The 57,671-nt window shown below is 36.7% G+C and carries 44 protein-coding genes (1 of these 44 only partly in view); 25 read left to right on the top strand and 19 right to left on the bottom strand.

Annotation, left to right across the window (positions count from 1 at the left end):
• A protein-coding gene (locus tag A3EM_RS0107795; protein ID WP_020527632.1) for an outer membrane beta-barrel protein crosses the window boundary here: on the bottom strand, positions 1–293 show its start. Its footprint begins 307 nt before the window's first position; the window shows 293 of its 600 coding nt (coding positions 1–293); it begins with the start codon at positions 291–293; its stop codon lies off the left edge, out of view.
• A gap of 28 nt (positions 294–321) precedes the next feature.
• The gene (locus tag A3EM_RS0107790; RefSeq protein ID WP_020527631.1) at positions 322–930 is read right to left on the bottom strand and encodes a DUF4136 domain-containing protein; all 609 of its coding nucleotides are present in this window, start codon (positions 928–930) and stop codon (positions 322–324) included.
• Positions 931–1,527: 597 nt separating this feature from the next.
• Here A3EM_RS0107790 and A3EM_RS0107780 point away from each other — a divergent pair.
• The 5 genes from A3EM_RS0107780 (at position 1,528) to A3EM_RS0107760 (ending at position 11,559) form a co-directional block, all read left to right on the top strand.
• Positions 1,528–2,604 carry an efflux RND transporter periplasmic adaptor subunit gene (locus A3EM_RS0107780; protein WP_083925195.1) on the top strand — a complete coding sequence of 359 codons (1,077 nt, stop codon included), beginning with the start codon at positions 1,528–1,530 and terminating at the stop codon, positions 2,602–2,604.
• Between the two features lie 6 nt (positions 2,605–2,610).
• A complete protein-coding gene (locus A3EM_RS0107775; protein WP_020527628.1) occupies positions 2,611–5,649 on the top strand; it encodes an efflux RND transporter permease subunit in 3,039 nt (1,012 codons plus the stop codon).
• Positions 5,650–5,682: 33 nt separating this feature from the next.
• Positions 5,683–6,966, top strand: coding sequence for a TolC family protein (locus A3EM_RS0107770; protein WP_020527627.1), 1,284 nt, complete (start codon positions 5,683–5,685; stop codon positions 6,964–6,966).
• A 540-nt stretch (positions 6,967–7,506) separates the two neighbouring features.
• Positions 7,507–10,548 (top strand): ATP-binding protein, encoded by a 3,042-nt coding sequence (locus A3EM_RS0107765; protein ID WP_020527626.1) that lies wholly within the window; start codon positions 7,507–7,509, stop codon positions 10,546–10,548.
• 12 nt (positions 10,549–10,560) lie between these two features.
• A complete protein-coding gene (locus A3EM_RS0107760) occupies positions 10,561–11,559 on the top strand; it encodes a mechanosensitive ion channel family protein (protein WP_020527625.1) in 999 nt (332 codons plus the stop codon).
• Positions 11,560–11,585: 26 nt separating this feature from the next.
• On the opposite strand, the gene A3EM_RS0107755 is transcribed toward A3EM_RS0107760, so the two are convergent.
• The 3 genes from A3EM_RS0107755 to A3EM_RS0107745 are packed head-to-tail and all read right to left on the bottom strand — an operon-like array spanning position 11,586 to position 15,508.
• Positions 11,586–12,599, bottom strand: a complete 1,014-nt coding sequence (locus A3EM_RS0107755; protein WP_026210164.1) for a nucleoside hydrolase-like domain-containing protein — start codon at positions 12,597–12,599, stop codon at positions 11,586–11,588.
• An 11-nt stretch (positions 12,600–12,610) separates the two neighbouring features.
• Positions 12,611–14,056, bottom strand: a complete 1,446-nt coding sequence (locus A3EM_RS0107750; protein ID WP_020527624.1) for a DUF1593 domain-containing protein — start codon at positions 14,054–14,056, stop codon at positions 12,611–12,613.
• Between the two features lie 18 nt (positions 14,057–14,074).
• Positions 14,075–15,508 (bottom strand): nucleoside hydrolase-like domain-containing protein, encoded by a 1,434-nt coding sequence (locus tag A3EM_RS0107745; protein WP_020527623.1) that lies wholly within the window; start codon positions 15,506–15,508, stop codon positions 14,075–14,077.
• Positions 15,509–15,585: 77 nt separating this feature from the next.
• On the opposite strand from A3EM_RS0107745, the gene A3EM_RS0107740 reads away from it, so the two are divergent.
• From A3EM_RS0107740 to A3EM_RS46885, 4 genes are all read left to right on the top strand, one after another.
• Positions 15,586–16,449 carry a helix-turn-helix domain-containing protein gene (locus A3EM_RS0107740; RefSeq protein ID WP_020527622.1) on the top strand — a complete coding sequence of 288 codons (864 nt, stop codon included), beginning with the start codon at positions 15,586–15,588 and terminating at the stop codon, positions 16,447–16,449.
• An 85-nt stretch (positions 16,450–16,534) separates the two neighbouring features.
• Positions 16,535–17,275, top strand: coding sequence for a hypothetical protein (locus tag A3EM_RS0107735; RefSeq protein WP_020527621.1), 741 nt, complete (start codon positions 16,535–16,537; stop codon positions 17,273–17,275).
• Positions 17,276–17,863: 588 nt separating this feature from the next.
• Positions 17,864–18,886 (top strand): pirin family protein, encoded by a 1,023-nt coding sequence (locus A3EM_RS0107730; RefSeq protein WP_020527620.1) that lies wholly within the window; start codon positions 17,864–17,866, stop codon positions 18,884–18,886.
• Positions 18,887–19,100: 214 nt separating this feature from the next.
• A complete protein-coding gene (locus A3EM_RS46885; protein ID WP_020527619.1) occupies positions 19,101–20,219 on the top strand; it encodes a DUF4291 domain-containing protein in 1,119 nt (372 codons plus the stop codon).
• Positions 20,220–20,268: 49 nt separating this feature from the next.
• On the opposite strand, the gene A3EM_RS45615 is transcribed toward A3EM_RS46885, so the two are convergent.
• The 3 genes from A3EM_RS45615 to A3EM_RS0107710 form a co-directional block, all read right to left on the bottom strand.
• On the bottom strand, positions 20,269–22,752 hold the full coding sequence (locus A3EM_RS45615; protein ID WP_020527618.1) for a mechanosensitive ion channel domain-containing protein: 2,484 nt from the start codon (positions 22,750–22,752) through the stop codon (positions 20,269–20,271).
• A gap of 75 nt (positions 22,753–22,827) precedes the next feature.
• Positions 22,828–23,457 (bottom strand): hypothetical protein, encoded by a 630-nt coding sequence (locus A3EM_RS0107715; protein ID WP_020527617.1) that lies wholly within the window; start codon positions 23,455–23,457, stop codon positions 22,828–22,830.
• Positions 23,450–24,361, bottom strand: coding sequence for a hypothetical protein (locus A3EM_RS0107710; protein WP_020527616.1), 912 nt, complete (start codon positions 24,359–24,361; stop codon positions 23,450–23,452). Before A3EM_RS0107710 ends, A3EM_RS0107715 begins: the two co-directional genes overlap by 8 nt.
• A 215-nt stretch (positions 24,362–24,576) precedes the next feature.
• Here A3EM_RS0107710 and A3EM_RS0107705 point away from each other — a divergent pair, with 215 nt between their 5' ends.
• A complete protein-coding gene (locus A3EM_RS0107705) occupies positions 24,577–26,106 on the top strand; it encodes a vWA domain-containing protein (RefSeq protein WP_020527615.1) in 1,530 nt (509 codons plus the stop codon).
• A gap of 62 nt (positions 26,107–26,168) precedes the next feature.
• Here the strand turns inward: A3EM_RS0107705 and A3EM_RS0107700 are convergent, their stop codons facing one another.
• A complete protein-coding gene (locus A3EM_RS0107700) occupies positions 26,169–27,785 on the bottom strand; it encodes an ABC-F family ATP-binding cassette domain-containing protein (protein WP_020527614.1) in 1,617 nt (538 codons plus the stop codon).
• A gap of 249 nt (positions 27,786–28,034) precedes the next feature.
• Between A3EM_RS0107700 and A3EM_RS0107695 the strand changes: the two genes are divergently transcribed.
• From A3EM_RS0107695 to recQ, 5 genes are all read left to right on the top strand, one after another.
• Complete coding sequence (locus A3EM_RS0107695) at positions 28,035–28,628, top strand: TetR/AcrR family transcriptional regulator (protein ID WP_020527613.1); 594 nt, start codon at positions 28,035–28,037, stop codon at positions 28,626–28,628.
• 63 nt (positions 28,629–28,691) lie between these two features.
• The gene (locus A3EM_RS0107690; RefSeq protein WP_020527612.1) at positions 28,692–29,441 is read left to right on the top strand and encodes an SDR family oxidoreductase; all 750 of its coding nucleotides are present in this window, start codon (positions 28,692–28,694) and stop codon (positions 29,439–29,441) included.
• Between the two features lie 57 nt (positions 29,442–29,498).
• Entirely contained in the window at positions 29,499–30,593 is a 1,095-nt protein-coding gene (locus A3EM_RS0107685) for an alkene reductase (protein WP_026210163.1), read from the top strand.
• 188 nt (positions 30,594–30,781) lie between these two features.
• A complete protein-coding gene (locus tag A3EM_RS0107680) occupies positions 30,782–32,014 on the top strand; it encodes a cation:proton antiporter (RefSeq protein ID WP_020527610.1) in 1,233 nt (410 codons plus the stop codon).
• 116 nt (positions 32,015–32,130) lie between these two features.
• Positions 32,131–34,251: a DNA helicase RecQ gene (recQ, locus tag A3EM_RS0107675; protein WP_020527609.1), complete on the top strand. Its 2,121-nt coding sequence runs from the start codon at positions 32,131–32,133 to the stop codon at positions 34,249–34,251.
• A gap of 150 nt (positions 34,252–34,401) precedes the next feature.
• On the opposite strand, the gene A3EM_RS0107670 is transcribed toward recQ, so the two are convergent.
• The gene (locus A3EM_RS0107670; RefSeq protein ID WP_157637783.1) at positions 34,402–34,806 is read right to left on the bottom strand and encodes a hypothetical protein; all 405 of its coding nucleotides are present in this window, start codon (positions 34,804–34,806) and stop codon (positions 34,402–34,404) included.
• 285 nt (positions 34,807–35,091) lie between these two features.
• On the opposite strand from A3EM_RS0107670, the gene A3EM_RS0107665 reads away from it, so the two are divergent.
• A complete protein-coding gene (locus A3EM_RS0107665; protein WP_020527607.1) occupies positions 35,092–36,309 on the top strand; it encodes a porin family protein in 1,218 nt (405 codons plus the stop codon).
• Between the two features lie 140 nt (positions 36,310–36,449).
• On the opposite strand, the gene A3EM_RS0107660 is transcribed toward A3EM_RS0107665, so the two are convergent.
• A complete protein-coding gene (locus A3EM_RS0107660; RefSeq protein WP_026210162.1) occupies positions 36,450–37,856 on the bottom strand; it encodes a mandelate racemase/muconate lactonizing enzyme family protein in 1,407 nt (468 codons plus the stop codon).
• Between the two features lie 95 nt (positions 37,857–37,951).
• Positions 37,952–38,662 carry a hypothetical protein gene (locus A3EM_RS0107655; RefSeq protein WP_157637782.1) on the bottom strand — a complete coding sequence of 237 codons (711 nt, stop codon included), beginning with the start codon at positions 38,660–38,662 and terminating at the stop codon, positions 37,952–37,954.
• Positions 38,663–38,990: 328 nt separating this feature from the next.
• Here A3EM_RS0107655 and A3EM_RS0107650 point away from each other — a divergent pair, with 328 nt between their 5' ends.
• Complete coding sequence (locus A3EM_RS0107650; protein WP_026210161.1) at positions 38,991–40,097, top strand: acyltransferase family protein; 1,107 nt, start codon at positions 38,991–38,993, stop codon at positions 40,095–40,097.
• Between the two features lie 36 nt (positions 40,098–40,133).
• Positions 40,134–40,886 (top strand): methyltransferase, encoded by a 753-nt coding sequence (locus tag A3EM_RS0107645; RefSeq protein WP_020527602.1) that lies wholly within the window; start codon positions 40,134–40,136, stop codon positions 40,884–40,886.
• Between the two features lie 21 nt (positions 40,887–40,907).
• Here the strand turns inward: A3EM_RS0107645 and A3EM_RS0107640 are convergent, their stop codons facing one another.
• Positions 40,908–41,885, bottom strand: coding sequence for a hypothetical protein (locus A3EM_RS0107640; RefSeq protein WP_020527601.1), 978 nt, complete (start codon positions 41,883–41,885; stop codon positions 40,908–40,910).
• 1,498 nt (positions 41,886–43,383) lie between these two features.
• Here A3EM_RS0107640 and A3EM_RS0107635 point away from each other — a divergent pair.
• The 5 genes from A3EM_RS0107635 (at position 43,384) to araA (ending at position 48,996) form a co-directional block, all read left to right on the top strand.
• Positions 43,384–44,160, top strand: coding sequence for a nucleotide-binding protein (locus A3EM_RS0107635; protein WP_020527600.1), 777 nt, complete (start codon positions 43,384–43,386; stop codon positions 44,158–44,160).
• A gap of 163 nt (positions 44,161–44,323) precedes the next feature.
• The gene (locus A3EM_RS0107630; protein WP_020527599.1) at positions 44,324–44,761 is read left to right on the top strand and encodes a hypothetical protein; all 438 of its coding nucleotides are present in this window, start codon (positions 44,324–44,326) and stop codon (positions 44,759–44,761) included.
• A 262-nt stretch (positions 44,762–45,023) separates the two neighbouring features.
• Entirely contained in the window at positions 45,024–46,697 is a 1,674-nt protein-coding gene (locus tag A3EM_RS0107620) for a ribulokinase (protein ID WP_020527597.1), read from the top strand.
• Positions 46,698–46,743: 46 nt separating this feature from the next.
• On the top strand, positions 46,744–47,445 hold the full coding sequence (locus A3EM_RS0107615) for an L-ribulose-5-phosphate 4-epimerase (protein WP_020527596.1): 702 nt from the start codon (positions 46,744–46,746) through the stop codon (positions 47,443–47,445).
• Between the two features lie 36 nt (positions 47,446–47,481).
• Complete coding sequence (gene araA / locus A3EM_RS0107610; protein WP_020527595.1) at positions 47,482–48,996, top strand: L-arabinose isomerase; 1,515 nt, start codon at positions 47,482–47,484, stop codon at positions 48,994–48,996.
• A 171-nt stretch (positions 48,997–49,167) separates the two neighbouring features.
• Here the strand turns inward: araA and A3EM_RS0107605 are convergent, their stop codons facing one another.
• The 6 genes from A3EM_RS0107605 to A3EM_RS45605 form a co-directional block, all read right to left on the bottom strand.
• On the bottom strand, positions 49,168–50,295 hold the full coding sequence (locus A3EM_RS0107605) for a glutamyl-tRNA reductase (protein WP_020527594.1): 1,128 nt from the start codon (positions 50,293–50,295) through the stop codon (positions 49,168–49,170).
• A gap of 65 nt (positions 50,296–50,360) precedes the next feature.
• Positions 50,361–51,257 carry a DUF5777 family beta-barrel protein gene (locus tag A3EM_RS0107600; RefSeq protein WP_020527593.1) on the bottom strand — a complete coding sequence of 299 codons (897 nt, stop codon included), beginning with the start codon at positions 51,255–51,257 and terminating at the stop codon, positions 50,361–50,363.
• A 48-nt stretch (positions 51,258–51,305) separates the two neighbouring features.
• Positions 51,306–51,866 (bottom strand): YceI family protein, encoded by a 561-nt coding sequence (locus A3EM_RS0107595; RefSeq protein ID WP_020527592.1) that lies wholly within the window; start codon positions 51,864–51,866, stop codon positions 51,306–51,308.
• Positions 51,867–51,931: 65 nt separating this feature from the next.
• On the bottom strand, positions 51,932–52,363 hold the full coding sequence (locus tag A3EM_RS0107590; protein WP_020527591.1) for an OB-fold protein: 432 nt from the start codon (positions 52,361–52,363) through the stop codon (positions 51,932–51,934).
• Positions 52,364–52,415: 52 nt separating this feature from the next.
• A complete protein-coding gene (locus A3EM_RS45610; RefSeq protein WP_020527590.1) occupies positions 52,416–52,781 on the bottom strand; it encodes a hypothetical protein in 366 nt (121 codons plus the stop codon).
• Between the two features lie 139 nt (positions 52,782–52,920).
• Positions 52,921–53,700 (bottom strand): hypothetical protein, encoded by a 780-nt coding sequence (locus A3EM_RS45605; protein ID WP_169513337.1) that lies wholly within the window; start codon positions 53,698–53,700, stop codon positions 52,921–52,923.
• Between the two features lie 559 nt (positions 53,701–54,259).
• Between A3EM_RS45605 and A3EM_RS0107575 the strand changes: the two genes are divergently transcribed.
• Positions 54,260–55,714: a SusD/RagB family nutrient-binding outer membrane lipoprotein gene (locus A3EM_RS0107575; protein WP_020527588.1), complete on the top strand. Its 1,455-nt coding sequence runs from the start codon at positions 54,260–54,262 to the stop codon at positions 55,712–55,714.
• Positions 55,715–55,782: 68 nt separating this feature from the next.
• Complete coding sequence (locus A3EM_RS0107570; RefSeq protein WP_169513336.1) at positions 55,783–57,537, top strand: tetratricopeptide repeat protein; 1,755 nt, start codon at positions 55,783–55,785, stop codon at positions 57,535–57,537.
• Positions 57,538–57,671: the final 134 nt, after the last annotated feature.

The following is a 57,671-nucleotide window of genomic DNA, read 5'->3' as shown; positions in this document are numbered from 1 at the left end:
GTTCTGTACTGAATTCCGGATAAAGTTTCAGTTCCCGCTGTATAAGAGTCATAATCCTTTTTTTCATATAAAACATTCCAGCCAGCATCAACTCCTACAAGAAGATTGTCTTTAACGGCTTTTCGATATTCTAATAATCCCCCACGGAAACTAGGCTTTGATATAAAATCACCAAGATCTCCTGTTCCAAAGCTAACTGCATATTGAATTGAGAAATAATCAGCTTGCTGGCAATAGGCATTTTGAAAAGAGGCCGTTATCACTAATACTGCTATTGCAATAAATTTTTTCATTTTTTATATCCTTTTTTAAATGAATAACTTAATTAACTTGTAGGTAAGGGGATTGCTCAAATGCCTGATCAATGGCTTTTGTCACACGGGTAGTGTTATATGCACCTGAAACAACGCCATTTCCAAGACCAGTCCACACCTGATGAGGTTCTACATATTCATCACCATCAGCTACCATTGTCATAACCAGCGTACCAGTGGTAACCGAAGACACTACAGGAGGATAATACCAACCCCAGCCACAATAATAGGGGTAATACCAGCACCAGTAATTGTACCAATAATAATATGAGGTATTTGTCCACACGGCAGGAAATAAGGCTACATCAGCGTTGACAGGATCTTCCACTTTCGTCCAGCCTAAAGCAGACATATTACTTTCCATCTGTTGGAGCATTTGAGTAGCAAAAGGTTCCTTCACAAACTCTGGCAATTGGCCATCACCCAGCTCTCCTTCAATTTTTACAATTCTATCGGGAATTGAATAAGTCCCTTTGTTAGAAAAATTAAATTCATCATCATAGTTTGTGTAAACCAAATCCAGATCTTCATAGTATTCTGCTCCCTCTGGCTGACAGGAAAACAAGAAAAGGAGAATACTTAAAAAAGATACAATTTTCATCTTTAAAGTTTTCATAGTTTGAATTGAAAAATAGTTAAATTATACCATATTAAATCACTTATTTCATTCCGGGATTTTTAGTTTATCCGAAATGAAATTTAATTTTATTGCAAACTTATATTGATTTGACAATTTTCCAATTGTTTGTCCAAAGCCATAAAAAATAAATGTTGGAATAATAATCATATCGAAAAACTTCCCTTTAACACACATCTAAAAAAGCTAAAAAAAGCAACCCAACAGACAATCTATGATTTTCCCATCTTAAATCAATTCCAGAAACATTTTGGAAAATAATTTTTTTATTGATAAATCGCAGGTAATATCAATGTGAATAAAATCAATTCAAAGAGCATCAATAACTGACATTAAAGCAGTTAAACTGATTTTTTATCGAATACAAATATTTGAATAATACTGAACAATTGCACTCAAAAGACTGCCTGAAACTAATGCTTTGAATATTTGTATTTACAATTTAATTGTCGCAACTTCAGGGCGTCTATGACCCTTTTTACCAATTTTAAATTTAATATGAACTTTGAGTAAGCTTACTAATTAACCAAAGAATTATCCACTAAAATTAAGCTAACTTTAAATAAAACCACTATAATGAAATACTTTTTTCTATCTGCCTCAATACTATTATTATTATTGTCAGGGTGTAAAGAAGAAACCAAGGAAGAACAAATCATTCGACCGGTAAGAACCCAAACGATTACCTCTGTAGAACAACTTTCGGATGCAAAATTTCCGGGTGTTTCTCAGGAAGTACAAACTGTTGAAATGGCCTTTAGAGTTTCCGGCCCACTGGTAAAACTGAATGTTGTTCAGGGCCAAAGGGTAAAAAAAGGTCAGTTAATCGCTGAAATTGATTCCCGGGATTTTCGGGTCGATCTTTCCGCAAAAGAAGGAAGATACATTCAGGCTAAATCTGAAAAAGAACGGTTTGAAACCCTACTAGCCCGAAATGCCGTTTCGCAAAATGAATACGACCAAAAACTTGCCGCATTTCTGGAAGCCAGATCAGCCTTTGAAGCCGCACAAAATGCCATGGCTGATACTCGTTTGATTGCCCCTTTTGATGCATTTGTTGATCAAAAACTGGTGGAGAATAACGAAAGAGTTTCCATTGGTCAAACCATAGTTACACTGCTCGATTTATCTGCTTTAGAAGTGAAATTTTCTGTTCCGGATATGCTGGCAGCCAGTTATCGGAATTACGATTATTTCCTGGTCACCTTCGATGTTTATCCAGACAAGCAATTTGAAGCTGATATGAAAGAAGTTGAAAAGAAATCGGTAGGAAGTGCAGGTATCCCGGTAACTATTGTACTTAGGCATAAGAATTCAAATGACAATCAGTATAAAATTGCTCCTGGTATGAGCTGTAATGTTCAGGTTGTACTAAAAAAATCCGAACAGGAACAGGCTTCAGGAGATAATAATTTTGTTTTGCCTTTAACTTCGGTTTTTGAGGAAGGGGAAAATGAAGATAAATATGTATGGGTAGTAGAACCTGATTCGCTTGTTGTTCAAAAAAGGTCGGTTAAGTTAGGACCTTTGGCTGATCAGGATATGATTGTGATTTTATCCGGAGTTTCTCAGGGAGAAACAGTGGTGACAGCCGGTGGGAATTTACTCACCGAAAATCAAAAGGTAAAATTACTTTCAACCATACAAAATTAATTGGCTATGAACATTGCGAAGTATTCACTGGATAACAAATATGTTATCCACATGATTATGATATTTGTTTTTGTACTCGGAATTGTAGGGTATAATACACTTGGAAAAAAAGAAGATGCCCCTTTTGTAATTAAAATTGCGGTGCTCACCACACAATATCCGGGTGCCACTCCGGAAGAAGTGGAAGAATTAATCACCGAGGTAATTGAACGGGAAGTACAGGGTGCAAGAGGAGTAGAATTCCTGAGATCTGAATCCTATTACGGGATGTCAAAAATATTCGTCAACATGTACGAATATTATAAAAATGATGACATGCCCCAACTTTGGGACGAATTAAGAAGAAAAGTAAAATCGGCTGAGGCCAAACTTCCCCCCGGAGCCTCACGTGTGGATATCAATGATGATTTTGGAGATGTTTTCGGCCTTTATTTCGCTGTGGTAGCTGAAGATGGGTATACCTATAGCGAACTTAGGGATTATGCCAACTTCATCAAGAAAATGCTTGTGCCGATTACAGGAGTATCTAAAGTTTCTCTTTTTGGTGAACAGCGGGAAGTGGTCAATATCATGATATCTCAGGAACGTTTGTCCAACCTGGGAATATCCCCAAATTTAATCTCCCAGGCCCTTCAATCCCAAAATGTTCTCATTAATACGGGAGACCTTCGTGCAGGGGATTTACAATTGAAAATCAAGGCAGAAGGGGATTTTAGAAATGTAGAGGATATCGGGAACGTGATCATAAACGGACCTAATAATAAACAGTTTCGGCTGGGAGATATTTCCACTATCACCAAAGGTTATCTTGATCCTCCAATCACCAAAATGCGATTTAATGGAAAGCCTGCCATTGGGATGGGTATATCTACCCCAATTGATGCCAATGTGGTAGCAGTTGGAAAATTGGTACAGGAGCAGTTGCGCATTGTACAAGGGCAAATTCCAATAGGTATTGAAATAGAAGGTATTTACTTCGAAGATCAGATTGCAGATGAAGCGAATGCTAATTTCATTCTAAATCTTATCATTTCTATTGTGATAGTGGTGGCTCTACTCATGTTGACTATGGGAGTAAGGGCTGGTATTCTGATTGGTACGAGTCTTTTATTTGCCATCCTTGGTACTTTAATGGTAATGATCTTTATCAATGAAAGCCTTCACAGGACATCATTAGCTGCCTTTATCATTGCCATGGGAATTCTGGTGGACAATGCCATTGTTGTTACTGACAATGCCATGGTAGCCATGAAAAAAGGGGTGCCAATAAAGAAAGCTCTCATAGATGGAGCAACCATTCCTCAATGGGGATTATTGGGGGCTACTATCATAGCCATTTCTTCCTTTTTGCCACTATACCTTGCAGGATCAAACGCTGCTGAAGTGATCAAACCTCTCTTTATAGTTTTGGCTATATCCTTATTTCTGAGTTGGATATTCGCCCTTTCCCAAACAACAGTATATGGTGAGTTTCTTTTAAAAGTCAAGCCGGAACAGGGAAAAGATCCTTATGACAATAAATTTTACAATTGGTTTGACAAATTCCTTGGAACAATCCTGGCTAAACCATTTATGACAATAGCCATAATTGTAGGGATATTTATCCTGTCTTTAGCTGCATTTAACCAGACCAAAAGAAGCTTTTTCCCGGCTATTAATAAGCCTTATTTCAAAGTGGATTATTGGTTGCAAACGGGAACTTCTATTTATAAAACAGAGGCTGATATTAAAATTATTGAAGATTATTTGCTTTCCCGTGATGATGTAAAGCAGGTTTCTGTCACATTGGGTGCTTCTCCTTTAAGATATTACCTGGCCTCTACCAGCTTCGGACCTCTACCTAATTTTGCCAATATTCTGGTAGAAACCAAAAAACCAGAGGATTCCGGATTGGTACAGACTGAACTTGGAGAGTTTATAAAAGAAAATTTACCAGGTGCTTTGCCTGTGCTCCAAAACTTTAAGGTTTCGCCTCTTCCGGATGCAGAGATTGAAGTGATGTTTAAAGGTCCAGATGCCAATGTACTAAGAGGTCTGGCAAAACAAGCTAAGGAAATTATGCGAAAAGAACCCCTTGCGCATAACGTGCGGGATAGCTGGGGGGAAAAAATTCCTGTATGGGAACCCATTTATTCCCAAAACAGAGGACAGTTATTGGGAGTAACCAAGGAAAGTATGGCCTTTTCTATGCGAACCATTACTAATGGGGTACCTGTAGGTGATTACCGAGAGAAAGATAAAAGCATCACCATTTTGATGAAAGATGAAAATTTTGGCCATATCAATCTTGCCAACATGGGCAACATTCCGGTATTTTCAAATTCAGGAAGTGCCGTTTTACTGAATCAGGTGACTGAGCGTCAGGATTTTGACTGGAAAAATTTTGTGATCAAAAGGTTTGACAGACAACGTGGACTTTCCGCTCAGTGTGATCCATTACCTGGGATTGAGTCTCCGGAGTTAGAAGCAAAGCTTTTCCCTTTGATGGAGCAAATTGAACTTCCGGATGGTTATTCCATGATGTATGACGGAATGTACCGTATGCAGGCAAGAACCCAGGGGGCTATAGCTGAGAAACTGCCTATCATGGTATTCATTATTTTGATGATCCTTACCGTACTTTTCAACAGTTTTAAAAAACCAATTCTAATCATGCTGACAGTTCCCTTTATCATGATTGGAATTACCGGGGCATTGCTCATCACAGGAACACCATTTGGATTCTTTGCCATTCTGGGTGTTTTAGGACTGATTGGTATGGTAATCAAAAATGCCATTGTACTTATAGACCAGGTTAACCTGGAGCTGGCTGAAGGGAATTCTCAATATGATTCGATAAAAACAGCAACAAGATCTCGTGTAATGCCTGTGTCAATGGCTGCAGGAACTACAATACTTGGAATGATGCCTCTTTTACCTGATCCTATGTTTGGTGGTATGGCTGCATCAATTATGGGAGGTCTGTTTGCAGCTACCCTATTGACAATCATTGTGGTACCCGCATTGTATGTGGTATTCTATAAGGTGAAACCTCCAAAAAAATAATTATTTATAATTTAAAGATATAATTGTTTCATTATGAAATTTCAAATCGTTCTTACGACCTTAATTTTCATTATTGGCATAGAAGTAAATGGACAAGAAACCCTTACACTGGATGTATGCAGAAAACTTGCCGTTGAAAATAATGCTAAAATTAAAATAGCTGACAACCAACTTAAAAGGTCAGAGGAAAATGTTAAATCCAAAACCAGTGACTTATATCCTTCCATTTCTGCTGATGCCGGATATAAGTACCTGGCCGACCCAATGACTATTAACCTGGATGGACAAAGCTTTAGTGGTACTTCTCATATTTATGATGTAGGAGTGAAAATATCTCAGAATATTTACTCTGGAGGTAGGGTTCAGTTAAATACTGAGAATGCCAAACAGGAAAAAAACATAGCTGGAAGTAATTTAGCTCTGACTACGGATGAATTACTTTACCAAACAGAATTGAAATTCTGGAAATCTGTGTGGTCAAAGGAAGCTTTCAATATTGCCACTCAGTATAAAACACTATTGGATGAACTTGTAAAAGTAGTTGGGGATAAGGTTGAAACCGGGCTGGTTTCCAGAAATGATCTGCTTATGACAGAAGTAAAGCAAAATGAAGCCATGCTGCTAATTCATAAAAGCAGGACTATGCATGAAATTAGCCTGATGGAATTAAATAGAATTGTTGGAAATGAAATTAACCAGGATATCACTGTAGAAAGCGATCAGATTTATGGAGATTTTTCATTACCCACAATAGAAGGTATTGATAATGTGTTGGCGGAACGTCCGGAAGTATCCATCCAAAAGGATATGAGTAATATTTACAGCAACAATATAAAGCTGGCAAAATCTACCTATACACCGCAAATATTATTGAACTTCAGGCCTATTTGGGGTGCGCCAAATACCGATTTACTTGATCCTGACCCCATATTTAACGCTGCTGCCTATGTGACTATTTCCGTGCCTTTAGTGGAATGGGGTAAAAAACGACATGACGTGGGTATGCAGCAAATCAATTATGAGTCCTCCCTTTTGGAAATGGAAGATTTGCAAGATCAAATTTCTCTTGAAGTTTCTTCAGCCTTTTTCCAACTTGAGGAATCCATAGCAGGAATTAATTTAACTGAGTCTTCTTTAGAAAAAGCAAATGAAAATTATGAATTAATCAGAGACAGATATCAGGAAGGTCTTACGCCCATTATTGAATTATTAGATGCTCAATTTAACTGGCTGCAGGCATATAATTCAGTTTTAGAGTCTAGATGGCATTACTTTTCCTCATTGGCAGAATACAACCGTGTTACAGGAAAAATTTAATGTTGATTTAAAAAATAATTCCTTGGCTTTATAAGTCATTTAAAAACTACATTATACCTGGTACAGCTTGCGAAGCGTCTGTACTTTAGAAATAGATGAAGTTTGTTTGATAACAGAACAAACTGAAAATCAAAATCTATCATCGGAATTTCCAGGTGTAATGTAGTTTATTTTTTAGCCTGATCATAAATATAATGAGTTACCTGGTTTATGGTTTTTCAGGCTAATGGAATTAGTGATAGGGCTTATCTCCTCCCCTGTTAAATCCTTCTCTTTAAACCTTTTATACAAATTATCCTCCCAGATTTTTCAAATAATCATTCGTTCCTTAACAAAGTAGTACCAACCCTTTTTTTTCTCATTTTTTATATATTTATTGAGAAATCCTTTTTAAGGATTATTTGAAAGGCATTCAGAGGAATTTTTAAAGTTTCGACTGTATAAATGTGACGGATACCATAATTAAGCGTATTCCAATTTTGCGATAAAATGCCTAAGCATTTTTAAAAAGATAAAAACTGAAATTATATAAAAAAGGAGATGGGTGAAAGCATTCGAAAAATAAGCGAGAATTCCTTCCAATTACTGAATTCGTACTTCATTCCTGTTTTTGAACAGCGACTTGATGAACAAATCTCCTTTATCAAAAAGTGTTGCCAAATTTTCCAAAATCGTGAAAGGAATATTTCCAGGCACATTAAAGAAAAAGCGCTGATTGAAATAGTGAATGAACTCATTCAGCTTCAGGATGATTTTTCAGCCCATATTGATGGCTGTTATGGTCAATTGGAAAAAAATGATTTTGATGAAAATTTTAAGGAATTCATCAATCAGTTCGAAGGATATACCAATTCGTATATTATAAAAGATATTACCCTTTTACAGGGAAAGGAAAGATTTTATCCTCAAAAAGAAGATTCCTTTCTCCTTAAAGGGGCAAAAAGGATAAAAAAAACCAGGTATTATTTCTCTAAATTCCCTGGAAAAGTTTCGAATAGCTTTCGGAAACTATTTAAAAGAAAAACAAAACCTCCCAAACGCTGGCGACATCAGGTTCCGATGAGAAATATCGCATATTATTATTTCTATGGTGCAATGATGACTGAGCTTAAGGTACTCATCAAGGATATTTATTTGAGTATTAACAGTACCAATTTGTCTGTTTGGGAGAGTTTGTCAGGTCTAAACAAAAGTTTTATCGACCTCTCCATCGCCAATAATTTTGATGAATGGGATCCTGTTGATTTAAATGCTTTGGCCGAAAAATTTAACCTACTATCCGGGAAATTAGAAGATCAGAAAAAAGATCTTCCCAAATACCTGAGTAGTGCTTTTGAGAAAATAGAACAAAAATATTTTTCGGCAATTGATCGGGTTGGTACCCTTGAATTATCAAAACGGAAATTTTCAGACAGGGCCATTAACAGGCTGAAAAACTCACTAAAAAAAGAATACAATAGTGAACTGGAAGGATGGAATAATACTCTTTTTACTCTTTATGAAGACTGGCGGCTAGACCTGGACCTTTATCATCTTGTGTTTAATGTGGTAGATACTTATTATGAACAAAAGGGTATCTATAATAAAAAAGTAAATGACAATGTAATTCCTCAATTAGAGCAAATTGAAACCTTTTTCAATGATTTAATTGCAAAAGTCCAAAATTTTAAAGGCAAAGGAGTCAAAACTTTTAACCAATTATTAACTCAGGAAAAATCGCTTATTGAGCAGGAACTGACCAATAAAAACCTTCCTGCTGCTACCCGGGCTTTACTGGAGCAGGATTTTCCCAAAATGGTAGGGCAGATTGAATTGGAGATTGAAAACCAGGTGCAGGGCATGAAAAAAAATCGTACCCTTACAAGTCTGGCAAAATATGACAAAAGTATCTCTGATAAAGAATTTTCCAAGATTTCTCCGCACGAATTAATCAACTTTGAAAGTTTGCCTTCCTTACTTAAAGTCAGTAAAAAAGTAAAGGCAAGATTATTACAGACGGTAAATAAACTGATACAGGAAATTGGAGAACTGGATAGCATAGCCGACTACAACCTGGCCACTGCCATTGAAAATTCTACCACTCCCGATTACCAGCTGGCAAAAGGAAAAGAAATTGCCGAAGATGGATTGAAAAGGGCATTGGCAAGAACGGAAGATATTAAAGAGGACCTTATTCAATCTGAAGAAATTTTTGCTCAGGAATTAGGCGAAGGGCTTCTGGGTTTTGTGAACAAAATCATTTCCTTTACCAATACAGAGAATATTTTCAAGCTCAAAATAGTCATTACCAAAGCCAAAGCGATCAACAAAGCTAAAGCGGTCAGGAAAGAGACTATTGCTTACATCAAAAACCTGATTCCACAAATTATCAAATCTTCCCGGGAAGGGCTGGAATATTTGAGCGAACGGTATGAATGGTTTAAGGAATTAATCGGGCTGTCAAAAGGAGCCTCTAAAATCAGTACCGAAATATCCGATTACCTTGCGGCTACGGAAGAGGCTACTGCCAGACTTCCATACGTTTACCAACGTCTTTTTAAAAGTGACTCCATTACCGATAGTATTCTGGTAGATACCCGAGAAGAAGAAACTGCAGCGCTAAAACTGGCTTTTGACAATTGGCAGCTGTACAGATACGTGCCCAGTGTAGTCATCGGTGAAAAAGGAAGCGGGAACACTACTGTTGTCAATTCATTTTTAAAAAAATACAATGAAAAATTTTCGGTAAAAGCATTAACAGTTTCCAGACAAATAACCAACAAAGAGGAATTTCTTCAGTTTTTTCAGGAGGCTTTTCCCGATGGAAATTTCACAAACCTGGAAGATTTAATTGCTTACCTGAATGATTATAATGAAAAAATGATCATTCGGATGGAAGACATTCAAAATCTGTTCTTAAGGATGGTAGGAGGTTTTATCGGGATAAAATATTTTGTGGAATTGATGTCAAAAACCAACAAAAAGCATTTTTGGATTTGTACCTGTACGGTTTACGCCTGGAATTATCTGGATAAAGCTTTAGACATCAGTGATTATTTCGGTTATACCATCAGGCTCAAAGAACTGACTTCACAAAAAATTGCGGACATCATTCTGAAAAGACATAAAATGAGTGGGTATAATATCTTTTATAAACCAGATCCATTAGTTATTTCCGGAAAGAAATTAGCCAAAATGGATCAGGAAGAAAGTCAGGCTTATTTAAAGGAAGATTATTTTTCATTCCTGAATAAGTTTACAGGAAGTAATATCAGCCTGGCCCTAATTTTCTGGATGAGATCAACAGAGGAAATCCTGGAAGATACCATTAATATTTCTACTTTAAGGAATCTTGATTTTAGCTTTTTGAATGCCCTTTCCACCAAGAAAATATTTTTGTTGCATGCATTATTGATTCACGATGGGCTTACACAGGAGAACTATGCGCGAATACTTAATCAGGGGAAGGAAACTGTGCGGCAGGAATTCACCCTGCTTTTTGATGATGGTTTGATTATTTATAAAAATGACCATTATTTTATCAATCCACTGCTATACAGCCAGATAGTTATCTTGCTAAAAGCCAAAAACCTTATTTATTAAGCGGAGATTAAAATGTTGAAGAAAAATTTAAAGATATATTGTTTTTTACTGCTTTCCTTTGGGCTGGTCTACCAGGTTTTTTCCCAAAATCCTGCAGATTCTGTTCAGGAAAAAATCAGTAAAAACGACAGCCTTTCCGTAATTATTTCTAAGCTCGATACTTTACAAAGGGAGGCCAATGAAAGCAGGGCGGATAAGGAAAAGCTGCGGGAAAAAATTCTGGAGCCACCCAAAATTGAAAACATTTTTTCCTTCAATAAGATATTTTGGACAATTGTTTTCCTTCTAATTACTTTCTTTGTCATTAGAATGATCCGGAAGGCACTGGAGGCCTGGGCAGAGAGAAGCGCCTTACACAGGGTTACGATAAAAAGTACTATTCCTATCGTCAGGTTGGTCTCCTGGATAATTTTCACAATTATAATAGTAGAAGGCATATTTCAGCCTCCACTCGCCACATTAATTGCTTTTTCAGCTTCCATTGGAGTAGCTGTGGGTTTTGCCTCACAGGATATTCTAAAAAATATCTTTGGTGGAGTTGTTATTCTCATTGACCGGCCATTTTTGGTAGGGGATAAAATTGAAGTAGGAAGTTATTACGGAGAAGTAATTGGAATAGGACTGCGATCCACCAGAATCGTAACTGCTGATGATTCTATTGTCAGTATTCCCAACGGGGAACTAATGAATCAGTCCCTTTCCAACTCCAATGCGGGAGAATCCAACTGCCAGGTGGTGGCCGAACTCTATCTCCCCATTACGGTAGATACCGAAAAAGTAAGAAGTATAGCTACCGAGGCCGCCAAAGTTTCCCGGTTTATTTTTCTGGATAAGCCTATAGCGGTTCTTTTTTTTAATGAAGTAAAAGAAAGAAGATCGTACCTGAAAATGAGGCTGAAAGCCTATGTGATGGATATTCGCTACGAATTTGCCTTCAAAAGTGACATGACCGAAATTGTGATGCGGGAATTAATCAGCCAGGGAATTATTGATCCTAAGGAGGTGAATTAAATTCCCCCCTTAGGTATTTTTACCATTTATTTCCCATAAAGCGAATTCAATTTTTCCAACAGACTTTCATACATTTCGGCTCTTCTGGAATGTAAAGTACTTTTATTGTAAGCATACATTTCCTTCAGGTTTCCCCAGGTTTTGCAGGGATCTGCATAATCCCATTCTATTTCCCCATTATCATCGGTAAAATAATTGGGCCGGGAATGGGGAAATGGCTTTTTAAATTTGCCGGCCCAGCTACTTTCTTCCGGAAGATCGGGATTGTGATTTGGGTCGATTAAATATAACACCGTAGGGGTGTCACCCACACGGAAATAATGTGCCCAGGAATGATTTTTTGTCACAGTTTTAATATGCTTACCCATTTTCCCATAAGCCTGAAGTTGTTCAAACATTTGTTCCGGTTCTTCGCCCATAAACATGCCATTATAGGTCCAGTTACTTTCCAGCCACCACATTTGTTGAAATCTTGGATCCTTATAAATCTCATCTCTACCCTTTCCATTCCAATTCGAAACTGTACAATCTTTTCCGGGAACTTCGTCTTTTGGTCCGTATTTTAAGCCTGTGCCAATTGATAGTACCCTGATTTTTGAGGAGATTTCGGGATAAGTGAAAAGTGCTTTTTTTAGGGTAATCATTTGTCCCCAAACCAATACATACAATGGCGATTCCGAATTTTCAGCTTCATTTTTCAGTCTTTCAATGGCATCATTTTCATCCTTCGCGATTAATTTTTCTACCTGCTCCGGTTCAGGATAACCCTTTTTCTTAAAACCATAGCTCACAAAATCCTTTGCATAAATTTCTATAGTTTCCTGGCAGGCTTCCTGACTTTTCCCATTCCAGTAATCGGGAACAACTCCCCTTATATTCAATTCATTAGCATACCACAAAACATGAATCAAAGATTGCCTGTCATCAGGATCACCACCCACCAGATTAATATCAGTGAGGATGAATACACTTGGCTTTTGGGCATTACAAATTATGGAAACCAGGAAAATCAGCGTAAAAATGAATATCTTTTTAATCATTGGTATTGATTTTATTTAGGCATTACATTTACAATCACCCGCTTATATCTTGACAAAACGGGGGTTCCTTTATCCGAAACTTTTAGAATAAAATGGATCGTTTCTTTTTGCTTAACCTCCGGGGCCGTTACATAAACACCATGTACATTTTCAGCTGAAATTTCGATTCTTTTTGGATAAGAACCGGCTTCCGGATAACTAAACCACAAAAAACTCAAATTATCTCCGTCCGGATCAGTAGAATCAAAAGCATCCAAATCAAAACCTTCTCCTGATTTTACAGTAATTTCCTCAGGATGCATTAAAACCGGAACTGGTGGATGATTGGCCTCTTCATAAGCTTTTGTACACCAGTCCATTCGGGCGGCAAAATCATTTTGAAAATCATCTCTCCATCGCCATAATGATACTTTGTTATTTTCGAAGCTAACCGTATCTTTTCCAACTGTCCGTCCATAGGATTTCGGAACATAAGGGGTATAATGATCAACTGCATTAGTCCAGATGGCCCTAGTTTCAGACTCAAACGGCACCCCTGATCTTCCTTTTTTTTGTTTCGAAAAATCTGGTTTATAGTGTTCGTAGCGGCCACCCCAACCTCCCCATTCAGGGTGTTCCGATGCATTCAGCCCATTGGGTATCAAAGATAAAAAAGCCGGAGTATCTCCTTCTACCCCCCAGGCCACATCGGGATAAACCGCTCCCAATGGACCATGGTCTTGTTGAATATGCTGGGCGATCCACTCATTGCTGATTGATTCATTATCTATGCCCTTCACATAACTATTTATGCCATTCCAGGTGGCACTTCCATAATCATCTCCGGGACTTACGATATAAAATAAATCAGGAAAATTATTTCTAATCCAAATTCCACTATCATCCTGATCAGAAATGGTATAAACCCGGAGTTTTGCCATCAATTTTTTGGCCTCTGCCTTTGATTTTGTTTTCTTAATTTTATCCAGTGTTTGTGCCAATGTATTTACGCCTCCCCAAACTGAAATCCAAAGTGGACGATCATCCTGTTCTTCCAGTTCTTTTAAAATCCAGTCGGAACCTTCTGAATCTTTTCCATCTCCTACACCTAGCATCCCGTATTCCGGCAGGCCGTCCTTTACTAATCCTAATAAAGTTTCCTCTTCCGGAAAACCAGGTGCATGCTTCAATAAATTCGGCTGCACTTTTCCATAGGCACGAATAACCTTTCGAATAGATTCCGGATCTATCCTGTTTTTATGCCAGCAGGAAGTGGTAGCTACTATTCCTTTTATATCAATTTCATTGGCATATAAAAGTAGCCGCACTAGAGACTGAGTATCGTCAGGATCCGCTTCAATATCTGTTAAAATAATTACCCTGTTTTTCTCAATGGATTGAGCAAATAAATTTTCCGGATTAAAATTCAATGAAATTAGTAGTAGAACTAATAAAAACTGGCCAGTATATTTTTTCATTTGGACTTAAATTTAAAATTAAGGCATTATCGTTACAATGATCCTTTTGTATCTGGTTAGTGAAGGATTTCCATTATCCGTAACTTCCAATATAAGGTGAGTTGTCTGAGGTGTTTCAATCTTCACATAATCGGGGACAATCATTTTCAACTTTGAAGTTTGTGTTCCCTCAAACTTTAATGGTCTCCAGTTTACATTGTGGTAATTTCCCGGCTCCGGGTAATGAATCCAATTATAAGTTAATTGATCACCATCAGGATCAGTACTTACGGATGCATCAAAGGAAATGGAGGATCCGGTATTTACTTTATAGCTTTCCTTTTCTTCAATTTGAGGGACCGGTGGATGATTTGCTTCCTTAACATCGGAAATGGTCCAGTCGATTCTGGCGGCAAAATCATGTTGATAAGCTTCCCGCCATCTCCAAATAGAGGCGTGGTTATCGATATAAACCCTGCCATCAATTCCCACTACTTCATCCATGGCGTCCGTCCAGATTGGGCGTGGTTCCTGTTCTTTATCTTCCAGTTGTCTGTAAGCCAAAAATCGTGGCTGATACAATTCATATCTGCCTCCCCAACCGCCAAAATTAGGTTTTTCGGCTACATTCAAACCATTATTAATTAAGGAGAAAAAACTAGGCGTATCCCCTTCCATGGCATATTCTACCTCAGGATATTCCGCTCCAAGTGGGCCGTGGTTCTCCATAATATTTTCCCTAAGCCATGGATTTTGCACCAGGGTAGTATCCGCTCCGGAGGCAAATCCGTACTGAGGTTCTCCGGAAATCCCCGACCAGGTAGCATGCCGGTAATTCTCGCCCGGGCTTACAATATAGAAAAGATTTGGGAACTCCTTTCTAATCCAAAAACCAGAATCATCCTGATCGGAAATAGTATAAACCCTGATTTTGGAAACAAATTCCTCAAGCTCTTCCTGCGTTCTGGTTTGCCTCACTTTCCACAGGGATTGCGCAAGTACATTTGCCCCACCCCAAATACTTACCCAAACAGGCCTTTCATCATTTTTATCTACTACGGAAATTAGCCAGTCAGAACCTTCAGAATCCTTCCCCTCTCCTACTCCTGCCAACCCATATTCAGGTATTCCTTTTTTTATCCGCTCTTTCAAATATTGATAAGTAGGAAAACCCTGCTCGTGCTTTTCCAGGTTATCCCTTACTTTACCATAAGCATCCACAATTTCATGAATACGCCAATCGGCAATTTTATTTCTCAAATGAGTGGAAGTAGTGGCTACCAACCCTTCTACATCGAAGTGATTGCTATACACTAAAAACCGGACAAGGGATTCCGCATCATCGGGCTCATTTTCAATATCCGTCAATACCAATACCCGATGTTTTCCAGATGTTTCAACAACCTGGCAATTGGCTATTTCAGCTCCAAAAAGAAATAGCACTGCCATAAAAAGCATTTTTTTCAATTTCATATTTCGCGTTTATTCTAATTTAAGGCTTAAATTTAGACTCGATTTTAAGCATAAACCACCTGAAATTTTACTAAAATATGCCAATTACCGAGATTATTCAGCAATTTGATAGAAACAGGCCTGAGCTAAAACCATATGGAATGGCTTGTAGCCTTTGGACTCCAAGCATCATGGATAAACCCGACAGGCATAATGAAATTGAGCTGAATTTTTTTCCGAAGGGTTCAATTACCTATCTGGTTAATGATCAGAAAATAAAAATTCCGGAAAAACGACTGATTCTATTCTGGGCACTTGTTCCCCATCAGATCATAGATTTTGAAGAAAATACCCATTATTTTGTTTGTACCATTCCGCTCAGACAATTTATGGAATGGAATTTCCCGGAATCTTTTGTGGATAAACTCATCAAAGGTGAAATCCAAATTCCAAATTCAGATGCCGGTTGGGAATATGATCATTACATTTTTCAAAACTGGGTGAATGATTTTAAAAGTAGTGACCATCAACGAAAAGAAATTGCCACACTGGAAATTCAGGGAAGATTAAAACGATTTGCACTGGACTCCGGAGGTTTTGAAAAACCACACTCCCAACTTAAAAGTATTAACCAGGCTGCTATTTCCTCAGTGGAAAAAATGGCAATATTCATTGCTAAAAATTATGCTAACTCCATCACTACAGCTGATATTGCGGCATATATCGGTTTACATCCAGATTATGCCAATGCTATTTTTAAAAAAGCCTTTGGTACTACGCTGAATAAATATGTCATTAAGCAAAGGGTATTAAATGCACAAAGAATGCTTTCTGTGACCAGAGAAAAAATTACCTCTATCGCTTTCGAATCGGGTTTCAATTCTATCGGAAGATTTAATGCTGCTTTTAAACTGATATGCAATTGTACGCCAAGAGAATATAGGAAAAAGTATCAGGAGTAATTGTTATTCAAATTTAAAAATTAGCAATATTGGTCATCAATCCTTAATTTCAATTGCCACATATTTGGAAAAAAACCATAGCAATATGTACTTCATCACACAATTAGGATTCATTTTTCTGACTATTGCCTGCATTTCCATTGTCCTTTGGGGATTGAATAAAGTTTTAATTCGCGATCGAACTGAAAGCAATAAGCGAAAAACTATTCTTTTCAGGACTGCAGCTATAATCATTGGGTGGGCTGCAATTTCCGGAACTTTAGCCTGGCTGGGATTTTTCTCAGATTTCGAATCTATGCCACCAAAGCTGTTTATCAATCTTTTTGTTCCTCTGGCAATTATTCTAGCTTTAGTATTCTCTAAAAAATTTTCACAATTCCTTCAAACAGTTCCTCCAGCCTGGCTCCTGTATATTCAGAGCTTCCGGGTTTTTGTGGAAATTCTGCTTTGGATGTTATTTATAGACAATCTATTCCCCATTCATTTGACTTTTGAGGGCAGAAATTGGGATGTAATTGCAGGAATTACCGGGCCCATATTCGCATACATTTGTTTTGGAAATGGACGAATGAATATTAACCTGGCCATTATTTATAATTTTTTGGGACTAGCACTTTTATTTAATATTGTGGCTATGGCCATCTTGTCTATGCCTTTGCCTTTCCGCTATTTTATGAATGAACCTTCCAATGTGATTGTAGCCACTTTTCCCATCATCTGGCTGCCAGGGTTATTGGTTCCGCTCGCTTATTCCATGCATTTTTTCTCCCTCAAACAATTATTTTCTATGAAAAAAGGAAAACAAAAAATTGGAGCCACAGCCTGATAAGCACCAGTGCTCCACACCGGGTGCTCCACACCAGATACTATTATTTCCGAGAAAAAGTAATCTCTCTATCAGTCTTTTATGCCAAGATAACACACAATTAATTTTAAATTACTACTTAACCTGAGGTTTTTGGGATTTAAACAACTGACAAAAATATTTTTAATTCAAAATGAAAAGAAAAAACTCGCAAGCATTTATTAATCAGTAACTTAATCAATATTAATGACCTTGGTCAAATTGCGTTAAGAATTTGTCCACAGTCTTGAGTTTTTGGTACTTTTGAGTCAAGTCAAAAGTACCAAAAAATAACATAAGAAGCTTTTAATCAATTGGCTATAAGTAGGTGTTCAATTGATTACAATTCGACCATTCAAAATCCTCAATTTCATTGCCGGATCTTCTCCTTTACCTTCCTCTTTGAAAGAAGCATGCTCGAGAAAGGCGATCGTATCACTAATTATCAGGAAAGTGGATGTTATTTTTTCAACATTGCTGAAAAATCAAATTTCCCTGAACTTGTTCTTTCAATTTTGGTTGTATAAATTAACTTTAAATTTAGTCACTCCTTTCTAACCAAAATTAACCATGAGTTCAAAGGCTATAAAAAAAATTAAACCACTTGGCTTTCCCTGGGAAACCAGCGATCCCTTTCTTTTTTGTGTGCATCATGCAGATCTCTATCCTTCAGGAAATGATGAAATGGGTCCTGATGCCTCATTATCAGGAAGGCATTTGGGAAACGATTTTGTGGTAAAAGATGGCTGGCGAATGTATCATGGTACAAAAGTACCGGGCTTTCCCGCCCACCCTCACCGGGGCTTTGAAACAGTTACCATTGTGAAAAAGGGACTAGTAGACCATTCCGATTCTCTGGGAGCAGCCGGAAGATTTGGGAACGGGGATGTGCAGTGGATGACTGCGGGGAAAGGTGTTCAACATTCAGAAATGTTTCCTTTACTGAATAAGGAAAATGGTAATCCATTGGAATTATTTCAAATCTGGCTAAATCTTCCCCAGGCTAAAAAAATGGCTGAACCCCATTTTGCCATGCTTTGGGGAGATACGATTCCAACTTATGAGGCTACCGATGAAAATGGGAAAAAGATTTCCGTAGACATTATAGCCGGAAAAATTGGCGATTTACAAGCTCCCGAACCTGCCCCGGATTCCTGGGCGGCTGATCCTAAAAATGAAGTGGGTATTTGGATCATAAAAATGGAAAATGGAGCTAAATGGAAAATTCCAGCCAGTAAGAATGACATTAACCGCACGGTCTATTCTTATATTGGAAATAACCTGAAAATAGAAGGAGAGTCAATTGCCCCTTATCACGGTGTGGAGTTGGTTTCCACCGCTGAGGTAACTATTGAAAACGGGGAAGAAGAAAGTTTTCTTTTACTATTACAAGGCAAACCTATAGGGGAACCAGTTGCCCAGTATGGCCCTTTTGTAATGAATTATCAGGCTGAAATTCAGCAGGCCATGATGGATTTTCAACAAACTCAATTTGGGGGCTGGCCCTGGCCAGAACACGATCATGTGCACCCCCGGGAACAAGGCCGGTTTGCCAAACATGCAGATGGTAGATTGGAAGAAAAGGAAGGATAATTTATTGAAGATCATGAGTACAAGGCCCACATGGGCCTTAATATTTAGTTGAAATTAAAAGACTGAAGGTCCTATCTTCGTAGTGTTTACAAAATAACTTTCTAAAAAACATTTAAAGCTAAAATCACACAGTCAAAGAACTTTGATGTAAATTTTCAATTTAATTTTTAGCTCCAAGTGTAACCATTAAACCAGTTTTGAGCTAAGAATAAAAATGAATTTAGAAACAATCCCATACAGTAGATACGAAAGAGGGTTACCACAAAAAGGAAATTGGATTCTCGGCCAAGAAACAGGTGATTCCATAATTGTGTACCAAGCCTTTAATGACCAAATAGCTGATTATGCAGTTTCAAATCAAAAGTTTGGGGGCAACTCATATAGTTTTTCCAGAATGACATGGATTAAACCAAACTTCTTGTGGATGATGTATCGAGCCGGATGGGCAACTAAACCCAATCAAGAAAGAATATTAGCCATTAAGATGTCCAAAGAAGGGTTTTGTGATTTACTTAAGGAAGGTGTGTATTCAAGTTTCAAAAATAAAAAATACACAAACAAAGAATCCTGGAAGGAAAAACTTGCAAAAAGTGAAGTAAGAATTCAATGGGACCCGGATCATAATCCTCATGGTGACAAATTAGAAAGAAGAGCCATTCAAATAGGAATAAAAGGAGAAAAACTAAAAAAATTTAACTCGGATTATATCAAGAAAATTATTGATATTACTTCTTTTGTAAAAAAGCAAAAAGAAAATCTTGAAGGTGATAAAGATAACTTTTTTGTTATTAATGAATCAATTGTTGAGATAGGAGCAACATTGAAGAGTAAATTTTCCATTAAAGAAAATTTCATCTCAGAAGAAATTCAAAATTTACAATTAACATACCTGAATAATGGAGAAATTAGTGATCATGATTTCGAGCAATTATTGCTGGATGGTAAATTGAGAAATGAATTTATTGATTTTATCAAAAACTATAGAAATGAAAATTTTTCAAGATTTCTATTAAGAAAAGCTATAGATTATAGAAAATCGGGAAATGATATAATGTGTGAAGATCTTTTAATGTTTAGTTATTTTGCAAGTAAAAATAAATCATCCCAAGATTTAGATTTGATAATGGAAGCAAAATTAGCAGATTTCGATACCTGGTGTGGATTTGATGCCGAAATGGTTTTTTATCCGTTGGGTTTTGAAAAAACAATTGAATATTTAAATCAGAATAAGGAAAAATTTGAGGAAAAACCTGTGGAATATTATTCTAATAACTTCTCGAAAGAATATCTAAACAACGATATCCATAATAGAGCTTTTTGGTATCTGTATTAGGAATAAAAATGGGTCTACAAGGCATAATCGCATGATTGTGCCAGGTTTATTATTCATTTTCTTCCTCTTTTTGTTTTTCCGTTTTTTCCTCCATGGGCTTTTGAATTTTCTGAACTCCATTCGTTTCCACTGTTCGGATGGAAAGTTCTCTTTGTGGAAAGTGAACTTTTACTCCTCTGGTTTTTAATTCATCGAAAATGGAAAAATAAATATCACTTCTTATTCTTATCCACTCTCCAAAATTACTGGTCCAGAAAAGCAGACGGAAATGCAGCGCATCTTCAGTGATTTCCTGGAAATAAACCCCTGGATTAGGGTTTAGCAATACAAACTGATGGTTGGAAATTATTTTAAGGAGAATTTCATAAACCTCATGTGGATCGGAATCATGAGAGACTCTTACCATAATTTCAATCCTCCTGTGTTGATCGGAAAGGGTCCAGTTGACCACTTCTTTTGAGATCAATTGACCATTGGGTACAATGACTTCCGCTCCTTCAAAAGTTCGAACATTGCTCGATCGCATACCCATACTTTTTACTGTTCCTATCAGGTTGCCGACTTCTACCGTGTCCCCAAGTTTGATAGGACGCTCAAATGCCAGAATAATACCCGAAACCAGGTTATTAAATATATTCTGAAGCCCAAAGCCAATACCCACACTAAAAGCTCCGAAAATGATGCTCAAACTGGTTAATTCAATCCCTGCTGCGGCTACTGCCAGAAAAAACCCTAACGTAATCAGGGAATAACGCACCATCATAGAAACGGTGTTGGGTACTCCAATCGGAAGGGTGAGCCTGTCTAAAATTTCATCTTCCAGAATCGCCCTGATGATTCTGGTTATGAAAACCGAAAGCCAAATGGTAAAAACAAAGGAAAAAACATTGGCCACAGAAATACTTGCAGTTCCAAATTCATAGGAAGTATAGAAAAACTCTAAAAAACCTTCTACAAAAATGGTCTCCACTCCGTAAATTCTAAGCACAGACCGCATCCATAAAATGAAGAAGAACAATTTAGTAACACTTGCCAGTTTGCGAACGATGATGTCATTATTGTTTTTTATGGAGTTAAAAACTTTAATCCATCCTCCTCTAAATAAAATGGTGAATATCGAACTCACCACAATTGCACCTGCATAAAATGCCAAACCGTTGTAGGCAATTCTCACCATTGAAAAAGTAATTAGTTTGGCGAGCTGAGTGGCGCCAAGGTAATTGGCCATTAATCCAACAATTGAAAAAAGGAAATGCAGATATACTGAGAATATGATATAAAATCGATATGCTCCTTTTTCATTTTGTCCTTCCTTCCTAAAAATAAAAAATGACAGAGCCACAAATTCAATTACATTCATCACAAATAATAAAATCCTTGAATCACGGGTTCCGGGAATCGTCATGTCATCAATTATTAACAGGCAGTATAATCCTGCTAATGTTAAAATATAGGGATAATATCTCTTTGGAAATAGTTTGAGGAGAATGACAACCAAAGGTATTACCGATAAAAAAGCAATCGCCTTTAGCAATAAATCAGGGGGGGAGGGATATAGAAATATTGCTACAAAAATGCTTAAGATAATTGTAGTAGAAAATGGTCGTCTTACAATTTTCTGGAATAATCTTAAATAATTTTCTTTCGGTTCTTCCGCTCTTTTTCGTTGTACAAATAAGGCAGTTAAGGTAATAGCCAACAAAATCAGGGTAATGATAAGATGAATTTCAAAAAGTTGTTTTTCAACGATGTAATACTTTTCAAATTCAGCTTTGGAATCTTTAAAATAGTATTTCATTTGAAGCCTGAAAGAAATTGAATCTTCAGGTTCTCTAAATTTTTCAATAAAACCCACATCCTGAATTTGGAATAGTTTTCCCTGGTTCCCGATTAGCGCATCCCTGTAAAGGTTTATTCTATTATCAACTTCAATAGAAATCTGGGATAATTCGTCCAATAATTTGAATGTGGAATCCAGTTTAAGGTTCTCAAATTGCTCAAGGGTATCAATTTCCAAAAGGGTGGTATCCAGCCGTGCTGCAAGGGCCTCCGATAATTCTTTTTCACCATAGGCATTCCTGGTTTCCACCCATCGGTTTTTGACTTTAGTTAATTCTTCTTTTTCCTTTTCAAGTTTCTGGATATAGGAAGAAATCATTTTCTGAACATCTGTGGCTTTTCTACCAATAAGAGTCCATGATTTTTGCTTACTGTCCAACTCCCTTATCGATAGATTGGAAACAGAATCAGCAGCTTCCAGATCAAGTGCCTCCTTTTTCACCCTCTTTAAAGAATCCACCAAAACAACAAAAACAGGAATCTGATTATTTTGCTTAATGTTTTCAGCACTTTTCCTGATAAAATTACTGGTTTCGGCAGCTTCAAGCGTGATGGCAGAACCAGGTATTACATTTTTATTTTCCTCGATTACCTTGGTAGTATCCTGCTGAACCTCCTGGAAACTAAAGGCAGAATTAGCCCTGATGAGAATTAAAAAAATGATAGTAGCTGATAAATAGAGGTAGTTTTTCATTTAATTAAAAAAATGTACAATCAAGTCACAAATTACACAAAAGTGAGTTTTATGTGAAGTTTTTTAAGAGGGTTTTTACTCCTTTATTATTTCGCGAGCTACAAATTCCAGATTTCCAAGTTTTACTTCCCACACCTCTGAAATTTGCTCACCGAACTTCTTGGGAATTTTCAAAACATAAATATTAAAATTAAAAGTGAAAATTTGGTCTGGACTATCCAATTCTTCCGTCTTGATTACAGCCTGAATTATGCCCAATTTACCTTCCGAACTCAAAGCCTGACTTTCACTTAGCCATTCTAACTCTATATCAGCAGCATCTAAATTTATTGATGTTTGTACATCAATAAATTCCTCCATGGAAACCTCAAAATTATTTTGATTGGAAATATATTTACTATCTATTTTAAAGAGATGCTTGGCCTCTTCTTTTGCCTTTCTGATAAATAATTCAGGATAATCCGGATTGGACATAATTTCAATATAATCCGTAAAATCTTTTACCTTTTGTTCCCCTTTTACCTTAAATCCCATAATTTGATTATTGGAAATCCTGTCTGAATTAAATTCACTTTCCAATTCACTGATCAATTCCTGTTTCATATTCCTCTCAAAAAAGATATTCCTGTCTCCTTCATCTTTAGCAGCACACGAGAACAGTAAAATCCCTAAGATCAGATAATATGTATTGAAAAATTTATTCATTGAGTTGAGTAAACTTTAATACTGAAATCCGGTTTCCTGTATAAATTGTTTCCAGCACTTCTATTTCCTTAAGACTTTTCAGTGGCATGGTCAGTTTGTCAATAAATTCTTCTTTGTTATATAATTCAATTCCAACACCACTGGTGGAAATTACCTGATAGATTCGGGCATTATCTGCAAAGATTTCATCCAATTGTTTTCTTCTTTTTTTCCAGTCTTCAATCCTGGAATGAGAAAAATAATGAATCATTTGCGCATATTCATTCGTTTTCAATTTGATTTTTTCATATGGAAAATCCTCCTTAAAAACTCTGGTTATGGTATCAGATAAATAATAGCTTGCCCTTACAATGAACTGAATTTTCTCTTCTCTGGTTTCTATTGCTACGCAGCTGTTCTCATCTGCATGAAGCCACAAAGGCGATTCTTTATTTTGAATTAATAACACCTCCACTGAAGAAGGATTAACCGCTTCCTGGGTAAACTCATCCACAAAACAAAATTGATATTTCTTTTTAGAAGGGAAAAGATAAATGGCTATTGATACCACGAAAATTAGCCCTATTACCACCCCAAATTTCCAGGGAAATACATGCCTATTACGCTTACTGATTTTTTGATTTCTAACTTTAAAATCTCTCCAATCTTCATACCCACAATACTGACACAATAGATTAAGAATATCAATTCGGGGAAGTTGATTATTATTTCCTTTCAAATGGGTATAAAACCATTTCTCACTTATTCTTCCACCTGCTTTCTCCATTAAATCTTCCTGAAAATTTGAAATTTCCTGCCCTTTCCATGTGCTCAAGTCTTCCGGATAATGCGGAAAGGTTTCCCTGAGCTTTTGGGAAATTTCATCTTTTAATCGGGAAAAAAATATTAAATCTTCTGAATTCATGTAACAATCGGGCTGACCAAATATAGAAAGGAAATAGATGGGATCCTCAGCTGATTAAATTCCTTTTCCTAAAATTACATTTTTTTATCATTCCGGACTTGTAAAATAATTGTAGTTCTATTTACAAATGCTTTACAAGCGCCTTACAAAGGATTTTGGATGCTCAAAGATAGGTTTGGAGAAAGTAAATTAAAATCATTAAAACCTATTTAACTATGATAATTAGAAACATAATTTCTTTGATTTTCGGGCTAATACTTGTGGTTTCCTGTCAACATGGCGGAGGTAATTATTACATGGAAAATGTTTCCCTGGAAGAAGAAGATTATTGGTCCTCTAATGATGAAGAATATAATGCCATCGTGGAGCATCCTTTCAGAAATTCTCTGGATCAGCCCCTATCTACATTTTCCATCGATGTAGATAATGCAGCTTATACGAATATCAGAAGATTTATTTTTAGCGGACAGTTACCTCCTGCAAATGCAGTCAGAATTGAAGAAATGATTAATTATTTCGATTATAATTATCCTCAACCAAAAGAAGAGCATCCCTTCAATATTATTACTGAATCGGCCGATTGTCCATGGAATCCGGGAAATCAATTGTTACAAATTGGCTTACAGGGCAAAAGGCTTAAAGATGATGAAATGAAACCTAGTAATCTGGTTTTCCTCATTGATGTTTCCGGTTCTATGGAAATGTCGAATAAGTTGCCATTAGTCAAAAAATCATTAAATATTCTGTTGGAAAACCTTAATGAAAATGATAGAGTTGCTCTGGTTGTTTATGCCGGGGCAGCGGGATTAGTACTTCCCTCTACTCCTGCTCACAAAAAAACAGAAATTTATGACGCCATCAACAGACTGGAGGCTGGTGGATCAACTGCTGGAGGGGAAGGAATTCATTTGGCTTACAAAGTGGCTAAGGAAAACTTTATGCCTAATGGAAATAACAGGGTGATTCTGGCTTCTGATGGAGATTTTAATGTGGGAATTACTTCAGAAAAAGGCCTATTAAAGCTAATTCAAGAAAAGCGGGAAAGTGGCGTTTTTTTAACTGTTTGTGGATTTGGAATGGGGAATTTGAAGGATGGTAGAATGGAAGCGATCAGTAATGCAGGGAATGGCAACTATTTTTACATTGATGACCAGAGAGAGGCTAAAAAAGTATTTTCCCAGGACTTCAGGGCAAACATGTATGCCATAGCTAAAGATGTAAAAATACAAATCGAATTTAATCCAAAATTTGTTTCTACCTACCGTTTAATTGGCTATGAAAACAGACAACTCCAAAACAAAGATTTTGAAAATGATAAAAAAGATGCGGGAGAATTGGGTGCCGGGCATACTGTTACAGCTATTTACGAGATTGTTCCTGCAAATAAAACTCATTCTTCCGGAATAGATTTGAAGTACCAGGAGAAAGTTCTCAAAACAGGAAATGGAATTAATGAATTAGGACATATAAAATTCAGGTATAAACCATTAGATAACGACAAAAGCACTTTAATAACACACAATATTGTTCACCAGCCAAAAACATTTGAAGCCGCTTCCAGAGATTTTAAATTTTCCTGTTCGGTTGCCGGATTCGGGCTATTACTCAGAAATTCTTCCTTTAAAGAAAATTTGACTTATCGTGATTTGCTTGAATTCACTGAACCTTTGGTAAATAAAGACAAAGATATAGAGCTCGAATTTTTAGAAATGATTAAAAAAGCAGCACAATTACAAGATATCTGATACCAAAAAAACCTCCTGCCATTAATTGGACAGGAGGTTTTTTTATAAAAAGTTTTATTTACCTACACCCATAAAGCTTCCCGCTGACTCAATACGTTTTCATTTTCTACGAAATCATCGTAGCTACACAATTTATCGATATAACCATTGGGCGAAATTTCTATGATCCTGTTGGCTATGGTATTGGTAAAAGTGTGGTCATGAGAGGTGAACAGCACCGTACCGGGGAAATTCATTAAAGAATTATTGAATGCGGTAATCGATTCCAAATCCAGGTGATTCGTAGGTTCATCAAGAATCAACAGGTTTGCTCCTGATAACATCATTTTGGAAATCATACACCTCACCTTCTCCCCTCCTGACAAGACATTGCATTTCTTTAAAGTCTCTTCACCTGAAAACAACATTTTACCCAAAAATCCCCGGATATAAACTTCATCCTTTTCATCATCCGAATACTGTCTTAACCAGTCAATCAGGTTATCATCAGATTTAAAATATTCGGAATTTTCATTGGGCAGATAGGCTTTGGTAATGGTTTGTCCAAAATTAAATTCCCCCGTATCTGCAGTAATTTCTTCCATTAATATTCTGAAAAAGGCAGTAATCGCCATACTGTCCTTACTCAAAATAGCTACTTTATCCCCTTTATTCAGGTTGATATCCAAATCCTTGAACAAAACTTTTCCATCCTGGGATTTGCTCAGGTTTTTGACTTCCAGAATCTGGTCACCAGCAGTTCGGTTTTGTTGAAAAATAATGGCCGGATATTTCCTTGATGAGGGCTGGATTTCCTCCACGTTAATTTTATCCAGTAGCTTTTTCCGGCTTGTTGCCTGTTTGGATTTGGAAGCATTGGCGCTAAATCTGGCAATAAAATCCTGTAGTTCTTTTTTCTTTTCCTCTGCTTTTTTATTTGCTGAAGATCGCTGAGCCAATGCCAACTGGCTCGATTCGTACCAGAATGTATAATTTCCAGTGTATACTTTTATCGCACGGAAATCAATGTCTGCAATATGTGTACATACTGTATCCAGGAAGTGCCTGTCGTGAGAAACAACAATAACTGTGTTTTTAAAATCCAGCAGGAAATCTTCCAGCCAGGTAACTGTCTGAATGTCCAGATCGTTGGTGGGCTCATCCAGAATAAGGATATCAGGATTACCAAATAATGCCTGCGCCAGTAACACTCTTACTTTAAGTGTACCATTCAGTTCTTTCATTAATTTATAGTGATCAGCCTCCACAATACCCAACCCACTCAACATGGCAGCCGCATCCGATTCTGCATTCCAACCGTCCATTTCAGCAAATTCCGCTTCCAGTTCCGATGCCCTGATTCCATCTTCTTCAGAAAAATCCGGTTTGGCATAAATCTCATTCTTCTCCTTCATGATTTTCCAAAGATGAGTATGCCCCATCATCACTGTTTCCAACACCGGAACTTCATCAAACTCAAAGTGATTCTGTTTTAAAACAGCCATTCGCTTTCCGGGTTCCAGAGTTACATTCCCCGAATTTGGAGCAATTTCCCCTGACAATATTTTTAGAAAGGTTGATTTTCCTGCACCGTTTGCTCCGATTACGCCATAGCAATTATTTCCTGTAAATTTTATATTTACCTCATCGAATAAAATCCTTTTGCCATATTGTAGCGAAACATTATTAGCTGATATCATAACTTTTTGTAAATAGCCTTTAAATTTTGAAGGTGCAAAAGTAGGAGAAATAGTTGGAAATCAGGAAAGTTCATCCATTACTTTGGGAATTTTATTCCACCCCGAAAGACTTTATCTGTCAGGGCTGAAATACTCAGTCTATGACTAAATCAAATTTAAATGACTAATAATCAATAATTTATAGTAATTATAAAAAATAATCCCTAGAATTACTTGACAATATAGACGACTGGTCATATTTTAGACACCATGAGACGAGCAAAAACAGAAGAGAAACGTCTGGAAGTGCTGGAGAAAGGGACAGAAATTATGTGGGAGAAAGGTTACAATGGCACGGGTATCCAGGAAATTGTGAATGCTGCTGGCGTTCCCAAGGGTTCCTTCTATGCTTATTTCTCAAGCAAAGAGGATTTTGTGATGGAGGCTATCAACCATTATGATGCAATTAACCGAAAATGGGAATTTGATTTACTTTCCGATCAATCTATTAGTCCTTTTGAAAGGATCAGAACAATGATTCAAAAAAGGAAATATTTTATTAAGGAAAAATTAAATTGTAAGAGAGGATGCTTTGTGAGCAATATGTGTGAGGAGTTGGCGGATGTCAACGAAAAACTTGGTCAGCTCATCAGAAATAAAATTGAAAATGGATTAATTCCCTTGAAAAAATGTCTTCAAGAAGGTGTGGAAAAAGGAGAAATAAGGAATGTTTTTGACATTGATGAACTCGCTAATTTTATAGACAATAGCTGGCGTGGAGCAATCATGCGGGTAAAAGCGGATCAAAGTCCAAAAGCTATGGATATTTATGAAAAATTTATTCTTGAATATCTTTTAAAGTAAAAAAAATTTTGTCGTTTTATAGACGACTGGTCATATATTTAAATCTCAAACTAAATCAAAATCATGAGCAAATTAGAAAACAAAATCGCAGTAATTACCGGTGGAAGTACCGGAATCGGACTGGCAACCGCTAAGACATTTATAGCTCAGGGAGCTAAAGTATTGATTACAGGAAGATCGGAAGAAAATCTGGCCAATGCCAAAAAGGAATTGGGAGAAAATGTAATCACCTTAAAATCAGATACTTCAAAATTGGCTGATATTGAAAGGCTAAAGGATTATATTGAGGTTTCTATAGGGAAAATCGATATCCTTTTCCTAAATGCCGGAATTGCTAAATTTTTCCCGGCTGAAGCTTTACCTGAAGATACATTTGATGACTTAATCAATATTAATTTTAAAGGGTTATTTTTCACTTACCAAAAATTATTACCCTTGTTAAATGATGGCGCATCCGTAATTTTGACTACTTCAGGAGTTAATACGAAAGGTCTGCCTGGCTCTAGTGTTTATGCCGCAACAAAAGCCGCAGTCAGATCATTGGCAAGAACTTTTGCTTCGGAAGCAGCTCATAGAAATATCAGGGTAAATGCCATCAGTCCTGGTCCAATTGAGACTCCAATTTATGATAAAATGGGCATGTCAGAGGAAGAATTAAATGGGTTTGCCCAACAAATCCAACAAAGCGTTCCTTTGAATAGATTTGGAGTAGCTGATGAAATTGCCAAAGCAGCTTTATTCCTTGCAGCTTCAGACTCTAGTTATGTTACAGGAACTGAATTGGTAGCTGACGGTGGTTTTACTCAGGTTTAATTGCCTAATAATAGACGACTGGTCAAATATTAATCATACCAAAAAATCAAAAATCAGATGAGCAATCCGTTATTATTTAATAAATTTAAGCTAGGTCCTATCGATTTGCAAAATAGAATCGTGATGGCTCCAATGACGAGAAGCCGAGCTGGAGAATCCAGAATTCCCAACGACCTTATGGCAGAGTATTACCAACAGCGTGCAGGGACAGGATTAATTATTACAGAAGCTACTCAAGTCTCAGCACAGGGAATTGGTTATCCATGGACTCCTGGAATTCATAATGAAGAACAAGTTGAAGGATGGAAAAAAATAACTTCAACCGTTCATGAAGCTGGTGGTAAAATATTTTTACAAGTTTTCCATGTGGGTAGAATTTCCCATCCGGTTTACCATAATGGGGCAAAACCTGTGGCCCCTTCTGCGGTAAAACCAGAAGGAAAAGCATTTACCCCTCAGGGATTTGTAGATTTTGAAACACCTCGTGCTTTAGAAATTTCAGAGATTAAAGCTATAGTAAAAGACTTTAGAAAATCGGTTGAAAATGCCAAAGCTGCAGGATTTGACGGAGTGGAAATTCATGGAGCAAATGGTTACCTGATCGATCAATTTCTGCAGGATATCTCCAATAAAAGAACCGATGAATACGGAGGAAGCATTGAAAACAGGGCCAGATTCCTGTTCCAGATTTTGGATGAGGCAATAGATGCCTGGGATAATGAACATATAGGTTTAAGACTTTCCCCAAGTGGAGTTGTCAATAATATGGGTGATTCCAATTCCAGAGCTCTTTTTACCTATGTGATTCAAAAACTTAATGCGTACAATCTGGCTTATCTCCATCTCATCAACCCATTAGCGCCAATTGATGATCACCCGGAATTAATTCAGGATGTTTCAGGTTACTATGGAGATTTATTTGATGGGATTAGAATTGTGAATGGTGGATATAACAAAACCAATGGTGAGGAAATTCTAAAAAATGGAACAGCCGAATTGGTAGCCTATGGTGTACCATTCATTGCCAATCCTGATTTACCAAAAAGATTTGAACTGGATGCCCCCTTAAATGAGGCCAATCAGGAGAAATTTTATGGAGGAGGGGCAGAAGGCTATACGGACTATCCTGTACTGGATGAAAGTTACGCTTAAGGCATTTTTAATAGGAGGGATTCAGGAAATTAGCCTCCGGACAAAAAACATTCATGTTTAATCTGACTTTAGCTTCAAAAGCCTTTCCCGATTCGGGAGAGGCTTTTTTTAATTGGCCAATTTCATCCTAATCATTTGTAAATAAGCCAAAAAATAATCATTATAGCAGCCAAATTTGATTTTTCAGTATGGAGCTATTTGAAATTTTTTCAACAATTATCGTTATATCAGCCATTTTCACCTTTCTCAACCAGAAAACCCTGAAAATGCCTACCACCATCAATTTAATGATTGCCGGATTGATATTATCGGTGATTGTGCAAATTGTAGGTGCATCTTCTCCTGGTTTTTATGAAATGGTAATCAGGCACCTTGAAGTCATTAATTTCTCTGAATTCCTTTTGGAAATTCTTTTGAGTTTTCTGCTTTTTGCCGGAGCCTTACATACTGATCTGGAGAAACTTAAAGCCTCCAAATGGCCCATTTTATCTTTTGCCACCATTGGAGTAATCATTTCCACATTTTTATCAGGAGCAGGACTTTATTACCTTTTGGTCCTTTTTGAGCAACCTATCGATTTTATATATTGCTTGCTTTTCGGTGCACTAATTTCCCCAACCGATCCTATAGCAGTATTGGGCATTATGAAAAAAGCCAATGCGCCAAAATCATTAGAAATAAAAATTACAGGAGAGTCTCTTTTTAATGATGGTGTTGGCGTAGTAATTTTCCTTACCATACTGGAAATTGCCAGGAAAGGAATGGGAAATGTAGATGCCCTGGATATAGGACAATTGTTTGCCGTAGAAGTTTTTGGTGGGGTGATTTTAGGTTTGTTATTGGGTTATATCGGGCTAAAAGCCATGAAATCAATTGACCACTATAAAACTGAAGTTTTAATCACTTTAGCGGTGGTAATGGGTGGCTATGCCCTCGCCAGTGCCATACACGTTTCGGGCCCACTGGCCATGGTAATGGCAGGTTTACTTATTGGTAATGTAGGTAAGGAAAGTGCCATGTCAAAAATCACACTGGATTATGTCAACAAATTTTGGGAAATGATAGATGAAATTCTAAATGCCATCCTATTTGTATTAATCGGGCTGGAATTGGTGCTTATTCCTTTCAATTTGTATTTTGTCATCATTGGGCTGGTTTCCATGCTGCTTCTGATAGTTGGACGGTATATTTCCCTGGCTTTTCCTTCTTATCTTTTGGGTTTTAAAAAGACATTTGAACCAAATTCCCTGCGGATCATGACCTGGGGAGGATTGAAAGGTGGGATTTCCATCGCCCTGGCGCTTTCCCTGGATACAGGAACTGAAAAGGATCTTATCCTGGCTGTTACCTACACCGTAGTATTGCTTTCCCTTATTGTCCAGGGATTAACTTTTGAATCCGTAATCCGAAAATGGACCTGATTTCCATCTTTCCTATGCTTTGATTTTTGGTTTCGGAATTTAATTTAATGAAGACTCAGGAGAAAAAATAAATTCCTTAATTTTGGGATTTATTCCCAAATTTTAATCTCCGCCAAATGATTCTCGAACAGGTACTACAAAAGCATTTTGGATATGGACAATTCAGACCTCAGCAAAAGGAAATTATTGAACATATCCTTCAGGATAAAGATGCGGTAGTACTCATGCCAACTGGTGGCGGAAAATCTATCTGTTATCAGATTCCCGCATTAGTAAAGGATGGACTTACGGTAGTAATTTCCCCTTTAATAGCCCTCATGCAGGACCAGGTGCAAAGTTTGAGATCGAATGGTATTTCGGCAGCTTTTATCAATTCCAGCCTAACGGTAAAACAGGAAGGAGATATTCGAACAAAACTGGAAAATGGGGAAATCAAATTACTATATGTTTCCCCGGAAAAACTGTTTTCCAGCAATTTCCTGAATTACCTCAGTATTCTGAAAATTTCACTATTTGCTATAGATGAGGCGCATTGTGTCAGCAGTTGGGGGCATCATTTCCGCCCGGAATACAAAAAACTTTATATCCTAAAAGATACTTTCCCTCAAATCCCGGTGGTGGCACTTACTGCTACTGCAGATAAAGCTGTTCGTTCAGATATTGGTGCTTTGTTAAAATTGAATCAGCCCAAATATTTTATTGCTTCTTTCGACAGGCCAAACCTATCACTGGCAGTGCTTCCTGGCAGAAAGAAATGGGAACAAATAAGACGTATTGTTGAAAAACATCAGGGGAAAAGTGGTATAATTTATTGCAGTAGCAGAAAAGCTACTGAAGATTTAGCGGTAAAACTTCAGGATATTGGGATGAAAGCAGATTTTTACCATGCCGGACTGGATAATTTAACAAGACACAAAACCCAGGAAGATTTTATTCAGGGCGAACTTGATATAATTTGTGCCACAATTGCCTTTGGGATGGGAATCGATAAACCTGACGTTCGATTTGTGATCCACAACAATATGCCTGGCAATCTGGAAAGTTATTATCAGGAAATAGGTCGGGCCGGCCGTGACGGACTTCCTTCAGAAACCATCCTCTTTTACAGCTACCGGGATGTACAAACCCATGTGGGTTTTATGGAGGAAATTAATGATGATGCTTACCGGAGAATACAGATGGCCAAACTGGACAGGATGCAGGAATTTGCCGAATCCCAGGTTTGCCGTAGGAAAGTTTTGATGACTTACTTCAGTGAAATTCCTGAAAAAGATTGTGGGAACTGTGATGTCTGTAAAAACCCTCCAAAGTATTTTGATGGAACTACATTGGCACAAATGGCACTTTCTGCCATGGTAAGGACTAAGGAAAAGGTGGGCATTACCACCTTAATTGATATCTTAAAGGGAACTTACTCTCAGGCCGTAAAAGATCATGGATTTTCAAAAATAAAAACGTTTGGTGCAGGGAGACAAACCACCAATTTTGCCTGGATGCTATTCATTCAACAGTTTATACAACAAGGCATCATTGAGCTGGATTATAAAGACCATTATAATTTAAAGCTTACCCGACTAAGCAAGGATATTTTATTTGAAGGTAAATCGGTTCGTTTAGTTACACCGGAAACCATTAAGGAAAGACAGGAAGAACAAAAACAAGTTAAAGTAGAGCCTACTGCTTCCAAATCTGCTTTTAATCCTACTTTATTCGAAGAATTGCGCGTCCTCAGAAAGGAAATTGCTGATTCTCAAGGCGTTCCAGCATTTGTGATTTTTGGAGATGCCAGTCTGAGAGATATGTGTGAAAAGTTGCCCAATTCTATGCACGAGTTTTTAGGTGTAACCGGGGTTGGAGAACATAAAGCCAGCCAATATGGAGAAGCTTTTCTAAAGGTAATTACCAAATACAACCCCACACCAAAGCAAAAAGGAGATACCTATAAAATCACACTTTCCATGTACCAAGATGGGAAAAGTGTAGAGGAAATTGCCATTGAAAGAGGAGTGCAACCTACCACCATTTACTCCCATCTCGCCAAATTAATTGAGGATGGAAAAATGATAGACATTCATGAATTAGTTTCAGTGGATGAAATAAAAAAAATGGAAATAGCCACTGAGGAATTAGGCTTTCTAGATGCCCTAAAACCCTACTTCGACTATCACTCCGGAGAATTGGAATACGGGAAAATCAGGGTGATTTTGAGTTATCTGAAAAGCCAGCGTGTCAGTTAAGGTTTGAAGCTATGCTATCCATCTATGCTTTCAATGCGATTCGGAATTTGAAATTCCGTATTTGCATCGCAGGATTTTTAATCTACTTGACTCATAAAAAATGTTTCGCCATTTCCAATGGCGAAACAGCAGAATCAATACAAAAAAATCTTAGGTCTTTGATTTTTCCCCATTAATATTTCCCTGAAATATACCTCTGATAAACCCTATCAGACCAATAACAAATAATATTGGTGGATAATAGAATATCACATCACCTGCTAATCCTACAAAAAACCACACCAGGGCAATTACCATCATCAATACTCCACCGAAGATACCTTTCTTTAGACCTGATTTTTCCGGAGCAAAAAAATCTCCATCATCCTCTGATTGCTGAGCCTCCATCGCAATTCTTTCTTTCCTGGATTTTTCCGCTTCATCTAATTTGAAATCTGTACAATTATCCTCAAAAGTTGCCTGCTGCATGGTAAGCCCACAAAGCAAGCCTTTCTGAAGATCCATTTTTCGATTAAGGCAAACGCCACAAAATTGAAGTCTTTCTTTTCTGGTCATGATTATTTATTTGAACTGATGGGGAATATTATTTTAACTTTCAGTATTAATAAAGATAAACCTAAAAGTTTATTATAAGTACCCCCTATAATACATTTTAAAAAAACTGTATACAACCTTTGAATATATTATAAACTATTAATTAAAGGAATCCTCAAAGAAAAGTTTTTTAAGTATTGAATATAACGCACTTTATTTTTGACACGATTTGGAGACTATCTTAATTTAAATAGTCGTTAACCTAATTGATAATTAAAATTTAAATTCAATTAAAATAATTAACACTTGAAAAATTTAATTTTCTTCTTTTTATTAATTGTCCTTTTATTTGAACAGAGCCTAGCACAAACCGAATATCCAAGTGGGTATATTATCACAAAAAGTGATGAAACTATATATGGCCTTATCGATTATGATCTTAGTTTGAAGAACTTAAATAAATGCCGTTTTAAACCAAATAATGAAGACCATTTTACTGAGTATTCTCCTAATGATATCAAGGCCTTTAGATTTGATGACTCTTATTATTTTGTTGCTTTACCAATTAATGAAAAGGGAATAGAAAACACCTATTTTGTTGAACTTTTAATTGATGGTGTAGTGGATGTTTATTCTTATTTTAAAGATAAAAAAAATCATTATTTAATTAGTGATGAAAAAGGTGAACTTCATGAACTTAAAAACACAGAGGTTCAAATAGAAAATGACGGAAAAGTTTACATTAAAAGGCAAAAAGAATATGTTGGTGCACTAAAGTATCTTTTTAGAGAAAGTCCAGCGACATTGAATCGTCTCAAATCCCTCAGTTTAGATAAGAATTCCCTAATTAAAACTGCAGAATATTATCACAATGATGTTTGCTCTGAATATGAATGTCTGGTGTATGCTAAAAATAAACATTTCCCAAAAATAACTTATGGATTTTTTACTGGCTATACTACATCAACTATTTCATTTTCTGGCAATAAGTATATAAAAGGGTTGAATAGCGACTTTTCTAAAGGAAACAGCTTAACTTTTGGAATGATGCTAAATATAATGGATCCCTATATAAGTAATAAATTCAGTTTTCAGGTTGAAGCTATGTTTTCAAGGGCAAATTATTCTACTGATTCTTCAGGAATAAACATTAAATATCTAAAATTACCTTTTCTGCTTAAATATACAATTGCTCCTTCAAAAAGAATTAAACCTTCTTTTCAGCTGGGTTTCAGTTATAATAAATGGAGAAGCTTTGAGGATGAAGGTATGGTCCCAAAAAAGCAGAATAGAAGTGCGATTCAGGAAAGACAACATCAGATCGGGCTGATAACCGGGATTGAATTATCCTATAAGCTTACCAAAAAAATGAATCTTTTTATACAAGGAAGGTATGAAAATTATGGGGGAAAACATTGGAATCACTGGACTTTAGTAGATGGCGGAGGAAATCCCTCAGAATATTCTGAAATAGTGAAGTCAAAAACCAATTTTTTAAGTATTACTACTGGATTATCATTTTGATACTGGGTGTTATTTTTATTTATCCCTACAGTGAGTGCAAAAAAGTCATTTGTAACCAGAAAGCTCCGTAAAAGTGAAAGTAAAATACAGAAGTTAGAAACTTCTACATTTTACTTTCATATTTGATTTTTTTTGAAAACCTATCGATTCAATTTAAACATTTCCTCATAATGCGGAGAAGGCATAAAAATTCCCCCGCTTTGCTTATAGAATTCTTTCCCGGTGGGAAATACACCATCTTTGGCGATTGTCCAAGACTTCCCATTAGCCGGGCTGTAAGTCTTCATTTTGTCCCAATTTGTGTAATTCTGATGTCCATTGGCTTCCTGTAGGCCAATATCCATAACTCCAAGTGGAGCCAGTCTGGCTGCCACATTTTTGTTCCAATCCAGTAAAATAGGATTTACTGTTAAATCTGCACAAAAGCACCTAACATTATTTTCATGAGCCAACTGGGCAATTTTCATAGTCATACTCAGGGTTTTAGCGATGGCCTTTAAAACAATTGCCCCATACCCTTGCTCTATCCTGATTTTGGCATCTTCCTCAGTATGGGCACTTTCGTCAGCTGCTACGATAATTCCCATATCGTCTACCCTATCCTCATTTTCATTGGGAAATGGCTCCTCAATCACCGCAATCTGCTCAAACATTCCCAGTTTTTTAGCATGATCCAGGAGTTTCAAAAAGGTTTCTTTCTTTTCATACCGGCCATTTGGGTCAAAATAATAGGGCATTTTCCCCGATTTGGTAATTGGAGTTTCATAATGCCCTATGGTTTTATGAATATTGGTGAGGAATTCCATATCCTTTTCAAGCATTTCAGCCTGACTTCCAGGATGGCCCAATTTAATTTTCATAATAAAATACCCCTTTTCAGCCATGTCTTTCAATTCATCCATAGTAGCAGCATATCCAAAGGAAGGAATACTGGCTACTTTTTCATGTTTATGAGAAAGAGCAGGCCGAAAATCCTCGGGAATCATGTCATCAAAATTGGTGATGTTATTTTCAGCAGCATAAAGCAACCATGCTGCATTATCCACTCCTACCAGTGAATTGAGGGCAAATGTTTTATACAATTCGGAAACTCCTGTAATTTTTTTCCCATATGCATAAACCTCATCCAAAATGCTGTCCAACAATTCAACAGGTGAGGTGAAGGATTGCCCCTTAATCAACTGTAAAGCATATTCAGTCATGGCATACATCAGGGCATTGCCACCATTTTCGGTATATTTGGCAAAAACCCTTGAATCGGACCACAACACACTTTGTGTACCCAGTCCAATTTTGTGAATGCCCGAATCAGATTCCAGGTAATTCACCACCTGCCATACTTTAGTGATTAAGCCACCTTTAAAACCATATGGCCGGATTAATGGCTCTCTTTCGAACTCAGATCCTACCTTGGCTATTTTTATCGATTTTTTGACTGTATTTGTATTCATAGTAGAAAAGGAAAGGTTAGGAAAGCCTGTAAGAGAAGCACCGGCAATTGTTCCTGCTTTTTTAATGAAGTTTCTTCTGTTATTTGTCTTTTTCATTTTCAATTTAGTTTTACCTGAAATGGTTTATTTTGAAAGATATAAAAAAATTTGGGGTGTAGAATCTTGATTCAATCACCCCAAATTTTTCCAGTTTAATTCTCTAATTTTGGCAATTCCCCCACATCGGTAAGCATGATGGAAGAATAATTGCCAATTTTCCATACGCCATTGAAATTTTTAGCCACAATTTGGACAAGAGATTCATATCTCAATTTATCCCCATTGGCCTTTACTGCATTAGTTTCGTTTAAATAAAGCAATACACCCAATTCATCATTTCGAACTTCCACTTTTAATATCTTTTTTAACTTGGTTTTCAGGGTGATTAAATGGGAATTATCTATAAAAAACTGAAGCTGTTCGGGAAAAGTCTTGGTTGCTCCTCTTTTTACATTTACTTCATTGGAAATAGAAATCTCTACAATATTGGTAGTATATTGATCATTGAAAAATGATAATATTTCATCCGTTTTTTTTGAATCCTGAACCCTGGAAATCGCATTGTTTATTTGAAATACCAGCTGGGAAAATTTTTTTTCGGTTGGAGTCAAAGCTTTTTTGTCCTCCATAGCTTCTATTTGGGAATGGTAATAAGCCGCAAGACTATCTAGTTTGTTTTGGTTGCTGGCAATTAGCCCCTCCTTTTCTGCAAGATCTGACTGAAGTGAACTATTCGCAATCATCAAACTGTCAATAGTTGCTTCAAATTTTACGGCAAGACCACCATCATCTTTTGAGCAACTACAAAACAAAATTACCATAAATATTAGTGGTAAAATTTTCAGGTTTAAGTATTTCATCATTTGGGTTTAAGTTGAAAAAATTGAAAACTTGGAATTGAAATTATTTGCAAAACAGTATCTTCCGCTAATTAATTAAAAAATTTGAAAAATCATTTTCTGATGCTTTTTTATGCTTAAAAAATGCAGTTAAGTACCTATTTTCCTTTTAATAAAAAACTATTTATTTTCTCTTTCTCTAGCTAGAATTAGAATTTCCTGGCAACCTGGTCCATAATTTTTCAGCAAAAACCCATTGTACACATTGTAAAATCTCTTTTTGTGATTAGAAAATTTATTTTAGGATATTTCTCATTATATTGGCTGGTACAGCAGAAAAGTGCTTAATATAATGGATACAACAACAAACAAACGACTTCTATCCCTTGATTTTTTCAGGGGTTTAACCATGTTTTTATTAGTAGGGGAAAGTACCCGGCTTTACAATTACTGGACAGAAATAGCCCCCGAAAACTCTCTAATTTTTCACCTTGGCGAACAATTTCATCATCATGCCTGGAATGGCCTTCGTTTTTGGGATTTAATCCAGCCTTTTTTCATGTTTATTGTTGGAGTGGCCATGGTCTTTTCCGTCTCTAAAAGAACCAAATATCCTGCAAAACGAAAGAAAATCACTACTCATATTGTTAAAAGATGTATCATCCTTTTCTTCTTTGGGGTTATTTTGCACTGCGGCTATAAACAGGCTTTAGTATGGGAACTATGGAACGTACTTACACAACTTTCAGTAACTATTCTCATTGCCTACCTTATCATTGAATTACCCATTAAAATTCAGCTGCTGATCTCCATTGGACTAATTATTCTTACCGAGTTATTGTATAGGTTCTCAGGTATTGAAGGATTTGATCAGCCTTTTGTAAAGGGAGAAAATTTTGGTTCTTTTATGGATATGGTTTTAATGGGTAAAATCAATTCCGGAGGATGGGTCGCCATCAATTGTATTCCTACTGCGGCCCATACCATTTGGGGAGTTTTGGCAGGAAAAGTTTTACAATCCGATAAAATTCCCGGCCAAAAAATAAAAACCCTGGTTCTATTTGGTATTGCTGCCCTTATATTGGGTTATTTCCTCGATTTTTCCGGCTTCACTCCTATTATTAAGCGAATATGTACATCTTCTTTTGTTTTGGCCTCAGGGGGTTGGTGCCTTGTTGCCCTGGCTTTGTGCTATTGGCTGATTGACATCAAAGGCTGGAAAAAATTTGTCTGGATTTTTAGCATAGTTGGCATGAACTCTATTTTCATTTACATGTTCTGCGAAACAGCCGGGCACCAATGGCTCAATGGATTTGTGGAAATTTTCACTGGAGGATTTTTACAATTTTTAGGAGCAGGTGAAAGTATCCAAAAATTACTCACAGCCTTTTCTACCCTGGCAATTGAATGGTATTTATGTTACTGGCTTTTTACCAGGAAAATATTCTTTAAAATTTAATTTCCCCGACTAAACCCATGATAAACTTTTTTAACAATGCATTCCCTGTTTCAAAATCTACTTTTTGTTGAATTGGCATTTGCAGTCATTGCATTCGGAAGTTTAATGATGATTTCCGCACCTTATGGAAAGTTTATCAGGCCGGGTTGGGGAATTGGGTTAAAAGCCAAATTTGCCTGGTTAATTATGGAGTTTCCAGCCTTTTTAATCATTTCTGCATTTTTCCTTCTTGGAAAAGGTTGGGAAAATCCGGTTTTAATTATCTTTTTGATTATCTGGCAAAGTCATTATTTCCACCGAACCTTTATCTATCCATTTCAAATGAGGGGCAAAAACAAAGATTTTCCCTTTCTATTGGTACTTTTCGCCCTCACCTTTAATTATATCAATGGCTTTATTAATGGATATGATGTTTTCCTTAACAAAACTTATCCGGTTTCATGGCTTTATAGCCCCAATTTTTTAGCCGGCCTTTTTATTTTCATTTTGGGATATTTCATCAATAAGCAATCCGATAATATTCTTAAAAATTTGAGGACAAATCAGGAAAAGGATTACAAGATTCCTTATGGGGGACTTTTCTCTAAAATATCTAACCCTCACTATTTTGGAGAAATTCTGGAATGGGGCGGTTGGGCAATTTTAACCTGGTCACCAGCCGGTTTGGCATTTTTTATTTTTACTATGGGCAACTTGCTGCCAAGAGCTATTCAAAATCATAAATGGTATAGAGAAAATTTCGCGGACTACCCCACAAACAGAAAAATACTGATTCCCTATATTTTCTGATCTATGATCTTCTCCCCCACTCTATTTATTTACTTCAAGTACGAACTTCACACTTCCCCACTTATTTTTAGTTTCCAGCCAGGTTTTTATGATTCCCAATTTAATGGCGGCATCAAAAGCCTTCTCGATTGCAGGTCTGATTCGCTTGTGATTATTATTGGCAATGTATTTATCCAACCGCATAATATCCACAAGGCTGTTGTAATTGTATTCTATCGTATCATTTTTAGTACAGTGCACGGCCTGATAGAGGTATTTTAAAAATAATTCCACACCCGCATTTGGCCTTCCCCTGGTGATCCTTCTTAGCCTTTGGTTTAAATCCGAAGGGATATTAAAGTAGTTTTGTCTTTTTTCCTTTTCATAGCCTATAAAAAAATCGGCTACAGTGATTTTAAACTTCACCCCTTTCTTGGTATTCGCAAAATTCTCTAATTGCTCTACCTCATGAATCTGTAACAATGGGAAAATAGAAATTCGCTGAACCCAGGTTTTCTTCTTGTTGTCATAATACCTGTTAGGAACAATGAATTCCTTTTTGTGTAAACTGAGTAAGGCCTCTCTGATCTGCTCTTTTTGTTTGGGATTATACTTTCCACTATTTTTCTTAGCCCCGGCTGATTCATACAGATCCGATAAATTGAAGGTAAAGTAAGCTCTTTCAATTTCTTCATAAAACTTTAGGCTGCCTTCCATCTTGGCTTTTTGAACCATTCCCACCACCGCAGTCAGTACTCTCACTTCTGTAGCTGTGAGTTCCTTAGTTACTTTACTTTTAATATTTTCAGGCAGAATCTTGTCAATATCATTGGGAAACTCGATAGAATACTTTCCATCCTTTTCATTCAAATGCAGAATTTTATCTATCGATTTATTGATATTTTCTGCAAATTCACTTTTCAGATTCCCATTCTCATCAAACAAAGACAGTTGTTTGAATTGTTGGCGGGTTTCTATTTTAAGCAGTTTGTTAGGATAATGAATTACCAGATTTTCCATATGCAGTCAAAAAAAGTGAATTTGATCAAAACAAAACTATCAAAAAGAATAATATATTGACTACAATGGGATGTAGTTATGACTAACAAATCACTCAATAGGATGTAGTATTGACTACAATGGGATGTAGTTATGACTAAATAATTTCCTGGTTTCCATCTCTGGAAACCCCAAAAGCTTCAATTTTGGAAATTGTCAAAATAGCAAATGGATGTACTAATGACTAAAATGGGGTGTAGTTTTGACTAATCTGACTTATAATAAACATTTAGGATGTAGTTCTGACTAAAAAGGGGTGTAGTTTTGACTATAATGACTTCAAAATACCAAAAGGGATGTAGTTCTGACTATTTTGGGATGTAGTTGTGACTATTTTCACTAACATTATTTACATAGGGATGTATTAATGACTAAAAAGGGATGTATTTCCGACTAATCTGACTCAAAATAAACATTTAGGATGTAGTTCTGACTATTATTGGGTGTAGTTATGACTAAATACTAAAAAAACTTCATAGGGTGTATTATTGACTAAATTGGGATGTAGTTGTGACTAGTCTCTTGGTTTTGACTATTTTGGGATGTACTAATGACTAAGGGAATACCTTATGACTATCTTGGGATGTAGTTGTGACCCAAAAGGGTTGTAGTTCTGACTATAATAGGGAGTAGTTACGACTAAAAAGGGGTGTAGTTTTGATTTTTTTGCACTTATAACAATCTGGTTATCAAAATCTTACAAACCAATTTTTCCCCCTATAATTAATATAAATTATAAAACTATTAGAATTTATTAGCTTGAACAGATTTTTTTCTAAAAAAAATACTGTTACAATCAATATTATTAAGTCTGTTATTAAAAAATAAAGCAAATATCAGTTTAATATACTTAATATAGGTTTGCAAAATTTTAACTATTTCACTTCATTTTTTTGTTCAATATGAGTTTACTTAATTACTATAAATTCATTATTATCTTTAATAATTTCTAAATATTTTCTACATAAACCCTGTTGTTTTCAATCTTGTTGTTGTGCTTTTAACATTATAATGGAAATTTAAATGCTTCAATTCTTATAAACCTCCTTGTTTTTTTGTTACTATTTATAATGGACTTTTTTTAAAAACAATAAAATTGGTATTCTAATATTTTTTTAAGTTTAATAATTTCAGTTTTTTTTGTTTATTTAATTTTCCATAAATAATTGGTAAACAAATAATTACATTAATTATAACATTATAACATTATAACATTATAACATTATAACATTAGTTTGTATGTCTATTAATATAATAAAATATTAATTAGAATTAACATTTTATTATACATACAGTATAACTGTTGTACAGCTGTGCAGCAATATAGTTGAATGTACATTTAGCTGTTTTTCTGTGTGTATGTTAAGTTATTTAATCAATTGTTTGGATGTATAGGTGAATGTATGTATATTTGAACATTATATAATTCTAATGAATGTACGTTAAATCATTAATTTAAATGGCTAAGACAATAATCTGTTCAGTGGCAAACCAAAAAGGAGGAGTAGGAAAAACTACTATTACGGTGATGCTATCTACTTTGCTTAGATATGAGAATGGCAAAAAGATCTTAATTCTCGATGCAGATTTTCAGCGGTCAATTGCACAAAAGCGGAAGAAGGAAATCAGACAAATTATGGCTTCTGAAGAACAGCTGATTTTATTCTCCAGAAATCTGGGGATAAATTATGATGAGCTAAAGGGGCAAAGTGCAAAGGATATGGAAGACACATTAACAAAAGCTATAGATAAAAAAATCTATACTGTAATTGAGTGTGATCCTAAAAATGTGATGGATTATATCAAGGCATGGTATGGAAAGGTGGACTATATATTTATTGATGTTCCGGGAAATATTCGTCAGGAGGGGATTGTTAACCTGCTGCAGCGAACTGAACTCATTATGATCCCAATGGTGGCTTCTGAGCTTGATATTGATTCTACGGCTCACTTCATTAAAATTCTTGGAAAAATTAAGAAAGTAAGGGAGGAAAATGGGCTGTCTATGTCCATATTAGGTGTGCTGAATAAGAAGACCAACAAAAAGAAGAATCAGTTTTTAGTGGAAGCCATGAGCAAAAACAGAGGGATAATGCTGGATGCCATGATTCCATTAAGAGTGGCCAAATATGATGACCAAATGTCTACCATATATAAAAGTAATGACGAGTATTTTAAAGAACTGAAAGAAGAATTTATTCAGAAAACAGAAAAATTACAATTGGTAGCTCAGTAGTTACTTAATTTTCGATTATTAACTAAGGAAAGTAATTGGGAAACCTTAAATGTATTTAAATGTACCATAATGGATTGACAATGAGAAGAAATTGCTCAATATTAAAAAAGTGGTACTTATTGACCTTTAGTGATTGATATCACTATAATAAACCCTTCAGATTATGGCTAAGAAAAAAAGTGATGTATCGCCTTTCGGCAGTATGGATGACCTGGCAAATAGTTTATCAGAACTGGATTCACTGGACAGTCTTCCCGATAGTGAAGACGAAATTCTTTCTATTAATGAGAACAAGGCCGAAACTCCTAAAGTAACAAAGGCTGTTGAACCGGCTCAAGAGGAGGAAACGCCAGAGAAAAGGGTAAGAAAAAAATCAAGAGGAAAATCCATTTATGATTTCTTTGTGTTGGATGAAAAGACCAAAAAAGAGAAAAAACTGATGGTGGCTATTCCGGTAAGCAAACATAAATTCCTAAAACAGACTTCTGAGGCCTACGGGGTAGATATGTTTGTCATTTTGTCGAATCTGATTGAGGAATTTAAAGATAATCACAAAGGTGATGTAAAAATAAAAATCTCTGAGATTCTTGATGAATTATAAATATATGAATGGTTTAATTATTTTGGGTCAATTGAACCCATACTAGTTAAGCTTAATTTCAATTTAAAAGGGTTTAAACTCAAATGGATATGATGATCTGTTTGGTTTTTTTTTATTCTTCTTTTTAGTTTTTCTATTTATAAAAATCTTATTAATCCCCACATTTTTGCCGTAAATTGATTGAGTAAATTTGCTTTTCATTTTTAAAAGTGTATAATTTACACTTATATTTGAATTTATTCATCATAATACCTTATCACCAATGCAAAAAGCTTATGTAATTGGGGTGGACTACGGCACAGATTCGGTCAGATCAATAATTGTAGATGCCCAAAACGGAGAAGAAAAAGCAAATTCAGTATTTTATTACCCACAGTGGAAAGAGGGCTTATATTGTAATCCTTCGAAAAACCAATTTAGACAGCATCCTCAGGATTATCTGGATGGTCTGAAGGAAACTATACAGAATTGCCTTGAAGGTGTCTCAGAGGAAGTTAAAAAGGCCATAAAAGGGATTGCAATAGATACAACAGGTTCGACCCTAGTAGCTGTGAACGAAAAAGGAACGCCATTAGCCTTAACCAATGGTTTTGAAAAAAATCCAAATGCCATGTTTGTACTGTGGAAAGACCATACTGCTGCAAAGGAGGCTGGAGAAATAAATCAGGTAGCAAGGACCTGGGGAGGAGAAGATTATACCAAATTTGAAGGAGGAATTTATTCTTCAGAATGGTATTGGGCCAAAATTCTGCATGTAATCAGGGAAGATGAATCGGTAAGGAAATCGGCAAAATCCTGGGTGGAGCATTGTGACTGGATTCCGGCTGTACTCACAGGAAATACCAATCCGAAAAGCATGAAAAGGAGTAGGTGTGCAGCAGGGCATAAAGCCATGTGGCATGAATCCTTTGACGGACTTCCTCCAGATGAATTCTTTAAGAAAATTGATCCATTGCTGGGAGGGATAAGGGAAAATCTTTTTTCTGAAACCTATACCAGTGATGTGCCAGCAGGAAATCTGACAAAAGAGTGGGCGGAATTACTGGGATTGTCAGAAGAGGTTGTGGTGGCAGTTGGAGCTTATGATGCCCATTTTGGAGCAGTAGGAGGGGAGATAGCGTCATATACCTTGAGTAAAGTAATAGGGACTTCTACCTGTGATATTTTAATTGCTCCTATGGAGGAAATGAGCGATAAACTGGTAAAAGGAATTTGCGGACAAGTAGATGGTTCAGTAGTGCCGGGAATGCTGGGTCTGGAGGCTGGTCAATCGGCTTACGGGGATATTTATGCCTGGTTTAAAAAACTGATTAGTTACCCTCTTTCCGTAATAAATGAGAGCAGCTTAATTGATGAGGAAACCAAAGAAAAACTACTTAAGGAGGCTGCAGGACAACTTATTCCCAAATTGAGTGAAGAAGCATCTAAAATTGCCATCGAAGATTCACAAATTGTCGCAGTAGACTGGATGAATGGCAGAAGGACTCCCGATGCCAACCAGCTTTTAAAAGGAGCCATCATGGGTTTAAATCTGGGCAGTGATGCACCCGGAATTTTTAAGGCTTTGGTAGAAGCTACAGCCTTTGGCTCAAAAGCCATTGTAGAGAGATTCCTGGAAGAAGGGGTACCAATCAAACAAGTAATCGCGCTGGGCGGTGTAGCCAAAAAGTCCAAATATGGCATGCAGGTACTGGCAGATGTGTTAAATATGCCGATAAAAGTTGCCACATCTGAGCAAACCTGTGCTTTAGGATCTGCCATGTTTGCAGCTGTTGCTTCGGGAATACATGCAACTGTGGGAGAGGCTCAAAAGGCTATGGGAAGTGGTTTTGATGCGGTTTATGAACCTATCCCGGCTAATGTTCCGAAATATGCTGCCTTATATAAGGAATACCAAAAACTGGGGAAATTTATTGAAGGAAATACAAAAGCATAAATTAATTCTCAATACAAACCGATAGTGGTTTACTATAAAAATAAAAATGAGTAAATATCAGGAATTAAAACAGATTGCCTACGATTGTAATATGCAACTGCCCAAACTGGGTTTGGTATTATTTACCTTTGGGAATGCCAGTGCGGTTGATCGGGAAAATGAAGTTTTTGCCATCAAACCAAGCGGTGTGGCTTACGAATCCCTTCAGCCAGAAGATATTGTGATTGTTGACTTCGATAACAATATTGTAGAAGGAACCATGAGGCCATCCTCCGATACAAAAACGCATGCCTTTTTATATAAGCATTGGGAAAATATTGGTGGAATTGTTCACACGCACAGTACCCATGCTACTGCTTGGGCACAGGCACAGCGGGACATTCCCATTTATGGCACTACGCATGCCGATCATCTTACACAGGATATTCCATGCGCTCCGGTAATGGACGATGAGATGATAAAAGGGGATTACGAATATCAGACTGGTTTTCAGATTATGAAGGCCTTTAAGGAAAAGAAGCTTTCTTATGAAGAAGTGGAAATGGTTTTGGTTTCAAATCATGCGCCATTTACCTGGGGAAAAACACCTGAAAAGGCAGTTTATAATAGTGCAGTTTTAGAAGAGTTGGCTCGAATGGCCATGTATTCAGAAAGCATTAATAAAGACCTGCCAAGGCTCCCGGATTCCCTTATCAACAAGCATTATGAGCGGAAACATGGGAAAAATGCTTATTACGGACAATCATAAAAAACTTTTAAAAAATTTAAAGAATTATAACTAAAAATGTTACAGGATTTAAAACAATATGAAGTCTGGTTTGTAACGGGAAGTCAGCACTTGTACGGAGAAGAAACTTTAAAGCAGGTAGCAGAACATTCCAAAACCATAGTGGAAGAAATTTCGGGTTCAGGGAAATTACCGGTTAGGCTGGTTTTTAAACCAGTAATGACTTCTCCGGATTCCATTTATAAGCTTTGCCAGGAGGCCAATAATACTGAAAACTGTATAGGCATAGTGGCCTGGATGCATACTTTTTCCCCGGCAAAAATGTGGATTTCCGGCCTAAATATTCTTCAAAAGCCGATTTGCCATTTACATACCCAGTTTAATCAGGATATTCCTTGGCAAAGTATTGATATGGATTTTATGAATTTGAATCAGTCGGCTCATGGGGGAAGGGAATTTGGATTTATCAATTCCAGAATGCGCAACAACCGAAAAGTGATTGCAGGACATTGGCAAAATATGGAAGTAATTGCCCAATTAGCTTTGTGGACCAGAGTGACAGCCGCAAAATATGACTGGCAGGGGGCCAAATTTGCCAGGATTGGAGACAACATGCGTCAGGTGGCGGTTACCGAAGGAGATAAAGTAGCTGCTGAAATTAAATTTGGATTTTCTGTAAATGGCTATGGAATTGGCGATTTGGTTGAATATGTGAATAAAATAGGAGATTTAGAAATAGAAACCTTAATAGCTGAATATGAAGATAGTTATCAATTGGCTGCCAATTTGAGGAAAGGAGGGGAGCAAAGAAATTCACTTATAGAGGCTGCAAGAATAGAGTTAGGTTTAAAAGCTTTTTTGGAAGAAGGAAACTTTAAAGGTTTTACCGATACATTTGAAGACCTTCATGGACTGGCTCAACTGCCGGGAATTGCCGCCCAAAGGTTAATGGCTCAGGGTTATGGATTTGGGGGAGAAGGGGACTGGAAAACCGCTGCTTTAGTTCGGGCCATGAAAGTGATGGGAAACGGATTGAAAGGTGGAAATTCTTTTATGGAGGATTACACCTATCATTTTAATCCGGGAGGAATGCAGGTGTTGGGAGCACACATGTTGGAAATTTGTGAGTCCATTGCCGATGGAAAACCAAATTGTGAGATTCATCCCTTATCGATAGGAGGGAAGGCCGACCCGGTAAGGTTAGTTTTCAATGCACCAGCAGGAAATGCCCTAAATGCTTCCATAATTGATATGGGCAATCGGTTCAGGTTGTTGATTAATGAAGTGGAGGCCACAGAGGTAAAAGAAGATTTACCAAAACTTCCCGTAGCCAGAGCTTTATGGAATCCCATGCCTAACCTAAAAACAGCAGCTGAAGCCTGGATTTTGGCGGGGGGAGCTCACCATACCTGCTATAGTTTATCGCTTACCACAGAATACCTGGAAGATTTTGCTGAAATGTTTGACATAGAAACTCTGGTAATTGATAAAAATACCAATATTCGCGATTTTAAAAACCAGATCAGGTGGAATGAAGCATATTACCATTTAAGCAATGGATTCATGGGATAAAATCGGATAGAAACATCCTTATTCCATCATAATATACCTATTTATGAGGATATGAATTATATCAATAACAATGTATATTTGGATTCATAGGTAAAAAAATCACAGTTCTGATTTTTCGTTTTCATATTTGAAACTGCTTCTCTGAAATTCAGGGAAGCAGTTTTTTAGTTTTTAATTTAAACAAACCGAATTTTTTATTTTTCCATTATTTTCAAACAATAAGAAATTGCCTTTTAATTGAAAGCCAAATCCGGTTTTCTCCTCTTCTCTATGCCTCAGCAGGTAGCTTTCATGCCAATCCAGGAAATTCTTTTGTTCTAATTCGATCAGTTTTTTCACTTCTCCAATAGCTTTCTTCCTTTCCTCAGCAGTTTTTGAAGCTGCAGATTTTAAATGATCCAGATTGATAATTTTCTGGTTATTTTTTTCGGTCAGGTGACTGGCTATATTTCCAGGCATGGCTAAATCCACCCAAACAGGATTTACATTCGGTTGGGAAACTGGTTTGTGTAATAAATCTGCCCTTTCACTTACTCCAGTGATAATGGCATCAAACATAGCTACATTGTTACTTTCTACTTCTTCCCAAGGCAAAACCCGGAATTGATGGTTTTGAGCAATTTCATAAGCTTTGGAAACGGTCCTGTTGCATACAAAAACTTCCTGAAATGGAAATTTTCCCAGATATTCAATTACCGCTTTTCCAATATCTCCCAGGCCAATAATTAATAATTTTTTATTCAGTAATTGTGATTTGCCAAAATGGGCTTCAATACTTTTCAGGGATTGATAAGCAGTAGAAAGGGAACCATCCCTAAAGGCGGTTTCATTGGAAATTTTTTTGTTCAGTCTAAAAGTGGCCTGCATGGATCTTTCTAGAAATTTCCCCTGCAAACCATTTTTAATGGCCACTTTATAAGCCTGTTTAATTTGCGAAATAATCTGGAAATCACCTACTATAGCTGAATCCAGCCCGCTGGAAACCAGTAATAGATGCTGAAGGGTTTTTTCTGTCTCATTGGCTGACTTAAAAATATTTTTATTTACATCCCCTTTGTCTATCTCTTTAAATTTTAAAAACCATTGAATGAAATCCTCCGCTTTTGTAGTGGATGATTCAAAATAGATTTCCATTCTGTTACAGGTAGAAAGTAACAGCATTCCAATCACATCAGGGAAAATTAGGGGAATACTTGCATGTAATGCCATTTTTTCCTGAGCTGAAAGATGAAATAATGCCCTTTCTGTGGAGGTAGTATAGTGATGGGAAATGGATAAAAATTTTAATGACCGATTCATGGTGAATTTTTGAAATTTTGACAATTTTATCCCTCTGCATCATTTGCAGAGGGATTGGTTTTTGGTTAGTTAAAAGTTCTGGAAATATTAAATCCAAAATGAATATCTCCATTGGCCCAATCTCCGGTGGTTTCACCGATGAAGCCTTTTTCCACCATGGAAATGGAGTTGGTAAAATGCAATTGGAAAACATGCCCACCGGTTTCAATATCGAATCCTATAGAAAAGGAATTATGTAATTCTGGATTTTCCGGAGCATTGATACGGTAATAATATTCTACATTAAGCGCCAGGCTTTTGGTAATTTTCTTTCTTCCTCCAAATCCCAGGGCATACAAATCATTATAACCTTCACTTTCGGTTACTTCATTTCTATGCACAATTGTTGGCATGATTTGAAGCGAAAAACCAGGACTGAATTTTCGGGCAATCAACAATTGCCCGGTATAAGCAAGTCTGGATGAAAAAGGAATTTCTCTTTCCGGATCAATGTCTTCATTTTTTAAGGTATTCAGGGCCACACTGCTAAAAAGTACCATGGAAACAGGTCGGTTTGCGGCTCCTGAACTTTGCCTTAATATTTTGTATTTCAGAAAGCCATCATAGGTTTTTTCATAAGAATTTCTCCCAATTCCCACATTCAGTCTATCTGAAAGACCATATTCCAGTCCTATTCTCACATTGGATTGATCTAAACCAAAAAATTCGTAAGCCCCGCCATTAATTCTACCGAATCGGTGGGAAATAAGCAACTGAAATGCATTTCCTCTAAGTGTTTCCACAGAATGCCCCTGAATTAGCCGGGTACCTTTAAAAGTTGCCGTGGCAAAATTTACCTGATTTTTTTCATCTCCTTCAGTTTCCAGAATTTTCATCAAATCGTCTTCCTGGGCAAATCCCTTGAGAATCATCATCATCAGGAAAATATAAAGGAGAAATAGTTTTTTATAATACCTTTCCATTTTGTTAACATTTTTGTGGTTTCAAAATACTTCTGGAACCATGGGTACTTAATTATTGTAGGGTGAATAAGTGAAATCAGAAGTCACCAAAACCGTTTCAGCGATATTTTCAACCACTACTTTTGGAATGGTAATGTCAAAATCTTTCACTTTTACATTGAAATTTGTCTTTCCAATCACCACTCCGTTTTTCACTTCAATAGTGGCCTTTGTTTCAATGGGTTTGGTGACTCCGTGAATGGTTAAGTCTCCGGTTACCGCTAGTTCATAGTTGCCATCTTTGTTCAAATCAATGGCATCATTTGGGGTAAACTTTCCCTTAAATGTGGCTTTGGGATACTGATCAGATTCTACATATTTTTCATTAAAGTGCTCCTGCATTAAGGATTTTTTAAATTGGAATCCATTCATTAGCATAGTGGTGACAATTTCATGGCTGTCAAAATCTATGATACTGAGCACTTCTTTGTTGTGCGCCTCAATATTTTCCATAGGTGCCTCTGAATAAAAAGAAGTATGTCCGTTTTTTGTGATAAATTTTTGGGCAAAGCTTGTTGATGCTAAACCAATTAATAGGGCCAAAACCCCCGAAATTTTTAAAATTTTCATGAGAAAATGAGATTGGTTAATGGATGAATTAATTTTAATGTGTGAGTTGTTATTCTATCATTTTTTCAAACTTTCTCCATTACATAGCAGTCTACCAAAATGATATCCAGAAGCATTCCTGTACAAATACCTTTTAGGGTAATGGCATCTCCAGGCAATATTTCTTCAATAACAATTTTCTGATTTTTAATTAAAGTACCCCGTACGGTTCCAAACCCTCCATCCGAGTCCAGCACCACAATAAAGTCTCCTTGTGGGTTTTTACTGACCTCTTTTACATTCCCGGCTACTTCAATCACCTGGTTCAGGTATCGCTTATTGGCCTGGTTCTCATTCGATTCAAAATCGGCAAAAAGCTTTTTTGAACTTACCTTGTATTTCACCCCGGCATTAATGATATTTTTCCTGGGTTTGTTATACATATAGGCTGAAAAACCAATCAGGGTAATGATGAGCAGCACCGGAATGATCCAGTATTTTTTTAGAAAATTTTTCATGGCGAAATGGTTTGGGTGAAAATAAATAATGGTTGGGATTGAATTGAAAATCTTAATTATCTACAGAACCACCATTTTCTACCCAGCAGGCAATTTTATTGATGGCACTTTGCGAAAGTGGTCCCGCAGGAGGCATGGTCTTCGCACCGGTCCGAGCCTTTATTCTACTGGCTTTTGCCTTTATATTACTATCCTTGGTAAAGTCGGGTAAGCCGGTACCCGCTACATGGCAGTTCGATCGGGCACAACTGGTTTCAATAATGGTTTTGATGTCCGTAGAAAAGGCAATTTCCGCACAGGCATCCGGCTCCAGAGCTGGTGTATCGGGTTCTACTACTTCATCATATTTACAGGCATATGAGATACCGATGATAAAAATAAGCAATATGATTCTTAGGAATAATGACTGATTATTCATGGTGTTTTTATTTTAGATTTTTGAATAAATTTTTTAGAAACAGGTGCAGCAAAACTGCACCTGTAGATTTTTGAATAAACAAGGTTACTTATAACCTTTCCTTAGACATTTTCTATCAGAAAAAGCTAAGCACCTTTTGCTATTGGAAAGGAGGGATATTTTCCACATCAGCCACAATCCAAGTTCCCCCGTTGAAATTATGGCCTTTGGTATCCCCCCTTTTTCCATCCTGGGCAAAATAGTACAAAGGGTGTTGTTGCAAAGCTGATTGAAGTAATTTATCGTCTCCATCCCTTTTAAAACTTTCAAAATCGCTGGTTTTCAAAATCGAAGGGGCTGTGATATTTTCTTTGTAGTATGGAGGCCAGGCGGCAAAGCAACCTCCGTTTTCACAATTGCTGTTTAGCGGATTATCCACATTGAAGTAGTAAAGTGTTTTTCCGGATTTAAAGTCAATCAGAAATTTCCGATCGAATTCGCCTTCAAATTCACCAAAAGCCAGGAAGACCGTATAGGGTTTTGCAACAAACCATACGCCACCCAGTCCTTCACCCAGTTCTGTTCCGGGTTTGGAATCATTTCCCTGAAAATCGTTGGCAAATTTGTAAAGTGGAAAATCATAGTAAGTAAGTTGCTTGCTTCCATCTGGGCGGGTTGCAATGCCAAAATTGGCTGCATCCAAATCTTCCGGGAAATTAAATTCACTTACCTGATCTGCGAAAACAGGAGGCCATTTTTCTGCACATTCACCCTCACAATTGGGTTCTCCACTAAAATCTTTGGCAAATAAATATAAAGTAGATCCATCCAAAGAAAGATGTTCATTGGAAATTGATAATTGATTATTTACAGGATCATCTTTGGGTTCATCAATTGGGTTTACCTCATTTTGTTCGCAACTCAGTAATCCGATTATCATTGAAAGAAAAACTAATTTTAGAATTTTCATGGTACTTGAAAAAATTGGTTAGAGAACATGAATTAAAAATATTTGTGTGATCGATCTGGTACAAACATACGGGGAGTTGAAGGGTAAAGTAAAGTTTTTTGGGTGGACTTGAGGTGAACAAGTAGGCAAAAAACAGGTGTACAAAAGGTGAACAATGGCAATTATTTTGTAGATGTATCCATTGATTGAATAAAAATTTATTTTGAGGCGTTTAAATCCGGCTTGTCTTATAAAAATGTACTTTAATCGTAAATAAAGGGTGATTTAAGGAGAATCAATCCATAATATTCTTTCAGGTTTTAACCGTTAAAAATGCCGGATTAGGCTGTTTTTTCAAGTATAATACTATTTGATATTGGTCAACAAAAAAATTAAACTTGTAACATAATCAGGTTTACACAGGTAAACAATGAAGTAATCAAACCAAATTTTTTTAAACACCATTTTCGGTGTTTTTTCAATTCTATTCTGAAATCTACCAGCAGCTTTTTCACTATTAATCTTAAACTGTCCAAACGCTAATCAAACCATGACAAATAAATTATTCTTTACTACACTATTCCTATTATGCTTTTTTATAAATGGATGTGAGGATGAAGCTCCTGAAATAGTAGATACTTCGGAATTAGATGCTTTGGTTACTGACCTGGAATCTCAGGTTTTTGCCAGAAATGTATTTCAGAGTCCGGCCCTGGCTAACAGGTACCTGGTACATACGGATGAAGCCTTAAATGCACAATATTATACCTGGACAAGTATTCCCTTTTTCTTTTATGATCGGCTAAAGCTTGCAGTCCAGCTGGAAGAAAAGGCCAAAGCATCGGGTTTGAAAAACTACCAGGCCGTAGGGAAATTATTTCAATCTTATATTGCAGATAGAATTACCCAGCTTTTTGGAGATGTGCCTTATTCAGAAGTCATTGCCAATGGTGGAGAGTTAGGCCAGTCCAAATACGATACGCAAAAAGATATTTATATTAAAGTTCTGAATGATTTAAGGGAAGTAAATGAAATGCTGGATCCCTCAGCCGAAATGATTGGCGGGGATATAGTATATAATGGTGATGTGATGAAATGGCGAAAGTTAAGTAATGTATTGCGATTAAGATTTCTGATCGGGATGTCTCTCAAAACCAATGATCCTGATTTGGATATCATTGGAGACTTTAAGGAAATAGTAGAAAATCCAAATGAGTTTCCCATTTTTACCAGTAATGATGATAACACCAATTTTTATTTTGATTTAGCAGAAGGGCAGGAGTATCCATTTTTTGATGATCCTAAATTTAAAACTTCTTATTTCCTGGATGCCTATTTTGTGGATTTATTAAAGGAAAGAGCAGATCCAAGGTTATTTAAAGTAGCAGAGCCGGAAAAAGTGGCCATTGACGATGGTGTGTCACCTACCTCTTTTGAAGCTTTTAATGGAATAAAAGGAAGTAATTTACTGGCTGAAAACCAGGAGGCTGTGGAAAAGGGAAATGGCTCACCTATTCATTCCAGGTATCATACCGATCCGGCCAATGAGCCAAGTCTTACGGCCAGTTATTTTGAGCAGGAGTTTACTTTGGCAGAAGCTGCACAATTGGGATGGATAAATAGTGATCCCGAAACACATTATAAAAGCGGGATTGTAGCTTCTATGGAATTTTACAATATTGAAGGAAATAGCATTACAGATTATCTCCAGCAACCAAAAGTGGCTTTTTCCCCAAATGATGCAATGAACCAAATTCTAACACAAAAATATCTGGCCCTTTTTCTAAATACCGACTGGCTTGGGGCCTATAGCCAAAGAAGAACGGGTTTGCCTGCATTGGATAATAGTGGAACTGGCGTACAGAATGGCGGAATTGTTCCTAAAAGATGGTCCTATCCCGATACAGAATTGGAATCCAATCAGGAAAATGTAACTGAAGCCATTAATCGTCAGTTTGGAGGAGTAGATGATATTAATGGATTGATGTGGGTTTTGCAGGAATAGGGAGCTAGGGGTTGGTTATGGGTGATAAGAAGTTTGTATTTTTTAAAACAGGAAAAATATCAACGAAAATGAAATTTAATTCAAAGTCAAATTATTTAAATCAGTTTAATTTCAGCATTATTTTTACCTGCTGCTTTTTTATCACCTTAAATTTATCTGCCCAAAATCAACCCAAGCAGTTTTCCATTGACAGCCTTAAATTAAGAATTCAAACGCATACCAATGAAGACAGCACCAGAGTCGATTTATTAAATGCTTTGGGATATAGGTTCTGGATTATTTCCCCGGATTCTTCTATTTATTATGGAGAAGAGAGTTTGGAAATTGCCAACCAGATCAATTACCTTCAGGGAATTGCCTTTGCCAACCGGGTAGTTGGTGTAGCTCACTGGGACAAGGGAAATTATGAACTGGCTCTGGCTTACCTTATCTCTGCCATGGAGACCTATAAACAAATTTCCGATCAGTTGGGGACGGCTAATACCCTTACCAATATTGGGTTGGTTTACAGTGAGAAATTAAGTTATGATAAAGCCCTGGAGTATTATGTGCAGTCTTTGGAAATTCATGAGACTATTCCCGATAACCTGAGGACGGTGGCCGGGATTTCTACCAATATTGGTGATGTTTATTATAAACAGGGAAAATATCAGGAAGCTCTGGACTATCTGGATAAAGGTTTAAAACTCTACCAGCAATTGGATTATACCTATGGCATTGGGGAGGTTTATAACCTCATTGGTTTGATCAAAAGAGAAACAGGGAATTTATCTGAGGCTCTGGAGTATTGTTTGAGGGCATTGCCTTTTAGAGAGGAAGTGGAAGATAAAAGTGGATATACACGCAACCTGGAATGCATTGCCAGTATTTATATCGCTCAGCAAAAATATGATAAAGCCATTCCCTATCTTGATGAGGCTTTCGATTTAGCTACATCTTATGGATACAAAAAATGGTTAAGGGATATTTATTTTGATTACAAAACCATTGCAGAAGCCAGGCAAAATCATAAAGCGGCATTGGATTATTTTGAGGCTTATGTAGCCGTGAAAGACAGTTTGTTCAATGAAGAAAAAGCCATGCAAATTGCCGATCTCCAAACATTTTTGGAAGTGAAGGATGAGCAGGAGCAAATTAAATTGAAAAAGCAGCGAATTGCTTATCTGGAGCAGCAGAGCAAACTGGAAAGGTATTTTCGCTATTCTTTAATTGGGGGAATTGTGTTGGTGATTTTCATTGCTTATTTAATTTATGGAAGGCAAAAACTGAGAATGAAAAAAGATGCTGAATTGCATCAGAGAGAGAAAGTTCTGGCTGATTTGGAATTGGAAAACTCGAAATTGAAGGAAATTGAATTGCAGAAAAAAATTGAGTTTAAAAATAAAGAACTGACTTCCTATACCATCAATTTTATTCAGAAAAATGAACTGATGGAGGAATTAAAAGACAGCATTAATCAGCTGAAGAAACACCCCAAAAACAATATTTCCCGGGAACTGAACAGCCTGAACCGGATGATTGATAATAAATTTAATATTGATAAAGACTGGGAAGATTTCCGGCTTTATTTCGAACAGGTCCACCAAAATTTCCTTTCTACCCTAAAAAGCGAATTCCCTGAGATCACGCATGGAGAATTGAAATTATGTACCCTGTTAAAACTTAATTTAAATCTGAAAGAAGCGGCCTCCATTTTGGGCATCTCCCCGGAAAGTGTGAAGACTGCAAGGTACAGATTGCGGAAAAAACTGAATCTTTCCAGGGAAGAAAATCTGGTAGATTTTATCATGAAAATTGGGGAAGAGGAATTGTCGGAAGTTTAGGATTGAAAACTATTCAAAATATTTTTTCCTTAACCCAACGAAGTTAGAAACTTCTACATTTGCATTTCAACCGAAAATAAAGGCACAACAATATCCATTGTGGGCAGCAAACTTGCTCCAGTTAATGTTTCTTA

Source organism: Flexithrix dorotheae DSM 6795, from assembly GCF_000379765.1.
Classification (GTDB): domain Bacteria; phylum Bacteroidota; class Bacteroidia; order Cytophagales; family Flammeovirgaceae; genus Flexithrix; species Flexithrix dorotheae.
Note: the sequence above shows the minus strand (reverse complement) of the source record. Positions and strands in the feature narration are given on the sequence as shown.

Bases quoted from the DNA above. Each gene is read 5' to 3' on its own strand.
- A3EM_RS0107790 (WP_020527631.1), bottom strand. From the start codon at position 930: ATGAAAACTTTAAAGATGAAAATTGTATCTTTTTTAAGTATTCTCCTT.
- A3EM_RS0107780 (WP_083925195.1), top strand. From the start codon at position 1,528: ATGAAATACTTTTTTCTATCTGCCTCAATACTATTATTATTATTGTCA.
- A3EM_RS0107775 (WP_020527628.1), top strand. From the start codon at position 2,611: ATGAACATTGCGAAGTATTCACTGGATAACAAATATGTTATCCACATG.
- A3EM_RS0107770 (WP_020527627.1), top strand. From the start codon at position 5,683: ATGAAATTTCAAATCGTTCTTACGACCTTAATTTTCATTATTGGCATA.
- A3EM_RS0107765 (WP_020527626.1), top strand. From the start codon at position 7,507: ATGGGTGAAAGCATTCGAAAAATAAGCGAGAATTCCTTCCAATTACTG.
- A3EM_RS0107760 (WP_020527625.1), top strand. From the start codon at position 10,561: ATGTTGAAGAAAAATTTAAAGATATATTGTTTTTTACTGCTTTCCTTT.
- A3EM_RS0107755 (WP_026210164.1), bottom strand. From the start codon at position 12,599: ATGATTAAAAAGATATTCATTTTTACGCTGATTTTCCTGGTTTCCATA.
- A3EM_RS0107750 (WP_020527624.1), bottom strand. From the start codon at position 14,056: ATGAAAAAATATACTGGCCAGTTTTTATTAGTTCTACTACTAATTTCA.
- A3EM_RS0107745 (WP_020527623.1), bottom strand. From the start codon at position 15,508: ATGAAATTGAAAAAAATGCTTTTTATGGCAGTGCTATTTCTTTTTGGA.
- A3EM_RS0107740 (WP_020527622.1), top strand. From the start codon at position 15,586: ATGCCAATTACCGAGATTATTCAGCAATTTGATAGAAACAGGCCTGAG.
- A3EM_RS0107735 (WP_020527621.1), top strand. From the start codon at position 16,535: ATGTACTTCATCACACAATTAGGATTCATTTTTCTGACTATTGCCTGC.
- A3EM_RS0107730 (WP_020527620.1), top strand. From the start codon at position 17,864: ATGAGTTCAAAGGCTATAAAAAAAATTAAACCACTTGGCTTTCCCTGG.
- A3EM_RS46885 (WP_020527619.1), top strand. From the start codon at position 19,101: ATGAATTTAGAAACAATCCCATACAGTAGATACGAAAGAGGGTTACCA.
- A3EM_RS45615 (WP_020527618.1), bottom strand. From the start codon at position 22,752: ATGAAAAACTACCTCTATTTATCAGCTACTATCATTTTTTTAATTCTC.
- A3EM_RS0107715 (WP_020527617.1), bottom strand. From the start codon at position 23,457: ATGAATAAATTTTTCAATACATATTATCTGATCTTAGGGATTTTACTG.
- A3EM_RS0107710 (WP_020527616.1), bottom strand. From the start codon at position 24,361: ATGAATTCAGAAGATTTAATATTTTTTTCCCGATTAAAAGATGAAATT.
- A3EM_RS0107705 (WP_020527615.1), top strand. From the start codon at position 24,577: ATGATAATTAGAAACATAATTTCTTTGATTTTCGGGCTAATACTTGTG.
- A3EM_RS0107700 (WP_020527614.1), bottom strand. From the start codon at position 27,785: ATGATATCAGCTAATAATGTTTCGCTACAATATGGCAAAAGGATTTTA.
- A3EM_RS0107695 (WP_020527613.1), top strand. From the start codon at position 28,035: ATGAGACGAGCAAAAACAGAAGAGAAACGTCTGGAAGTGCTGGAGAAA.
- A3EM_RS0107690 (WP_020527612.1), top strand. From the start codon at position 28,692: ATGAGCAAATTAGAAAACAAAATCGCAGTAATTACCGGTGGAAGTACC.
- A3EM_RS0107685 (WP_026210163.1), top strand. From the start codon at position 29,499: ATGAGCAATCCGTTATTATTTAATAAATTTAAGCTAGGTCCTATCGAT.
- A3EM_RS0107680 (WP_020527610.1), top strand. From the start codon at position 30,782: ATGGAGCTATTTGAAATTTTTTCAACAATTATCGTTATATCAGCCATT.
- recQ (WP_020527609.1), top strand. From the start codon at position 32,131: ATGATTCTCGAACAGGTACTACAAAAGCATTTTGGATATGGACAATTC.
- A3EM_RS0107670 (WP_157637783.1), bottom strand. From the start codon at position 34,806: ATGACCAGAAAAGAAAGACTTCAATTTTGTGGCGTTTGCCTTAATCGA.
- A3EM_RS0107660 (WP_026210162.1), bottom strand. From the start codon at position 37,856: ATGAAAAAGACAAATAACAGAAGAAACTTCATTAAAAAAGCAGGAACA.
- A3EM_RS0107655 (WP_157637782.1), bottom strand. From the start codon at position 38,662: ATGATGAAATACTTAAACCTGAAAATTTTACCACTAATATTTATGGTA.
- A3EM_RS0107650 (WP_026210161.1), top strand. From the start codon at position 38,991: ATGGATACAACAACAAACAAACGACTTCTATCCCTTGATTTTTTCAGG.
- A3EM_RS0107645 (WP_020527602.1), top strand. From the start codon at position 40,134: ATGCATTCCCTGTTTCAAAATCTACTTTTTGTTGAATTGGCATTTGCA.
- A3EM_RS0107640 (WP_020527601.1), bottom strand. From the start codon at position 41,885: ATGGAAAATCTGGTAATTCATTATCCTAACAAACTGCTTAAAATAGAA.
- A3EM_RS0107635 (WP_020527600.1), top strand. From the start codon at position 43,384: ATGGCTAAGACAATAATCTGTTCAGTGGCAAACCAAAAAGGAGGAGTA.
- A3EM_RS0107630 (WP_020527599.1), top strand. From the start codon at position 44,324: ATGGCTAAGAAAAAAAGTGATGTATCGCCTTTCGGCAGTATGGATGAC.
- A3EM_RS0107620 (WP_020527597.1), top strand. From the start codon at position 45,024: ATGCAAAAAGCTTATGTAATTGGGGTGGACTACGGCACAGATTCGGTC.
- A3EM_RS0107615 (WP_020527596.1), top strand. From the start codon at position 46,744: ATGAGTAAATATCAGGAATTAAAACAGATTGCCTACGATTGTAATATG.
- araA (WP_020527595.1), top strand. From the start codon at position 47,482: ATGTTACAGGATTTAAAACAATATGAAGTCTGGTTTGTAACGGGAAGT.
- A3EM_RS0107605 (WP_020527594.1), bottom strand. From the start codon at position 50,295: ATGAATCGGTCATTAAAATTTTTATCCATTTCCCATCACTATACTACC.
- A3EM_RS0107600 (WP_020527593.1), bottom strand. From the start codon at position 51,257: ATGGAAAGGTATTATAAAAAACTATTTCTCCTTTATATTTTCCTGATG.
- A3EM_RS0107595 (WP_020527592.1), bottom strand. From the start codon at position 51,866: ATGAAAATTTTAAAAATTTCGGGGGTTTTGGCCCTATTAATTGGTTTA.
- A3EM_RS0107590 (WP_020527591.1), bottom strand. From the start codon at position 52,363: ATGAAAAATTTTCTAAAAAAATACTGGATCATTCCGGTGCTGCTCATC.
- A3EM_RS45610 (WP_020527590.1), bottom strand. From the start codon at position 52,781: ATGAATAATCAGTCATTATTCCTAAGAATCATATTGCTTATTTTTATC.
- A3EM_RS45605 (WP_169513337.1), bottom strand. From the start codon at position 53,700: ATGATAATCGGATTACTGAGTTGCGAACAAAATGAGGTAAACCCAATT.
- A3EM_RS0107575 (WP_020527588.1), top strand. From the start codon at position 54,260: ATGACAAATAAATTATTCTTTACTACACTATTCCTATTATGCTTTTTT.
- A3EM_RS0107570 (WP_169513336.1), top strand. From the start codon at position 55,783: ATGAAATTTAATTCAAAGTCAAATTATTTAAATCAGTTTAATTTCAGC.